This window comes from Pseudomonas sp. MIL9, assembly GCF_016887925.1.
Taxonomy (GTDB): Bacteria; Pseudomonadota; Gammaproteobacteria; order Pseudomonadales; family Pseudomonadaceae; genus Aquipseudomonas; species Aquipseudomonas mohnii.
On the sequence record NZ_JAFEHE010000004.1, the window covers coordinates 210,001 to 267,671 of the forward strand.

Annotated in this window: 47 protein-coding genes and 2 pseudogenes (1 of these 49 running past the window's edge); 38 read left to right on the forward strand and 11 right to left on the reverse strand. The window is 53.7% G+C overall.

Annotated features, from left to right (window positions below):
• The 4 genes in view from gyrB to dnaA are tightly spaced (at most 39 nt apart) and all read right to left on the reverse strand, a layout consistent with a single transcriptional unit that may run on beyond the window.
• Positions 1-2,336: the 5' portion of a DNA topoisomerase (ATP-hydrolyzing) subunit B gene (gene gyrB / locus JQF37_RS05450; RefSeq protein WP_130210953.1), read on the reverse strand. 82 nt of this gene lie to the left of the window's left edge; only the first 2,336 of its 2,418 coding nucleotides appear in the window; the start codon lies at positions 2,334-2,336; the stop codon falls past the left edge of the window.
• 5 nt (positions 2,337-2,341) lie between these two features.
• Positions 2,342-3,445 carry a DNA replication/repair protein RecF gene (recF, locus tag JQF37_RS05455; protein WP_130210952.1) on the reverse strand — a complete coding sequence of 368 codons (1,104 nt, stop codon included), beginning with the start codon at positions 3,443-3,445 and terminating at the stop codon, positions 2,342-2,344.
• 20 nt (positions 3,446-3,465) lie between these two features.
• Positions 3,466-4,569, reverse strand: coding sequence for a DNA polymerase III subunit beta (dnaN, locus tag JQF37_RS05460; protein ID WP_130210951.1), 1,104 nt, complete (start codon positions 4,567-4,569; stop codon positions 3,466-3,468).
• A gap of 39 nt (positions 4,570-4,608) precedes the next feature.
• The gene (gene dnaA, locus JQF37_RS05465; protein WP_130210950.1) at positions 4,609-6,126 is read right to left on the reverse strand and encodes a chromosomal replication initiator protein DnaA; all 1,518 of its coding nucleotides are present in this window, start codon (positions 6,124-6,126) and stop codon (positions 4,609-4,611) included.
• A gap of 567 nt (positions 6,127-6,693) precedes the next feature.
• On the opposite strand from dnaA, the gene rpmH reads away from it, so the two are divergent.
• The 34 genes and pseudogenes from rpmH to JQF37_RS05620 all read left to right on the forward strand — a co-directional run bounded on the left by rpmH (position 6,694) and on the right by JQF37_RS05620 (position 43,878).
• A complete protein-coding gene (rpmH, locus tag JQF37_RS05470; protein ID WP_003213577.1) occupies positions 6,694-6,828 on the forward strand; it encodes a 50S ribosomal protein L34 in 135 nt (44 codons plus the stop codon).
• A gap of 16 nt (positions 6,829-6,844) precedes the next feature.
• Positions 6,845-7,246 (forward strand): ribonuclease P protein component, encoded by a 402-nt coding sequence (rnpA, locus tag JQF37_RS05475; protein ID WP_204149576.1) that lies wholly within the window; start codon positions 6,845-6,847, stop codon positions 7,244-7,246.
• Positions 7,239-7,484, forward strand: a complete 246-nt coding sequence (gene yidD / locus JQF37_RS05480; RefSeq protein ID WP_003213574.1) for a membrane protein insertion efficiency factor YidD — start codon at positions 7,239-7,241, stop codon at positions 7,482-7,484. The genes rnpA and yidD overlap by 8 nt, the downstream gene beginning before the upstream one ends.
• 2 nt (positions 7,485-7,486) lie before the next feature.
• Positions 7,487-9,166: a membrane protein insertase YidC gene (gene yidC / locus JQF37_RS05485; protein ID WP_130210948.1), complete on the forward strand. Its 1,680-nt coding sequence runs from the start codon at positions 7,487-7,489 to the stop codon at positions 9,164-9,166.
• 79 nt (positions 9,167-9,245) lie between these two features.
• Complete coding sequence (gene mnmE, locus JQF37_RS05490) at positions 9,246-10,616, forward strand: tRNA uridine-5-carboxymethylaminomethyl(34) synthesis GTPase MnmE (RefSeq protein ID WP_130210947.1); 1,371 nt, start codon at positions 9,246-9,248, stop codon at positions 10,614-10,616.
• Between the two features lie 551 nt (positions 10,617-11,167).
• The gene (gene mnmG / locus JQF37_RS05495; protein ID WP_130210946.1) at positions 11,168-13,060 is read left to right on the forward strand and encodes a tRNA uridine-5-carboxymethylaminomethyl(34) synthesis enzyme MnmG; all 1,893 of its coding nucleotides are present in this window, start codon (positions 11,168-11,170) and stop codon (positions 13,058-13,060) included.
• Positions 13,057-13,701: a 16S rRNA (guanine(527)-N(7))-methyltransferase RsmG gene (gene rsmG / locus JQF37_RS05500; protein WP_090466262.1), complete on the forward strand. Its 645-nt coding sequence runs from the start codon at positions 13,057-13,059 to the stop codon at positions 13,699-13,701. Before mnmG ends, rsmG begins: the two co-directional genes overlap by 4 nt.
• 18 nt (positions 13,702-13,719) lie before the next feature.
• Complete coding sequence (locus tag JQF37_RS05505) at positions 13,720-14,517, forward strand: ParA family protein (protein WP_130210945.1); 798 nt, start codon at positions 13,720-13,722, stop codon at positions 14,515-14,517.
• 9 nt (positions 14,518-14,526) lie between these two features.
• Entirely contained in the window at positions 14,527-15,399 is an 873-nt protein-coding gene (locus tag JQF37_RS05510; protein ID WP_047535612.1) for a ParB/RepB/Spo0J family partition protein, read from the forward strand.
• A 148-nt stretch (positions 15,400-15,547) separates the two neighbouring features.
• On the forward strand, positions 15,548-15,955 hold the full coding sequence (locus JQF37_RS05515; protein ID WP_047535609.1) for a F0F1 ATP synthase subunit I: 408 nt from the start codon (positions 15,548-15,550) through the stop codon (positions 15,953-15,955).
• A gap of 16 nt (positions 15,956-15,971) precedes the next feature.
• Positions 15,972-16,841 (forward strand): F0F1 ATP synthase subunit A, encoded by an 870-nt coding sequence (atpB, locus tag JQF37_RS05520; protein WP_007969902.1) that lies wholly within the window; start codon positions 15,972-15,974, stop codon positions 16,839-16,841.
• A 133-nt stretch (positions 16,842-16,974) separates the two neighbouring features.
• Positions 16,975-17,232, forward strand: coding sequence for a F0F1 ATP synthase subunit C (atpE, locus tag JQF37_RS05525; protein ID WP_003097235.1), 258 nt, complete (start codon positions 16,975-16,977; stop codon positions 17,230-17,232).
• 58 nt (positions 17,233-17,290) lie between these two features.
• On the forward strand, positions 17,291-17,761 hold the full coding sequence (locus tag JQF37_RS05530; protein ID WP_090326939.1) for a F0F1 ATP synthase subunit B: 471 nt from the start codon (positions 17,291-17,293) through the stop codon (positions 17,759-17,761).
• Between the two features lie 12 nt (positions 17,762-17,773).
• Positions 17,774-18,310 carry a F0F1 ATP synthase subunit delta gene (locus JQF37_RS05535; RefSeq protein WP_090326933.1) on the forward strand — a complete coding sequence of 179 codons (537 nt, stop codon included), beginning with the start codon at positions 17,774-17,776 and terminating at the stop codon, positions 18,308-18,310.
• 21 nt (positions 18,311-18,331) lie between these two features.
• Complete coding sequence (gene atpA, locus JQF37_RS05540; RefSeq protein WP_008018366.1) at positions 18,332-19,876, forward strand: F0F1 ATP synthase subunit alpha; 1,545 nt, start codon at positions 18,332-18,334, stop codon at positions 19,874-19,876.
• A gap of 50 nt (positions 19,877-19,926) precedes the next feature.
• Positions 19,927-20,787: a F0F1 ATP synthase subunit gamma gene (gene atpG, locus JQF37_RS05545; protein WP_090326929.1), complete on the forward strand. Its 861-nt coding sequence runs from the start codon at positions 19,927-19,929 to the stop codon at positions 20,785-20,787.
• Positions 20,788-20,814: 27 nt separating this feature from the next.
• Positions 20,815-22,191, forward strand: coding sequence for a F0F1 ATP synthase subunit beta (gene atpD, locus JQF37_RS05550; protein ID WP_130210944.1), 1,377 nt, complete (start codon positions 20,815-20,817; stop codon positions 22,189-22,191).
• A gap of 45 nt (positions 22,192-22,236) precedes the next feature.
• Complete coding sequence (locus JQF37_RS05555) at positions 22,237-22,662, forward strand: F0F1 ATP synthase subunit epsilon (RefSeq protein WP_130210943.1); 426 nt, start codon at positions 22,237-22,239, stop codon at positions 22,660-22,662.
• Positions 22,663-22,776: 114 nt separating this feature from the next.
• A complete protein-coding gene (gene glmU, locus JQF37_RS05560; RefSeq protein WP_130210942.1) occupies positions 22,777-24,144 on the forward strand; it encodes a bifunctional UDP-N-acetylglucosamine diphosphorylase/glucosamine-1-phosphate N-acetyltransferase GlmU in 1,368 nt (455 codons plus the stop codon).
• A gap of 198 nt (positions 24,145-24,342) precedes the next feature.
• Complete coding sequence (locus tag JQF37_RS05565) at positions 24,343-25,122, forward strand: DeoR family transcriptional regulator (RefSeq protein ID WP_189340492.1); 780 nt, start codon at positions 24,343-24,345, stop codon at positions 25,120-25,122.
• 1 nt (position 25,123) lies between these two features.
• Positions 25,124-26,956: a glutamine--fructose-6-phosphate transaminase (isomerizing) gene (gene glmS / locus JQF37_RS05570; RefSeq protein WP_130210940.1), complete on the forward strand. Its 1,833-nt coding sequence runs from the start codon at positions 25,124-25,126 to the stop codon at positions 26,954-26,956.
• Between the two features lie 279 nt (positions 26,957-27,235).
• On the forward strand, positions 27,236-28,093 hold the full coding sequence (locus JQF37_RS05575) for a TnsA endonuclease N-terminal domain-containing protein (protein ID WP_017341694.1): 858 nt from the start codon (positions 27,236-27,238) through the stop codon (positions 28,091-28,093).
• Complete coding sequence (locus JQF37_RS05580) at positions 28,090-30,255, forward strand: Mu transposase C-terminal domain-containing protein (protein ID WP_017341693.1); 2,166 nt, start codon at positions 28,090-28,092, stop codon at positions 30,253-30,255. The genes JQF37_RS05575 and JQF37_RS05580 overlap by 4 nt, the downstream gene beginning before the upstream one ends.
• On the forward strand, positions 30,255-31,724 hold the full coding sequence (locus JQF37_RS05585; protein ID WP_204149562.1) for an ATP-binding protein: 1,470 nt from the start codon (positions 30,255-30,257) through the stop codon (positions 31,722-31,724). The genes JQF37_RS05580 and JQF37_RS05585 overlap by 1 nt, the downstream gene beginning before the upstream one ends.
• Positions 31,725-31,739: 15 nt before the next feature.
• Positions 31,740-32,213, forward strand: a pseudogene (locus JQF37_RS31785) (TniQ family protein); the annotation flags it as partial.
• Positions 32,214-32,222: 9 nt separating this feature from the next.
• Positions 32,223-33,464, forward strand: coding sequence for a TnsD family Tn7-like transposition protein (locus tag JQF37_RS05590; protein WP_331458990.1), 1,242 nt, complete (start codon positions 32,223-32,225; stop codon positions 33,462-33,464).
• Positions 33,465-33,738: 274 nt separating this feature from the next.
• Entirely contained in the window at positions 33,739-35,409 is a 1,671-nt protein-coding gene (locus tag JQF37_RS05595; RefSeq protein WP_204149563.1) for a TnsD family Tn7-like transposition protein, read from the forward strand.
• Between the two features lie 1,199 nt (positions 35,410-36,608).
• Positions 36,609-36,740: pseudogene (locus JQF37_RS31790) on the forward strand (BPSL0761 family protein); the annotation flags it as partial.
• 410 nt (positions 36,741-37,150) lie between these two features.
• The gene (locus JQF37_RS05600; RefSeq protein WP_017341688.1) at positions 37,151-38,044 is read left to right on the forward strand and encodes a nucleoid-associated protein; all 894 of its coding nucleotides are present in this window, start codon (positions 37,151-37,153) and stop codon (positions 38,042-38,044) included.
• A complete protein-coding gene (locus JQF37_RS31680) occupies positions 38,041-38,283 on the forward strand; it encodes a nucleoid-associated protein (protein ID WP_017341687.1) in 243 nt (80 codons plus the stop codon). The genes JQF37_RS05600 and JQF37_RS31680 overlap by 4 nt, the downstream gene beginning before the upstream one ends.
• Before the next feature lie 2 nt (positions 38,284-38,285).
• Positions 38,286-39,548: a hypothetical protein gene (locus JQF37_RS05605; RefSeq protein ID WP_017341686.1), complete on the forward strand. Its 1,263-nt coding sequence runs from the start codon at positions 38,286-38,288 to the stop codon at positions 39,546-39,548.
• Positions 39,549-39,923: 375 nt separating this feature from the next.
• Positions 39,924-40,226: a hypothetical protein gene (locus JQF37_RS05610; protein ID WP_017341685.1), complete on the forward strand. Its 303-nt coding sequence runs from the start codon at positions 39,924-39,926 to the stop codon at positions 40,224-40,226.
• Positions 40,227-40,939: 713 nt separating this feature from the next.
• Entirely contained in the window at positions 40,940-42,265 is a 1,326-nt protein-coding gene (locus JQF37_RS05615; protein WP_017341682.1) for an OprD family porin, read from the forward strand.
• A gap of 710 nt (positions 42,266-42,975) precedes the next feature.
• Positions 42,976-43,878, forward strand: a complete 903-nt coding sequence (locus JQF37_RS05620) for a group II intron maturase-specific domain-containing protein (protein ID WP_130205466.1) — start codon at positions 42,976-42,978, stop codon at positions 43,876-43,878.
• Positions 43,879-44,041: 163 nt separating this feature from the next.
• Here the strand turns inward: JQF37_RS05620 and JQF37_RS05625 are convergent, their stop codons facing one another.
• The 5 genes from JQF37_RS05625 to JQF37_RS05645 all read right to left on the reverse strand — a co-directional run bounded on the left by JQF37_RS05625 (position 44,042) and on the right by JQF37_RS05645 (position 50,611).
• Positions 44,042-44,374 (reverse strand): DUF2790 domain-containing protein, encoded by a 333-nt coding sequence (locus JQF37_RS05625; protein WP_017341680.1) that lies wholly within the window; start codon positions 44,372-44,374, stop codon positions 44,042-44,044.
• 142 nt (positions 44,375-44,516) lie between these two features.
• Entirely contained in the window at positions 44,517-44,714 is a 198-nt protein-coding gene (locus JQF37_RS05630) for a co-regulatory protein PtrA N-terminal domain-containing protein (protein WP_017341679.1), read from the reverse strand.
• Between the two features lie 143 nt (positions 44,715-44,857).
• A complete protein-coding gene (locus JQF37_RS05635) occupies positions 44,858-48,031 on the reverse strand; it encodes a CusA/CzcA family heavy metal efflux RND transporter (RefSeq protein ID WP_017341678.1) in 3,174 nt (1,057 codons plus the stop codon).
• Between the two features lie 26 nt (positions 48,032-48,057).
• Entirely contained in the window at positions 48,058-49,293 is a 1,236-nt protein-coding gene (locus JQF37_RS05640; protein WP_017341677.1) for an efflux RND transporter periplasmic adaptor subunit, read from the reverse strand.
• Between the two features lie 88 nt (positions 49,294-49,381).
• On the reverse strand, positions 49,382-50,611 hold the full coding sequence (locus tag JQF37_RS05645) for a TolC family protein (protein WP_031319198.1): 1,230 nt from the start codon (positions 50,609-50,611) through the stop codon (positions 49,382-49,384).
• Positions 50,612-51,034: 423 nt separating this feature from the next.
• Here JQF37_RS05645 and JQF37_RS05650 point away from each other — a divergent pair, with 423 nt between their 5' ends.
• From JQF37_RS05650 to JQF37_RS05665, 4 genes are all read left to right on the forward strand, one after another.
• Positions 51,035-51,709, forward strand: coding sequence for a heavy metal response regulator transcription factor (locus tag JQF37_RS05650; RefSeq protein ID WP_017341675.1), 675 nt, complete (start codon positions 51,035-51,037; stop codon positions 51,707-51,709).
• The gene (locus tag JQF37_RS05655; protein WP_017341674.1) at positions 51,706-53,103 is read left to right on the forward strand and encodes a heavy metal sensor histidine kinase; all 1,398 of its coding nucleotides are present in this window, start codon (positions 51,706-51,708) and stop codon (positions 53,101-53,103) included. The genes JQF37_RS05650 and JQF37_RS05655 overlap by 4 nt, the downstream gene beginning before the upstream one ends.
• Positions 53,104-53,616: 513 nt before the next feature.
• Positions 53,617-54,291: a heavy metal response regulator transcription factor gene (locus tag JQF37_RS05660; RefSeq protein ID WP_017341673.1), complete on the forward strand. Its 675-nt coding sequence runs from the start codon at positions 53,617-53,619 to the stop codon at positions 54,289-54,291.
• Positions 54,288-55,700 carry a heavy metal sensor histidine kinase gene (locus JQF37_RS05665; RefSeq protein ID WP_017341672.1) on the forward strand — a complete coding sequence of 471 codons (1,413 nt, stop codon included), beginning with the start codon at positions 54,288-54,290 and terminating at the stop codon, positions 55,698-55,700. Before JQF37_RS05660 ends, JQF37_RS05665 begins: the two co-directional genes overlap by 4 nt.
• A gap of 41 nt (positions 55,701-55,741) precedes the next feature.
• On the opposite strand, the gene JQF37_RS05670 is transcribed toward JQF37_RS05665, so the two are convergent.
• Positions 55,742-56,029: a DUF2790 domain-containing protein gene (locus JQF37_RS05670; RefSeq protein ID WP_223272652.1), complete on the reverse strand. Its 288-nt coding sequence runs from the start codon at positions 56,027-56,029 to the stop codon at positions 55,742-55,744.
• A gap of 325 nt (positions 56,030-56,354) precedes the next feature.
• On the reverse strand, positions 56,355-57,032 hold the full coding sequence (locus tag JQF37_RS05675; RefSeq protein WP_017341670.1) for a heavy metal response regulator transcription factor: 678 nt from the start codon (positions 57,030-57,032) through the stop codon (positions 56,355-56,357).
• Positions 57,033-57,671 lie beyond the last annotated feature (639 nt).

The following is a 57,671-nucleotide window of genomic DNA, read 5'->3' on the forward strand; positions in this document are numbered from 1 at the left end:
TTGAAGATCTGATCTGCACCAATGGCGTCTTCGATGGTGACTTTGAGCATACGGCGCGAACTTGGGTCCATGGTGGTTTCCCACAGCTGATCCGGGTTCATTTCGCCCAACCCTTTGTATCGCTGGATGGTGTGGCGCTTGGTGCTTTCGGCCATCAGCCACTCAAGGGCTTCCTTGAACTCGGTGACCTGCTTCTTGCGCTCGCCACGCTGGATGTACGCACCTTCATCCAGCAAGGTGCTCAGTTGGGCCCCCAGGGAAACGACGGTTTTGTAGTCATTGCTGCCGAAAAAGTCGCGGTTGAAGGTGACGTAGTTCGACAAGCCGTGGGAGATCAGCTCGACCTCTGGCAGCCAGACGTTACGTTCACGGTCTTCACGCAGGCTGGCCTTGTAGACCAGGCCGGACTTCTCGACGGTGCGCAAACGCACCTCGTACTGGGCCAGCCAATCCTGCATCGCTGCGTGATCGGACAGCTGTTCCAGGCTGACGGCCGGCAGGTAGATGAAGTGCTCGGTCAGTTCCTGCGGGTACAGGCGCGAAAGACGCTTGAGGGTCTTCATCACCAGACGGAAGTCATTCACCAGACGCTCGAGGGCTTCGCCGGAGATACCCGGTGCTTCCTCGTTCAAGTGCAGGCTCGCATCCTCCAGGGCCGACTGCGTCATGTATTCTTCCATGGCGTCGTCGTCTTTGATGTATTGCTCTTGCTTGCCTTTCTTGACCTTGTACAGCGGCGGCTGAGCGATATAGATGTAGCCACGCTCGATCAGCTCCGGCAACTGACGGAAGAAGAAGGTCAGCAGCAAGGTACGGATGTGCGAACCGTCGACGTCAGCATCGGTCATGATGATGATGTTGTGATAGCGCAGCTTTTCGATGTTGTACTCGTCGCGACCGATGCCACAACCCAGCGCAGTAATCAAGGTGCCTACTTCCTGGGAAGAGATCATCTTGTCGAAACGCGCCTTCTCGACGTTCAGGATCTTGCCCTTGAGGGGCAGAATGGCCTGAGTCTTGCGGTTACGACCCTGCTTGGCGGAGCCGCCAGCGGAGTCACCTTCCACGAGGTACAGTTCAGACAGGGCAGGGTCTTTTTCCTGGCAGTCAGCCAGTTTGCCCGGCAGGCCGGCGATATCCAGCGCACCTTTACGACGGGTCATCTCACGAGCCTTGCGCGCCGCTTCACGGGCACGGGCGGCGTCGATCATCTTGCCGACCACGAGCTTGGCTTCGTTCGGGTTTTCCAGCAGGAAGTCGGAGAAGTACTTGCCCATTTCCTGTTCGACCGCTGTCTTCACTTCGGAAGACACCAGCTTGTCTTTGGTCTGGGAGCTGAACTTCGGATCCGGCACCTTCACCGAAATGATCGCGGTCAGGCCTTCACGGGCATCGTCGCCAGTGGTGGCAACCTTATGCTTCTTCGCCAGGCCTTCGGCTTCGATATAGGTGTTCAGGTTACGCGTCAGTGCGGAACGGAAACCCACCAGGTGAGTACCGCCATCGCGCTGTGGAATGTTGTTGGTGAAGCACAACAGGTTCTCGTTGAAGCTGTCGTTCCACTGCAGGGCGATTTCCACACCTATGCCGTCTTCACGCTGGATGTTGAAGTGGAACACCTGGTTGACCGGAGTCTTGTTGGTGTTCAGGTATTCAACGAACGCACGCAGACCACCTTCGTACTTGAACAGCTCTTCCTTGCCGCTACGCTCGTCCTTGAGGACGATGCCGACACCGGAGTTGAGGAAGGACAGTTCACGAATCCGCTTGGCCAGGATGTCCCAGCTGAAGTGGATGTTCTTGAAGGTCTCGCTGGAAGCCTTGAAGTGGATCTGGGTACCGGTGGTTTCACTGTCACCGACAATCTTCATCGGTTCCTGCGGAACACCATGCACGTAAGTCTGTTCCCAGATCTTGCCACTGCGGCGTACCGTCAGGACCAGCTGTTCGGACAATGCGTTCACAACCGACACACCCACACCGTGCAGACCGCCGGATACCTTGTAGGAGTTGTCGTCGAACTTACCGCCGGCGTGCAGCACGGTCATGATGACCTCGGCTGCCGAAACGCCTTCTTCTTTATGCACGTCTACCGGGATGCCACGGCCGTTGTCGCGAACGGTGATGGATTCATCCGGGTGGATGATGATACTGATGTCGTCGCAGTGGCCGGCCAGCGCTTCGTCGATCGAGTTATCGACCACCTCGAACACCATGTGGTGCAGACCGCTGCCATCGTCGGTGTCACCAATGTACATACCGGGACGTTTGCGTACGGCATCCAGGCCTTTCAGCACCTTAATGCTCGTTGAGTCGTACGTATTTTCTTCGCTCAATGCCTTCACTCCCGATGGTCGTGGGTCTGGGTGATACGGCCCTGTTCCACGTGGAACAGAGCGACTGGCGTTTCCGTCTGCCAGCTTTCCCTCAATAATTCGTGATCTACACAGGTGATAAACACCTGGCAGCGTAAGTCTTCCAGCAAGCGGCAAAGCGCGCGGCGGTGTTGCTCGTCCAGCTCGGACGGCAAGTCATCCACCAGATAAATACACTGACCGCGACGGGCCTGGCTGACCAGGTGCCCCTGGGCAATCCGCAATGCACAGACCACCAGCTTCTGCTGGCCGCGGGACAATATGTCCGCGGCATTATGAGCGCCCAATCTGAGGCGCAAATCAGCGCGTTGTGGTCCGGCCTGGGTATGCCCTATTTGCTGATCCCGCTGAAGGGACCCGGCGAGCACAGCGCTCAACTCACGGTCTTTGTCCCAACCCCGGTAATAGCTGAGCGTTAAGCCCTCGAGCTCAACCAGTTCGCTCAAGGTCTGTTCAAAGACTGGTTTCAAGGCTTTGATGTAAGCGCGGCGGTATTCATCAATTTCAGCACTGGCCTGGCACAGTTCCCTGTCCCAAACCGCTTGCGAAACGGCGTCAAGTGTACCATGCCGCAGCCAAGAGTTTCTCTGGCGCAGGGCCTTCTGCAAGCGTTGCCAGGTGGACATGAAACGGGGCTCCACGTGGAACACGCCCCAGTCGAGAAACTGTCGACGAATCTTCGGCGCGCCTTCCAGCAAGCGAAAACTGTCGGGGTTGATCAACTGCAGCGGCAGGATTTCAGCCAACTGAGCAGCACTACGAGCGTTCTGCCCGTCGATGCGAATCTGAAACTCCCCTTGGCGGTCTCGAGAGATGCCCAACGCACTATGCCCCCCCTCGGCCAGCTCGACCTGCCCGAACACCGTGCACGCCAATTGCTCATACTGAATGACCGGCAAGAGGCGGGTGCTGCGAAACGAACGGGCAAGCCCCAGCAGGTGTATGGCTTCCAGAACACTGGTTTTGCCGCTGCCGTTGGCGCCGTAAAGAATGTTGATTCGGGGAGAGGGAGAGAAGGTCACCGGGTGCAGATTGCGCACCGCGGTGACCGAGACGCGACTTAAAGACATCTAGCTTCTGCTGAGCATGATTACAGACGCATCGGCATGACAACGTAGGCCGAATCGTCATTGTCGGACTCTTGCACCAGCGCACTGCTGTTGGAGTCGGACAAGATCAGACGAACCTGCTCGGTTGTCATCACGCCCAGTACGTCGAGCAAGTAGCTGACGTTGAAGCCGATCTCCAGGGAGCCACCGTTGTATTCAACGCCGACTTCTTCTTCCGCCTCTTCCAGCTCCGGGTTGTTCGCCTGGATCTTTAGCTGACCGTTGGCCAGTTGCAGGCGGATACCGCGGTACTTCTCGTTGGACAGAATCGCGGTGCGGCTGAACGCTTCGCGGAGCGCCTGGCGGTCACCGAGTACCAGCTTGTCGCCGCCTTTGGGTAGAACGCGTTCGTAATCCGGAAATTTACCGTCGACCAGTTTCGAGGTGAAGGTGAACTCGCCGGTGGTGGCGCGAATGTGGTGCTGACCCAGGACAATGCTGACGATGCCATCCGGTTCGGTCAGCAGTCGGGCAAGTTCAAGGATACCTTTGCGCGGAACGATGACCTGATGGCGATCCGGTTGACCGATGTCGGCCTGCATCGAGCACATGGCCAGACGGTGACCGTCGGTAGCAACAGCGCGGATGACACCGGCAGAAACCTCCAGCAGCATACCGTTCAGATAATAACGAACGTCCTGCTGGGCCATGGCGAAACTGGTGCGCTCGATGAGGCGACGCAGTTTGCTTTGTTCCAGGCTGCAGGTCAGCGAACCCGGGCCTTCTTCGACCGTCGGGAAATCGTTGGCCGGCAGGGTCGACAGGGTAAAGCGGCTACGACCGGCCTTTATCACCAGCTTCTGCTCGTCGACCTTGATGTCGATCAGCGCATCGTTCGGCAGGCTTTTGCAGATATCCATCAGTTTGCGCGCAGGCACGGTGATGGAACCTGGTTCGGCAGGCTCTTCGAGTTGAACACGACCGACCAGCTCGACTTCCAGGTCGGTACCGGTCAGCGACAGTTGCTGGCCTTCGACAACCAGCAGCACGTTGGAGAGCACCGGCAAGGTCTGGCGGCGCTCGACGACGCCTGCGACCAGTTGCAGGGGTTTCAACAGGGCTTCGCGTTGAATGGTGAAATGCATGGTCTAGTCCCTTGCCTTAATAAGCTGCGCTGGTGTTCATCAAGTGGTCAGTGTACGCAGCAGGTTCTTGTAGTCCTCGCGGATGTCCGCGTCGGATTCCTTAAGTTCGTTGATCTTGCGGCAGGCGTGCAAAACCGTCGTGTGATCGCGACCGCCAAACACATCGCCAATTTCCGGCAGGCTGTGGTTGGTCAGTTCCTTGGACAACGCCATGGCGACCTGGCGTGGACGGGCGACCGAACGCGAACGGCGTTTGGACAGCAAGTCGGATATCTTGATCTTGTAGTACTCGGCGACCGTGCGCTGAATGTTATCCACAGAGACCAGTTTATCTTGCAGCGCCAACAAGTCTTTGAGGGATTCGCGAATCAACTCGATGGTGATGTCGCGGCCCATGAAGTGAGAGTGGGCAATCACGCGTTTGAGCGCGCCTTCCAGTTCCCGGACGTTGGAGCGAATGCGCTGGGCAATGAAGAACGCCGCATCGTGGGGCAGTTCGACTTTGGCCTGGTCGGCCTTCTTCATCAGGATCGCCACACGGGTTTCCAGCTCCGGCGGCTCGACGGCTACCGTCAGGCCCCAGCCGAAGCGGGATTTGAGGCGCTCTTCAAGGCCTTCGATTTCCTTAGGGTAGCGGTCACTGGTGAGAATGACCTGCTGACCGCCTTCAAGCAGAGCGTTGAAGGTGTGGAAAAACTCTTCCTGGGAACGCTCCTTGCGGGCGAAGAACTGAATATCGTCAATCAGCAATGCATCCACCGAACGGTAGAAACGCTTGAACTCGTTGATCGCGTTCAGTTGCAGGGCCTTGACCATGTCAGCCACAAAGCGCTCGGAATGCAGGTACACAACCTTGGCGTTCGGGTTCTTCTTTAATAGATGGTTACCCACAGCGTGCATCAAGTGGGTTTTACCCAATCCGACACCGCCATAAAGGAAGAGCGGGTTGTAACCATGCTTGGGGTTGTCCGCCACTTGCCAGGCCGCGGCCCGGGCCAGTTGGTTGGACTTGCCCTCAACGAAGTTTTCGAAGGTAAAGGTACGGTTCAGGTAGCTGGTGTGCTTGAGCGCGCCTTCGACCTGCACCGTGCGTTGTTCGGAACGAACCGGTGCCTGCTGGGAGCTGGCGCCCGCCATCGGATCGAAGCTGTCGCGCGATGGCTCTTCTTCAGTAACTTCGGCGACTTTTTGCGTCGCACGCTTGGTCGGTGCCGACGCGGGCGGTGGTGTGCTGACCGGTGCAGCCGCAGCCTGAGCCTGGGATGCCGCAGCCGCCAGCGGAGCATTCGGCGCAGCACGCGGTGCCGAGCTGCGTTTGCTGCCTATTAATAAGGAAAGCGCTGGCGCCATGCCATTGCCATGCTCGTCCAGCAACTCCAGGACGCGGCCCAGGTATTTTTCATTGACCCAGTCCAGCACGAAACGATTGGGCGCATAGACACGCAACTCGTCGCCTTCGGCTTCGACCTGTAGTGGACGGATCCAAGTGTTGAATTGTTGGGCAGGCAGCTCATCGCGCAAAAGCTCCACGCACTGCTGCCAAAGTTCCACTGACACGGATATCCCCTAAGTTGAAAGCCGGTGAGGCAAAAACAAGCGGCCATTGTAGCGACCAGACGCTGACTTATCCACATGAAGCTTGATCACCGGCCAAGAAGAATCAACGCTTTATACGCAAAAAAGACGACCAATGGTCTGTGCATAAGCTCTGTGGATAACCGGGTCTGAGCTCATTGCACAACTGGGGGGGAAACTCGGTGGATAACCTGCTTGTGGATAAGTAGCCCTTTCGCACACAGGTTATCCGACAGTGCAGCACAGGCTGAACACGGTTTTCCACTGTAGTTGTCATTCTCTGTACATCAAGTGTTAAAAGGGCTGAAGGCAGTTATCCACAGATGACCGTGGCCCTAGCTTTTATAAGCTTTACAGAAAAGCTTTAAATACTTTCCTTCTTTAATTTTATGTTTGGCTAAGGGCAGTCGCACCGCAAAACGTCCAGAGATCTATTTATAAGGAAACGTTGGTTGGAAATTGACCTAGAGGCTTGCTTTCTCTAGAATCCCCGGTCTCTTAAAACGGGGGCCATTCCGGCCCGTTGTGGACGAACCAGGTAACACGACAATGAAACGTACTTTCCAACCAAGCACTATCAAACGCGCTCGTACCCACGGTTTCCGTGCTCGCATGGCTACCAAGAACGGTCGTGCCGTCCTGTCGCGTCGTCGCGCCAAAGGTCGTGCGCGTCTGGCAGTTTGATAATCCGGCACTGGAGGTGAGTCAGGACTTCAGTCGGGAAAAGCGTCTGCTTACTCCCCGGCATTTCAAGGCAGTCTTTGACTCCCCTACCGGCAAGGTTCCGGGGAAAAATCTCCTGCTCCTTGCGCGCAACAACGATCTTGATCACCCCCGTCTCGGGCTGGTTATCGGGAAAAAGAGCGTAAAGCTCTCCGTCGAGCGCAATCGCCTCAAACGTCTGATGCGCGAATCGTTTCGCCTGCACCAGGATTCACTGGTCGGCTGGGACATTGTTATCGTCGCGCGCAAAGGTTTGGGTGACGTAGAAAACCCCGAATTGATTCAGCATTTCGGCAAGCTCTGGAAACGACTGGCACGCAGCACGCCGGTACCAGCAGCCAAAACCGAAACTGTAGGGGTAGACAGTCCAGATGCGTAAACTGGCACTCGTTCCGATCCAGTTTTATCGCTATGCCATTAGTCCCCTGATGGCCAATCACTGTCGTTTCTACCCCAGTTGTTCCTGCTACGCGTTAGAAGCCATTGAAAATCATGGCCTTCTGCGCGGTGGCTGGCTGACCTTTCGTCGTTTAGGTCGCTGTCATCCGTGGAATCCCGGTGGTTATGACCCGGTTCCACCTATCCCTACCTCCCGTTCTTCTTCGATGGCCGAGTAATCATGGATATCAAACGCACGATCCTGATCGTCGCCCTGGCAATCGTGTCCTACGTTATGGTTCTTAAATGGAACCAGGACTATGGCCAGGCTGCCCTGCCGACTCAGAATGTTGCTTCCAGTACTTCCGCACCGGGCCTCCCGGATACGGCAACTGGCAATAAAGCGTCCGTCAGTGACGACATTCCGCACGCCGCAAACGATACCAGCGCACCTGCCGAAACTCCGGTAGCGGCGAGCACCGACCTCATCCAGATCAAAACGGATGTGCTCGATCTGGCCATCGATCCACAAGGTGGTGATGTCGCCCAACTGAAATTGCCGCTATATCCACGTCGCCAGGACCATCCGGAAATTCCATTCCAGTTGTTCGATAACGGCAACGAGCGGACTTATCTGGCTCAGAGTGGCTTGATCGGCAGCAACGGCCCGGACGCAAGTCCTGCCGGTCGTCCGGTTTACTCCTCGGAGAAGAAGATCTATCAACTGGCTGACGGTCAGGACCAATTGGTCGTGGACCTGAAGTTCAGCAAGGACGGCGTCAACTACATCAAGCGTTTCACTCTGAAACGCGGCCTGTATGACGTAACCGTTTCCTACCTGATCGACAACGAGAGCACTCAGCCTTGGTCTGGGGCAATGTTCGCGCAATTGAAGCGTGATGCCAGCTCCGATCCGTCGTCCAGCACCGCCACCGGCACTGCGACTTACCTGGGCGCCGCCCTGTGGACAAGTTCCGAGCCGTACAAGAAAGTGTCCATGAAGGACATGGACAAAGGGCAACTCAAAGAAAATGTGACCGGCGGTTGGGTAGCCTGGCTGCAACATTACTTCGTGACTGCCTGGATTCCGGCCAAGGGCGAAAACAATGTCGTCCAGACCCGTAAAGACAGCAAAGGCAATTACATCATTGGTTTCACCGGTCCGTCCTTGACCGTTGCGCCAGGTGCCAAGGCTGAAACCAGCGCTGTTCTGTACGCCGGTCCGAAAAGCCAGGCCGTGCTGAAACAGTTGTCCCCAGGTCTGGAACTGACCGTTGACTACGGCATCCTGTGGTTCATCGCTCAACCGATCTTCTGGTTGCTGCAACATATCCACGCCATTGTGGGTAACTGGGGCTGGTCGATCATCTTCCTGACCATGCTGATCAAAGGGCTTTTCTTCCCGTTGTCGGCCGCCAGCTACAAATCCATGGCTCGTATGCGTGCAGTGGCTCCGAAACTGGCCGCGCTGAAAGAACAACATGGCGACGACCGGCAGAAAATGTCGCAAGCCATGATGGAGCTGTACAAAAAAGAGAAGATCAATCCGCTGGGTGGTTGCTTGCCAATCCTCGTGCAGATGCCGGTTTTCCTTTCCCTGTACTGGGTTCTGCTGGAAAGCGTTGAAATGCGCCAAGCGCCGTTCATGCTGTGGATTACTGACCTGTCGATCAAGGACCCGTTCTTCATTCTGCCGATCATCATGGGTGCAACCATGTTCATCCAGCAGCAGTTGAACCCGACTCCTCCGGATCCGATGCAGGCCAAAGTAATGAAGCTGATGCCAATCATCTTCACCTTCTTCTTCCTGTGGTTCCCGGCTGGTCTGGTGCTGTACTGGGTAGTGAACAACTGCCTGTCCATCGCCCAACAGTGGTACATCACTCGTAAGATCGAAGCAGCTACCAAAGCGGCTGCCTGACTTACACTGTGGATAACCACTCAAGACGCCCCCTAGTGGGGCGTTTTGCTATCTGTCACTTTTGTCTGGATACCGGTTTATGAGCGCTCCTCGTGAAACCATCGCCGCCGTCGCCACCGCTCAGGGTCGCGGAGGCGTTGGCATCGTCCGCATTTCCGGGCCGTTGGCCAACGCTGCGGCCAAGGCCTTCAGTGGTCGTGAGCTCAAGCCAAGATTTGCTCATTACGGACCGTTCCTCGGCGACAATGACGAGGTGCTGGATCAAGGCATCGCGCTGTATTTCCCGGGCCCTAACTCGTTTACTGGTGAAGATGTCCTGGAACTGCAGGGTCACGGCGGCCCTATTGTTCTGGATATGCTGCTCAAGCGCTGCCTGGAGATGGGCTGTCGCCTCGCGCGACCGGGTGAATTCAGTGAGCGCGCTTTCCTGAACGACAAACTCGACCTGGCCCAGGCCGAAGCCATTGCTGACTTGATCGAAGCCAGTTCGGCTCAGGCGGCCCGAAATGCTCTGCGTTCCCTGCAGGGTGCGTTTTCGGCACGTGTGCATAACCTCACCGAACAACTGATCGGCTTGCGGATTTATGTCGAAGCCGCGATCGACTTCCCTGAAGAGGAAATCGACTTCCTGGCCGATGGCCACGTGCTAAGCATGCTCGACAAAGTTCGTGACGAGTTATCCACCGTGATGCGCGAAGCCGGGCAGGGCGCATTGTTGCGTGACGGCATGACGGTTGTGATTGCCGGTCGACCGAATGCCGGTAAATCCAGCCTGCTCAATGCCCTGGCGGGTCGTGAAGCGGCAATCGTCACCGAAATTGCCGGCACCACTCGTGACGTCCTGCGTGAACATATCCACATCGATGGCATGCCCCTGCATGTCGTCGACACCGCGGGACTGCGTGACACCGATGATCATGTGGAAAAGATTGGTGTAGAGCGGGCATTGAAAGCCATTGGCGAGGCTGATCGCGTGCTGCTGGTCGTCGATGCAACGGCCCCGGAAGCGATTGATCCCTTTGCATTGTGGCCGGAATTCCTCGAGACCCGCCCCGATCCGGCCAAGGTCACGCTGATCCGCAACAAGGCTGATCTCACGGGTGAAGCGATCGCCCTGGATGTCAGTGACGATGGCCATGTCACCATCAGTTTGAGCGCCAAGTCCGCTGGCGCAGGCCTGGAGCTGCTGCGCGATCACCTCAAGGCCTGCATGGGTTACGAACAGACTTCGGAAAGCAGCTTCAGTGCACGCCGGCGACATCTAGAGGCTTTACGACATGCCAGTGCTTCCCTCGAGCACGGTCGCGCTCAACTGACATTGGCGGGCGCTGGGGAATTGCTTGCCGAAGATTTGCGCCTGGCTCAGCAATTTCTGGGCGAAATCACTGGCGCCTTCAGCTCCGATGACTTGTTGGGCCGGATCTTCTCCAGCTTCTGCATCGGTAAATAGCCACCTCGTTGTCCACAGACAGGCCATTCGTGCCTGTCTGTTCTCTCCCTTTTTCACACCATCCTGCTATGCCGAGCGGAATTCTTTCTGCTCAGGCGGATTTTCTGTGCCCTGGATTCCTTCAATCCGCCGTTTTCTGTGGATTAAGCCCTGTGAATAACCGCCGCTAAGGGCAGTTGATAACAGGGCCTCAAAACTGGAGATAACCGCCTCTGTGGATAACCACCACTTTAATCCACAGGCTTACACCGGTTATCCAAGGGCCTCCTTGGCACATGACCACAGGGTTTTGAATCTCTGTACACATTGGAAATAAAGGCCTGTATCAATCTATCCACAGAAATGTCGGTCAGTAGAAATAAACATAAAAACAAAGATTTAATAAATTTCTCTCTTTTTAATTTCTATAACTCCGACTTCTCCACAGCTGGTTAAATTTTGTGCAAAGGGTTCTTTAGGAAGGGCGAAGTCCCTATACTTGTCGACCAGGTCCGAAAACCTGAGCTCAAACTATTCCTGAATTACCTACTTAAGCAGGCACGAGGTGCGTGGTGGATTTCCCTTCCCGTTTTGAAGTGATCGTCATCGGCGGCGGTCATGCCGGTACCGAGGCAGCACTGGCCTCAGCACGTATGGGGGTCAAAACCCTGTTGCTGACGCATAACGTGGAAACCCTCGGTGCCATGAGCTGCAACCCCGCCATTGGCGGTATTGGCAAAAGTCATCTGGTCAAGGAAATCGACGCCCTGGGCGGTGCGATGGCCATGGCTACCGACAAAGGCGGTATCCAGTTTCGCGTATTGAACAGTCGCAAAGGCCCGGCCGTACGAGCGACTCGTGCTCAGGCAGACCGGATTCTGTATAAGGCCGCTGTCCGCGAAATCCTGGAAAACCAGCCGAACCTGTGGATATTTCAACAGGCTGCGGACGATCTGATCGTCGAGCAGGAGCAAGTGCGCGGTGTGGTTACCCAAATGGGCCTGCGTTTCCTGGCGGACTCGGTGGTTTTGACCACAGGCACGTTCCTCGGTGGACTTATCCACATCGGCATGCAGAATTTCTCCGGTGGTCGCGCTGGTGATCCGCCATCGATTGCGCTGGCTCATCGCCTGCGTGAACTGCCACTGCGCGTTGGTCGCCTGAAAACCGGTACACCACCGCGCATCGATGCCCGGTCTGTGGATTTCTCGGTGATGACCGAGCAAGCCGGCGATACGCCGATCCCGGTGATGTCATTCATGGGGACCAAAGAACAGCATCCGCGGCAGATCAGTTGCTGGATTACCCACACCAACGCCCGCACCCACGAAATCATTGCCGCGAACCTCGATCGTTCGCCGATGTATTCCGGTGTGATCGAAGGTATCGGCCCGCGTTATTGCCCGTCGATCGAAGACAAGATCCATCGCTTTGCCGACAAGGAAAGCCATCAGGTCTTCATCGAACCGGAGGGGTTGACCACAAACGAGCTGTACCCGAACGGGATATCCACATCCTTGCCGTTCGACGTCCAGCTGCAGATCGTGCAGTCGATTCGTGGCATGGAAAACGCACACATCGTGCGTCCTGGCTACGCCATCGAGTACGACTATTTCGACCCGCGCGACCTGAAATACAGCCTGGAAACCAAGGTGATCGGCGGTCTGTTTTTCGCCGGTCAGATCAATGGCACCACCGGTTACGAAGAGGCCGGCGCCCAGGGCTTGCTGGCCGGAACCAACGCTGCACTGCGTGCGCAAGGAAAAGATGCCTGGTGCCCGCGTCGCGATGAGGCCTACATCGGTGTGCTGGTCGATGACCTGATTACCCTCGGTACTCAAGAACCGTATCGGATGTTCACTTCTCGTGCCGAATACCGTTTGATCCTGCGCGAAGACAACGCCGATCTGCGCTTGACCGAAAAAGGTCGCGAACTGGGTCTGGTGGATGACGTGCGCTGGGCGGCCTTCTGCAAAAAACGCGAAAGCATCGAACTGGAAGAGCAGCGCCTGAAAAGCACCTGGGTACGCCCGGGCACCGAGCAAGGTGATGCTATTTCGGAAAAATTCGGTACGCCGCTGACCCACGAATACAACTTGCTGAACCTCTTGAGCCGTCCGGAAATCGACTACGCTGGTCTGATCGCCGTGACCGGTGGGGGTGCAGAAGATCCACAGGTCGCCGAACAGGTCGAAATCAAGACCAAGTACGCCGGTTACATTGATCGCCAACAGGATGAAATTGCTCGTCTACGGGCCAGTGAAGACACCAAACTGCCTGTGGATATCGATTACACGAACATTTCCGGTCTCTCCAAAGAGATCCAGAGCAAGCTCGGCGCGACCCGCCCAGAAACCCTGGGTCAGGCCTCGCGTATTCCGGGCGTCACGCCGGCAGCCATTTCGCTGTTGATGATTCATTTGAAAAAACGCGGCGCGGGCCGTCAGTTGGAGCAAAGCGCTTGAGTTCGTTGGTCACCTCGCAACATGCAGAAGAGTTATCCACAGGTGCTCGCCAGCTCGGTGTCGCTCTGACTGAAACCCAGCACGCGCAGCTGCTGGGATATCTGGCCCTGTTGATCAAATGGAACAAGGCTTACAACCTGACCGCCGTGCGCGATCCGGACGAAATGGTGTCCCGTCACTTGCTCGATAGCCTGAGCGTGATGTCGTTCATCGAAAACGGTCGCTGGCTCGACGTGGGCAGCGGCGGCGGCATGCCGGGCATTCCATTGGCGATCCTGTTTCCAGAGTCCCAAGTGACTTGCCTGGACAGCAACGGCAAGAAAACCCGCTTCCTGACCCAGGTCAAACTCGAACTCAAACTGGATAACCTGCAAGTTATCCACAGTCGCGTCGAAGCCTTCCAGCCTGCTCAGCCATTCAACGGGATCATTTCCCGGGCGTTCAGCAGCATGGAGAACTTCACCAACTGGACTCGCCACCTCGGCGACACCGAAACACGTTGGCTGGCAATGAAGGGCGTTCATCCCGCCGATGAGCTGGTAGCATTGCCGGCAGACTTCCACCTCGATAGCGAACACGCCCTGGCCGTACCCGGTTGCCAAGGCCAACGCCATCTGCTGATACTGCGCCGCACGGCATGATTGGGAACACAAGCAAGAATGGCTAAGGTATTCGCGATAGCGAACCAAAAGGGTGGTGTGGGCAAGACCACCACCTGCATCAACCTCGCAGCATCCCTGGTCGCGACCAAGCGCCGGGTATTGCTGATCGATCTCGATCCACAGGGCAACGCCACCATGGGAAGCGGTGTGGATAAACACGGTCTGGAAAACTCGGTCTACGACCTGTTGATCGGCGAATGCGACCTGGCCCAGGCCATGCATTTCTCCGAACACGGTGGTTACCAGTTGTTGCCGGCCAACCGCGACCTGACCGCCGCCGAAGTGGTTCTGCTGGAAATGCAGATGAAGGAAAGCCGCCTGCGCAGTGCGTTGGCGCCGATCCGCGAAAACTACGATTACATCTTGATCGACTGCCCGCCGTCGCTGTCGATGCTGACGCTGAACGCACTTGTCGCGGCCGATGGGGTCATTATCCCCATGCAGTGCGAGTACTTCGCGCTGGAAGGGTTGAGCGACCTTGTGGATAACATCAAGCGTATCGCCGAGTTGCTGAACCCCGATCTCAAGGTCGAAGGACTGCTGCGCACGATGTATGACCCGCGCCTGAGCCTGATGAACGATGTGTCGGCGCAGCTCAAGGAACACTTCGGTGATCAGCTTTACGACACCGTCATTCCACGCAATATCCGTCTGGCCGAAGCCCCAAGCTACGGCATGCCGGCGCTGGCGTATGACAAATCATCGCGTGGCGCCGTTGCCTACCTGGCTCTGGCGGGCGAAATGGTTCGTCGTCAACGCAAAAACTCACGCATCGCCGCTGCCCAGCCAACTTAAGGAATCCCCATGGCCGTCAAGAAACGAGGTCTCGGACGTGGACTGGATGCACTGCTGAGTGGTCCGACTGTCAGCGCGCTGGAAGAACAAGCGATACAAGCCGATCAACGCGAGCTGCAACATCTGCCGCTGGATCTGCTCCAGCGTGGCAAGTATCAGCCTCGCCGCGACATGGATGCTCAGGCGCTCGAAGAGCTGGCGCAGTCGATCAAGGCCCAGGGCGTCATGCAACCGATCGTGGTGCGCCCGATCGGGGGTGGCCGTTTCGAAATCATCGCCGGTGAACGCCGTTGGCGCGCCAGTCAGCAGGCCGGTCAGGAAACGATCCCGGCAATGGTCCGCGATGTACCGGACGAAACCGCGATCGCCATTGCGCTAATCGAGAACATCCAGCGCGAAGACCTCAATCCGATCGAGGAAGCGGTAGCCCTGCAGCGTTTGCAGCAGGAATTCCAGTTGACCCAGCAACAGGTGGCCGAAGCGGTGGGCAAGTCCCGAGTGACCGTGGCCAATTTGTTGCGCCTGATTTCTTTGCCGGAAGTCATCAAGACGATGTTGTCTCACGGTGATCTGGAAATGGGTCATGCACGCGCTTTGCTCGGTTTGCCGGACAATCAACAGGTTGAAGGGGCGCGACATGTTGTCGCACGCGGGCTGACAGTGCGCCAAACTGAGGCACTGGTTCGCCAGTGGTTGAGTGGTAAACCGGAGCCTGTTGAACCGGTAAAACCGGACCCGGATATCGCTCGTCTGGAGCAGCGCCTGGCCGAGCGCCTAGGCTCTGCGGTGCAGATTCGCCACGGTAAGAAGGGGAAAGGGCAGTTGGTAATTGGCTACAACTCCCTGGATGAGCTACAAGGTGTACTCGCTCATATTCGCTGAAACATTTCCTCATGTAGCGCGCAGTCGGAAATCACTACCTGATAGTTGAATAGGGGCTGAACCGCCCCTATACTCTGCGCGCATTTTGTCGGCACAAATTATGCCAAGTTGTTGCATTCTGGCAGCCGACCATTGGAGAGCAATAGTGATGGAAACCCGCACGCCAAACCGCTTGCCGTTCCATCGTCTGGCAGTTTTTCCGGTGTTAATGGCTCAATTTGTCATTTTGCTCATTGCCGCTTTGGCGCTCTGGCAATGGTATGGAGTCGTTGCCGGGTACTCGGGACTTTGCGGAGGCCTGATAGCCTTGCTGCCCAATGTTTATTTCGCTCACAGGGCATTTCGGTTTTCCGGCGCCCGAGCAGCTCAAGCCATCGTCCGGTCTTTTTATGCCGGTGAGGCGGGCAAACTGATTTTGACGGCAGTGCTCTTTGCATTGACGTTTGCAGGTGTGAAGCCATTGGCGCCGCTAGCTGTATTCGGCGTCTTCGTGTTGACCCAACTGGTCAGCTGGTTCGCGCCCCTGCTGATGAGAACAAGACTTTCGAGACCTTAGGGCGTTTGAGGCAACCATGGCAGAAACAACCGCTTCGGGCTATATCCAGCACCACTTGCAGAACCTGACTTTCGGTCAGCACCCTACCGGCGGCTGGGGCTTTGCCCACACCGCAGCAGAAGCCAAGGAAATGGGCTTCTGGGCTTTCCACGTCGATACTCTCGGCTGGTCGGTCGCACTGGGTCTGATTTTCGTTCTTCTTTTCCGCATGGCGGCCAAGAAGGCGACTTCCGGTCAGCCAGGGGCTTTGCAAAACTTCGTTGAAGTATTGGTCGAATTCGTTGATGGCAGCGTGAAAGACAGCTTCCATGGCCGTAGCCCGGTGATTGCGCCGCTGGCACTGACCATCTTCGTCTGGGTGTTTCTGATGAACGCCGTCGACCTGGTACCGGTCGACTGGATTCCTCAGTTGGCCATCCTGATCTCCGGCGACCACCACATCCCGTTCCGCGCCGTGTCGACCACCGACCCGAACGCAACTCTGGGTATGGCGTTCTCGGTTTTCGCACTGATCATTTTCTATAGCATCAAGGTCAAGGGCCTCGGCGGCTTCATCGGCGAGCTGACCCTGCACCCGTTCGGCAGCAAGAACATCTTCGTTCAAGCCCTGCTGATCCCGGTGAACTTCCTGCTGGAGTTCGTGACCCTGATCGCAAAACCGATCTCCCTGGCTCTGCGTCTGTTCGGCAACATGTACGCCGGCGAGCTGGTGTTCATTCTGATCGCCGTGATGTTCGGCAGCGGTCTGCTCTGGCTCAGTGGCCTGGGCGTAGTTCTGCAGTGGGCGTGGGCTGTGTTCCACATCCTGATCATCACCCTGCAGGCGTTCATCTTCATGATGTTGACCATCGTTTACCTGTCGATGGCGCACGAAGAAAACCATTAAGACCAGTCTCGACTAGTCTGATGTCCCTCCCGGTCAAACGGGAGGGTGCTCCTCACGGGGCATCTGAAACGATTTGTTTTACCGCTTTAATCTAAAAAACCTAAACCATACGACGTAAAAGTCGGGAGGAAAGATGGAAACTGTAGTTGGTCTAACCGCTATCGCTGTTGCACTGTTGATCGGCCTGGGCGCACTGGGTACCGCAATTGGTTTCGGCCTGCTGGGCGGCAAGTTCCTGGAAGGCGCAGCGCGTCAGCCAGAAATGGTTCCAATGCTGCAAGTTAAAATGTTCATCGTTGCCGGTCTGCTCGACGCCGTAACCATGATCGGTGTTGGTATCGCTCTGTTCTTCACCTTTGCGAACCCGTTCGTTGGTCAGATCGCTGGCTAATTACTCGGATCTTCCGAGTAATTTGGTGTGATGGACAACGTAACTGCGAGGTGTTGGCGTGAACATTAATGCGACCCTGATTGGCCAGTCCGTTGCGTTCCTGATTTTTGTACTGTTCTGCATGAAGTTCGTATGGCCTCCGGTCATCACGGCTCTGCACGAACGTCAAAAGAAGATCGCGGATGGACTGGACGCTGCCAGCCGAGCAGCTCGCGACCTGGAGTTGGCCCAAGAGAAAGCGGGTCAACAACTGCGCGAAGCGAAAGCTCAGGCAGCTGAAATCATCGAGCAAGCCAAGAAGCGCGGTTCTCAGATCGTCGACGAAGCCCGTGAACAGGCTCGCGTCGAAGCTGACCGTGTGAAGGCTCAGGCTCAGGCCGAGATCGAACAGGAACTGAATAGCGTCAAAGACGCGCTGCGCGCCCAAGTGGGTAGCCTGGCCGTTGGCGGTGCCGCGAAGATCCTGGGTGCCACAATCGATCAAAACGCGCACGCAGAGCTGGTTAACCAACTGGCTGCTGAAATCTAAGCGAGGGCGATCATGGCAGAACTGACCACGTTGGCCCGACCTTACGCTAAGGCGGCCTTCGAGCACGCTCAGGCCCACCAGCAACTGGCCAATTGGTCAGCCATGCTCGGCCTGGCAGCAGCGGTGTCGCAAGACGACACCATGCTGCGCGTGCTCAAGGCCCCGCGACTGACGAGCGCAGAAAAGGCCGCCACGTTCATTGACGTGTGCGGCGACAAGTTCGATGCCAAGGCACAGAATTTCATCCACGTCGTTGCCGAAAACGACCGTCTCCCGCTGTTGCCGGAGATTGCCGCCCTGTTCGACCTGTACAAGGCCGAGCAGGAGAAGTCGGTAGATGTGGAAGTGACCAGTGCATTTGCATTGAACCAAGAACAGCAAGACAAACTCGCCAAGGTTCTCAGTGCACGACTCAACCGGGAAGTGCGCCTGCAAGTCGAGGAAGACAGTTCCCTTATTGGGGGTGTTGTCATCCGCGCCGGCGACCTGGTTATCGATGGCTCGATTCGCGGCAAAATCGCGAAACTTGCCGAAGCATTGAAATCTTGAGTTTGAAGGGGCAGCAGAGCAATGCAGCAACTCAATCCTTCCGAAATAAGTGAAATTATCAAGGGCCGCATCGACAAACTCGATGTGACCTCCCAAGCCCGTAACGAAGGCACTGTCGTCAGCGTATCTGACGGTATCGTGCGGATTCACGGTCTGGCCGACGTTATGTCCGGCGAGATGATCGAGTTTCCGGGCGGCGTCTACGGTATGGCCCTCAACCTGGAGCAAGACTCTGTAGGTGCCGTTATTTTGGGCGCATACCAGTCTCTGGCTGAAGGCATGAGCGCCAAGTGCACAGGCCGCATCCTGGAAGTTCCGGTTGGTAAGGAACTGCTGGGTCGCGTAGTCGATGCACTGGGTAACCCGGTTGACGGTAAAGGTCCGCTGAACAACACCCAGACCGATGCGGTCGAGAAAGTTGCTCCAGGCGTGATCTGGCGTAAGTCGGTAGACCAGCCTGTACAGACTGGCTACAAGGCTGTCGATGCCATGATCCCTGTCGGCCGTGGCCAGCGTGAGCTGATCATCGGTGACCGTCAGATCGGTAAAACCGCTCTGGCGATCGACGCGATCATCAACCAGAAAGACAGCGGCATTTTCTGCGTCTACGTAGCCATCGGTCAGAAGCAATCGACCATCGCCAACGTGGTTCGCAAGCTGGAAGAAAACGGCGCACTGAAAAACACGATCATCGTGGCTGCAAGTGCTTCGGAATCTCCTGCGTTGCAATACCTGGCACCGTACGCCGGTTGCACCATGGGTGAATTCTTCCGCGACCGCGGTGAAGACGCGCTGATCGTTTATGACGATCTGTCCAAGCAGGCAGTGGCTTATCGCCAGATTTCCCTGCTGCTGCGCCGTCCACCAGGCCGTGAAGCTTACCCAGGTGACGTGTTCTATCTCCACTCCCGTCTGCTGGAGCGCGCATCCCGCGTTTCGGAAGAGTATGTAGAGAAGTTCACCAACGGCGCAGTGACCGGCAAAACCGGTTCCCTGACCGCACTGCCGATCATCGAAACCCAGGCTGGCGACGTTTCCGCGTTTGTTCCGACCAACGTGATTTCCATCACCGACGGTCAGATCTTCCTGGAATCAGCCATGTTCAACTCGGGCATCCGCCCTGCAGTGAACGCCGGTGTTTCGGTATCCCGTGTGGGTGGTGCCGCTCAGACCAAGATCATCAAGAAGCTGTCCGGTGGTATCCGTACCGCTCTGGCTCAGTACCGTGAACTGGCGGCATTCGCCCAGTTCGCTTCTGACCTGGACGAAGCGACCCGTAAGCAACTTGAGCATGGTCAGCGCGTTACCGAGCTGATGAAGCAGAAGCAATACGCGCCAATGTCGATCGCCGACATGTCGCTGTCGCTGTATGCCGCTGAGCGTGGGTTCCTGACTGACGTCGAAATCACCAAAGTCGGCAGCTTCGAGCAAGCGCTGATTGCTTACTTCAACCGCGATCACGCCGACCTCATGGCGAAGATCAACGTGAAGGGTGACTTCAATGACGAAATCGATGGCGGCCTGAAAGCCGGTATCGAGAAGTTCAAGGCCACCCAAACCTGGTAAGCCGCAGCGGGAGCCGCAAGGCTCCCGCTTGCTAACCTGATAGGTGTTACATGGCAGGCGCAAAAGAGATTCGCAGTAAGATTGCGAGCATCAAAAGCACGCAAAAAATTACCAGCGCCATGGAAAAAGTGGCGGTCAGCAAAATGCGCAGGGCACAAATGCGCATGGCTGCTACCCGTCCTTATGCGGAGCGCATCCGCCAGGTTATTGGTCATCTGGCCAACGCTAACCCGGAGTATCGCCACCCGTTCATGATCGACCGTGAAGTAAAGCGCGTCGGTTATGTCGTCGTGAGCAGTGACCGTGGTCTGTGTGGTGGCTTGAACACCAACCTGTTCAAGGCTTTGGTCAAGGACATGGCGGTAAACCGCGAAAACGGTGTCGAGATCGATCTGTGTGTGATTGGTAGCAAGGGTGCGGCTTTCTTCCGCAACTTCGGCGGTAACGTCGTTGCAGCTATCAGCCACTTGGGTGAAGAGCCGTCGATCAATGATCTGATCGGCAGCGTCAAGGTGATGCTGGATGCTTATCTGGACGGCCGTATTGACCGTTTGTCCGTGGTATCCAACAAGTTCATCAACACCATGACACAACACCCTACCGTGGAGCAGTTGGTTCCGCTGGTGGCAACCCCGGATCAAGCACTCAAGCACCACTGGGACTATCTCTACGAACCTGATGCCAAAGAGCTGCTTGACGGCTTGATGGTGCGTTACGTGGAGGCGCAGGTGTACCAGGCGGTGGTCGAGAACAACGCAGCTGAACAAGCTGCGCGGATGATCGCGATGAAGAACGCTACCGACAACGCCGGTGATTTGATCAGCGAATTGCAGCTGGTCTACAACAAGGCGCGTCAGGCTGCGATCACCCAAGAGATCTCGGAAATCGTCGGCGGCGCTGCCGCGGTTTAACGGTTCAAATTTTCAGAGGATCCAGCTATGAGTAGCGGACGTATCGTTCAAATCATCGGCGCCGTTATCGACGTGGAATTTCCACGCGACAGCGTACCGAGCATCTACAACGCGCTGAAGGTACAAGGCGCGGAAACTACCCTGGAAGTCCAGCAGCAGCTGGGTGACGGCGTAGTTCGTACCATTGCGATGGGAACCACCGAAGGCTTGAAGCGCGGTCTAAACGTTGTCGATTCCGGCGCTGCCATCTCCGTACCGGTCGGTAAAGCGACCCTGGGCCGGATCATGGACGTTCTGGGCAACCCGATCGACGAAGCTGGCCCGATCGACACCGAAGAGCGCTGGGGTATTCACCGCGCTGCTCCATCCTTCGCAGAACAAGCAGGCGGCAACGACCTGCTGGAAACCGGTATCAAGGTTATCGACCTGGTTTGCCCGTTCGCCAAGGGCGGTAAAGTCGGTCTGTTCGGTGGTGCCGGTGTAGGCAAAACCGTAAACATGATGGAACTGATCCGTAACATCGCCATCGAGCACAGCGGTTATTCCGTGTTCGCCGGTGTGGGTGAGCGTACTCGTGAGGGTAACGACTTCTACCACGAGATGAAGGACTCCAACGTTCTGGACAAAGTGGCACTGGTTTACGGTCAGATGAACGAGCCGCCGGGAAACCGTCTGCGCGTAGCACTGACCGGCCTGACCATGGCCGAGAAGTTCCGTGACGAAGGTAACGACGTTCTGCTGTTCGTCGACAACATCTATCGTTACACCCTGGCCGGTACTGAAGTATCCGCACTGCTGGGCCGTATGCCTTCCGCAGTAGGTTACCAGCCGACCCTGGCTGAAGAGATGGGCGTGCTGCAAGAGCGCATCACTTCGACCAAACAAGGTTCGATTACTTCGATCCAGGCCGTATACGTACCTGCGGACGACTTGACTGACCCGTCCCCAGCGACCACCTTCGCCCACTTGGACGCCACCGTCGTTCTGTCCCGTGATATCGCTTCCCTGGGTATCTACCCAGCGGTAGACCCACTGGACTCGACTTCGCGTCAGCTGGATCCGAACGTGATCGGCAACGACCACTACGATACCGCTCGTGGTGTTCAGTACGTTCTGCAGCGCTACAAAGAACTGAAGGACATCATTGCGATCCTGGGTATGGACGAGCTGTCGGAAGCCGACAAGCAGTTGGTAAACCGTGCTCGTAAGATCCAGCGTTTCTTGTCGCAGCCGTTCTTCGTGGCTGAAGTCTTCACCGGTGCTTCGGGTAAATACGTTTCCCTGAAAGACACCATTGCTGGCTTCAAAGGCATCCTCAACGGTGACTACGACCACCTGCCAGAACAAGCGTTCTACATGGTTGGCGGCATCGAAGAAGCGATCGAGAAAGCCAAGAAACTGTAATCCCGGCGCCCGGCAACGGGCGCTAATTTAGGTTGAGGCAATCAGATGGCTATGACAGTCCATTGCGATATCGTCAGCGCGGAAGGGGAAATTTTTTCCGGTCTGGTCGAGATGGTGATTGCGCACGGTGCACTGGGTGATCTTGGTATCGCTCTGGGTCACGCGCCGCTGATCACTAACTTGAAGCCAGGCCCGATCCGCCTGGTCAAGCAGGGCGGGGAAGAGGAGGTGTATTACATCTCCGGTGGTTTCCTCGAGGTTCAGCCGAACATGGTCAAGGTCCTTGCCGATACTGTGCAACGTGCTGCCGACCTGGACGAAGCCGCCGCTAAGGAAGCCGTTAAGGCTGCCGAGAAGGCATTGCATGAGCGTGGCGCGGAATTCGATTACGGTTCTGCTTCCGCACGTCTGGCCGAGGCTGCAGCTCAGCTGCGCACCGTCCAGCAGATCCGCAAGAAGTTCGGCCACTAAGGCCTCGCTTGTTGTGTGATTGATCAAAAAGGGTAGCCTCGGCTACCCTTTTTTCTTTTCTGATGTTCACCATTATGGTCGCAGCCGCTGACCACCCAGGATTGGTAGCCAGTCATGTCTCTTGAAATCGTTATTCTCGCCGCCGGTCAAGGCACGCGTATGCGCTCGGCGTTGCCGAAAGTTCTGCACCCGATCGCTGGCAACTCGATGCTCGGCCATGTTATCCACAGCGCCCGGCAACTTGATCCACAACGCATTCACGTGGTGATTGGCCATGGAGCCGACGCGGTGCGTGAGCGTCTGGCTGCTGATGACCTGAATTTCGTTCTTCAGGACAAACAACTCGGCACAGGCCATGCCGTGGCCCAAGCGGTCCCTTTCATCAAATCCGACACCGTGCTGATTCTTTATGGTGATGTGCCACTGATTGAAGTGGAAACCCTGCAACGACTGCTCCAGAAGGTCGGGCCGCAGCAGCTGGGCCTGCTCACCGTGAACCTGGACGATCCGACCGGTTATGGCCGCATCGTGCGTGACGCGGCGGGCAACGTTACCGCTATCGTTGAGCAGAAGGACGCCACTGAAGCCCAGCGCGCAATCACTGAAGGCAATACGGGCATTCTGGCCCTTCCCTTCGAAAGCCTGGGTGGCTGGATGAGCCGACTGTCCAACAACAATGCCCAAGGCGAGTATTACCTCACGGACGTTATCGCCATGGCGGTGAGCGACGGATTGGTGGTGGCGACTGAGCAACCTCAAGATGCTATGGAAGTGCAGGGCGCGAATGACCGCAAACAGCTGTCTGAACTTGAGCGTCACTATCAGCTGCGTGCCGGTCGTCGTTTGATGGCCCAGGGTGTGACGCTGCGAGACCCTGCTCGTTTCGACGTCCGAGGTGAAGTCAGCGTCGGCCGTGACGTGTTGATCGATATCAACGTGATTCTCGAAGGCAAGGTCGTCATTGAAGACGACGTGGTGATCGGCCCTAACTGCGTGATCAAGGACAGCACCTTGCGCAAAGGCGTGGTGATCAAGGCCAATAGCCATATCGAAGGCGCGATTCTGGGTGAAGGCAGCGATGCGGGTCCATTCGCACGTTTGCGCCCAGGTACGGTGCTGGAAGCTCGCGCGCATGTGGGTAACTTTGTTGAACTGAAAAACGCCCACTTGGGCGAAGGCGCCAAGGCCGGACACCTGACTTACCTGGGGGATGCCGAGGTCGGCGCGCGTACCAATATCGGCGCCGGCACCATCACCTGCAATTACGATGGCGCCAACAAGTGGAAAACCGTGTTGGGCGAAGATGTGTTCATCGGTTCCAACAATTCGCTGGTCGCGCCTGTGGATATCTCTTCCGGTGCAACCACTGCGGCCGGTTCGACCATTACGCAGAATGTGGATAACGCGCAGTTGGCGGTGGGCCGTGCGCGCCAGAAGAATATCGATGGCTGGAAGCGGCCCGAGAAAATCAAGAAAAGCTAAGTTATCCACAGCTCGCTGAAATCTAAGGATCGCAGCCTGCTTCAGCTTCTACAGAGCAATATAAATATTCTGTAGACGTTGAAGCAGACTGCGATCCTTTGTGTTTTATCCACAGATAAATTTTCTTTGCACAGCTTGACGAAGTTTCGCCGATAGGTTTTGATTGGTTACGTTATCTTTCGAAACGAAATTTACTGAATTATGTCGAAGCGCAATACACCTCAGCGTCGCCACAACATCCTTGCCTTACTCAATGAGCAAGGCGAAGTCAGTGTGGATGAGTTGGCCAAACGCTTCGAAACCTCCGAAGTTACGATTCGCAAGGATCTGGCAGCCCTTGAAAGCAACGGTCTGCTGCTTCGCCGTTATGGCGGAGCGATCACCATGCCCCAAGAGCTAGTGGCCGATATCGGTCAGCCGGTCTCCAAATATAAACAGGCCATTGCCCGCGCTGCGGTGACACGAATCCGCGAACATGCGCGGATCATCATCGACAGCGGCAGCACTACCGCTGCGATGATCCCGGAACTCGGTCAACAACCGGGCCTGGTGGTGATGACCAACTCACTGCATGTGGCCAATGCCTTGAGCGAACTCGAGCATGAGCCGGTGCTGCTGATGACCGGCGGGACCTGGGATCCGCATTCCGAGTCCTTTCAGGGTCAGGTTGCCGAGCAGGTATTACGCTCTTACGACTTCGATCAGCTGTTCATCGGAGCTGATGGCATCGACCTGGTCCGCGGTACAACCACCTTCAATGAATTACTTGGGCTGAGCCGGGTCATGGCTGAAGTCGCCCGGGAAGTGGTTGTCATGGTGGAGGCCGACAAAATCGGTCGCAGAATTCCCAATCTGGAACTGCCCTGGAGCAGTGTTCATACCCTTATTACCGATGATCGCCTGCCGCTTGAGGCACGGGATCAGATTCAGGCGCGCGGCATCACGTTGATATGCGCCGCTATCAGTCAGGAGAAATAGCATGTGTGGAATTGTCGGCGCAGTCGCAGAACGTAATATCACCGCCATCCTGGTCGAAGGCCTGAAGCGTCTGGAATACCGTGGGTACGACAGTGCCGGCGTGGCGGTCTACACCAACGACGCAAAACTCGAACGCCTGCGTCGTCCGGGTAAAGTCAGCGAGTTGGAACAGGCGTTGGCTGAAGCACCATTGATGGGGCGTCTGGGTATTGCCCATACCCGTTGGGCGACACACGGTGCGCCGTGCGAGCGCAACGCGCATCCGCATTTTTCCGGTGACCTGGCGGTGGTGCACAACGGTATCATCGAAAACCACGAAGCCCTGCGTGAACAACTCAAATCCCTGGGTTACGTGTTCACGTCGGACACCGATACCGAGGTCATCGCGCACCTGCTGGATCACAAACTCAAGGACCTGCACGACCTGACCGTCGCGCTCAAGGCAACGGTCAAAGAACTGCACGGTGCCTACGGCCTGGCAGTGATCAGCGCTCGCCAGCCAGATCGCCTGGTCGCTGCGCGTAGCGGGAGCCCGCTGGTGATCGGCCTGGGTCTTGGTGAAAACTTCCTGGCGTCCGACCAGTTGGCACTGCGCCAGGTCACTGACCGCTTCATGTACCTGGAAGAAGGCGATATCGCCGAAATTCGTCGCGACAGCGTGCAGATCTGGGACGTTGACGGCAAGGCGGTCGAGCGCGAAACCGTGCAGTACCGTGATGGCGCAGAAGCGGCCGATAAAGGTGAGTTTCGCCATTTCATGCTCAAGGAAATCCACGAGCAACCGGCCGTAGTACAGCGCACCCTGGAGGGGCGTTTGAGTCAGACTCAGGTCCTGGTGCAGGCATTCGGTCCACAAGCGGCCGAGTTGTTCGCCAAAGTTCGCAACGTCCAGATTGTCGCTTGTGGCACCAGTTATCACGCTGGCATGGTCGCTCGTTACTGGCTCGAAGAGCTGGCCGGTATTCCGTGCCAGGTCGAAGTGGCCAGTGAGTTCCGCTACCGCAAAGTAGTGGTGCAGCCGGACACGCTATTCGTGACCATCTCCCAATCCGGCGAAACCGCCGACACCCTGGCCGCGCTGCGCAACGCCAAGGAATTGGGGTTCCTCGCCAGCCTGGCAATCTGCAACGTCGGCATCAGCTCGCTGGTACGTGAATCCGATCTGACCTTGCTGACACAGGCCGGCCGCGAAATCGGCGTGGCCTCGACCAAAGCCTTCACCACGCAATTGGTCGGTTTGCTGTTGTTGACTCTTTCTCTGGGGCAGGTTCGCGGCACGCTGGCCAAAGGCGTTGAAGCAACGCTGGTCGAAGAGTTGCGTCGCTTGCCAACCCGTCTCGGTGAAGCGCTGGCCATGGATAGCACCGTGGAGAAAATCGCTGAGTTGTTCGCCGAGAAAAATCACACCCTGTTCCTCGGGCGTGGTGCGCAATTCCCGGTAGCAATGGAAGGGGCGCTCAAGCTCAAGGAGATTTCCTACATTCACGCCGAAGCCTACCCGGCTGGCGAGCTGAAGCATGGTCCGTTGGCGCTTGTGGATAACGACATGCCAGTCGTGACCGTGGCGCCGAACAACGAGCTGCTGGAAAAGCTGAAGTCCAACCTTCAGGAAGTCCGCGCCCGTGGTGGCGAGCTGATCGTCTTCGCTGATGAACAGGCAGGCATGACCAATGGTGAAGGCACGCACGTCGTGCACATGCCACACATCCACGACATCCTGTCGCCGATCCTCTACACCATCCCGCTGCAGCTACTGTCGTACTACGTGGCCGTGCTGAAAGGCACCGACGTTGACCAGCCACGCAACCTGGCGAAGTCGGTGACGGTGGAATAAGTTATCCACAACTGATCGAGCCCTTTGGTTTCTAACAATAAAGATTGACACAAAACAATAAAGATTGACACGACGCAACATAGATTGACACAAGGCCGAAACCCCCGTATCTACGGGGGTTTCCATTTTTGGGCTGAGCCGTCGGTCTAGATTCTCCGCTTCTTCCCGCTCCGGGAGTAGGCTAAAGAGCGCTGTACCATCGGCAGATGGTGGACGATTTTTTCCTATAACTATTTTCAGGGCGAGGAGAGGCGGTCCCGGCGGACGAAGGAGGTAGCATTGCGCGGTCGTAGGTTTTCGTCTGAGACAGATATTCAGCGGCATATTACGAATGGATTCGGTAGCGGTGCTGGTGCCAGTTATCTGCCCTGGCTGCGCGTCCAAGACGTGCCTTCCAGAGGACGCTCCCATAAGATCCAAGGTGTGAAGATCGATCGCCTCCATCACCTCTTTTCTGACCTAGAACGCGCCTATTTTTTGGTATGTGAATTTTCGGAAGATGTTGTGGATATACGCGAGCAGTATCCATTGCTGCCGCGAGAAAGTGCTCAAGCAATCGCTAGCTCTATCGGAGTGCGATACCCCAGGTATCCGAAGACAGTGCTTCCTTACGTCATGACCACGGATTTTTTATTAACAATAAAAAAGCCCGATGGCAGCTTTAAATCCGTAGCACGAACAATCAAATACCGCAGCGACCTCGAAGGCAAACAAGCCAGGAGAACGTTGGAAAAACTTGAGATCGAAAAGCGTTTCTGGGCTGGTCAACACGTTGATTGGGCCATTGTCACTGAAGAAATGTTCAGTCCCGATTTGATCAAAAACTTAGGCTTGCTCAGGAAATTCGCTCAGCTGCCGCGCGCTTTGGTAGAGCCCTCATTACATTCAGATTTTCTGGAGCACTTAGCTAGCTGCCGTCCATACCCTTGGAGTACTGCTGAAAGTCTGCGAAAGATTGCCGCACGTTTATTTATCTCCTATCAAGATTCTCGGGCTTTATATCATCACCTGATATGGTCCAAGTCGATCAACGTAGATTTGGTTGGTACTCCCATTCAAATGACTGCACTACTACCAACCTTTGAAATCATCGAAAACCCAATAAAAATTTCACTGGCGGCGGAGGGCTTATCATGAAAGTCCAAGTCAATGATATTTTTGAACCGGTCACTGAGTTTTCCGTCGTGCCTGGTATCGTTAGGGTCTTGTATCTCAGTGAGCGATACGATGCGGTAGTTTTGATCCAATTAACGGACCCGCCACGCCAACCGATTGGTTTGGGCTTGGAAGAGCTTCGCGGCTCTGTCATAGCAGGCGATACGAAGCCATCCAAGGTTGTTACGCCTGAGTTTCTCTTAGTGCTAGAGGATGACCTGGATGAGAAAAAGAAGCGGGAAAGGGATGAAAAGTGGAACATCATCGCTCCCCTGATCGACTCAGATTACCCAGGTCAGATATTTGCTCCCGATGAGATGGGGCGAATGGTGGGCGCTAGAGCTGTTGAGCTTGGCATGCAGCGCAAGAGTATCTATCGACTTCTGTACCGTTACTGGATCAATGGCCAGGTTCGAAATGCGCTCTTGAAAAACTACGCGGGCGTCGGAGTTCCTGAGCGCAAGTATGATCCCGCAAAACCGCCCGGCAGAAAACCACGATACCAAGGTATTGCCGTTTCGCCGACCAAGCTTATTGATGCCGTGGATAAGCGCTGTATCCGTGTCGGTTACTCGTTATTCGTGGGGGATAAGACTTCTACGATAACCAGCGCCTATGTCGAGATGCTTAGAAGGTTCTACACAGCGAAAGACCTTTCGAAAAATCCAGAATCGGGTGGTCGCCTCCTACCCGATTCGGAAATTCCTTCCTTCAGGCAGTTCGATTATTGGGGAAAGCAATATTTCGACGAAGTTGAAACTGAACGCGGGCGTAAGGGAATGCGGAAGTGGCTAAAAGATTGCCGCCCCCTTTCTGGAACCGTGCGTGACTGGCTTCGTGGCCCCTGCCATCAGTTTGAGATCGATGCCACCATTGCTGACATTTATCTCGTGAACGGCTACTCCAGGCGGATGCTCATTGGACGGCCGGTGGTGTACGTCGTCATCGATAGCTTCTCCGGCATGATCGTCGGTCTCTACATCGGGTTGGAGGGGCCGAGCTGGAACGGAGCCAGGCAAGCGCTGTTCAACGCTTTCACTTCGAAGGTTCAGTTTTGCGCTACCAACGGGGTCACAATCGATCCCGAAGAATGGGCCTGTCACCACCTCCCGCATCACATCTACGCTGATCGAGGCGAGATGTTGGGGAAAGCAGCTGAAGGTCTTGCCACTGGCCTGAATATCGAGCTGGGAATCGCTCCGCCTTACCGGCCGGACTGGAAGTCGATGGTGGAGAGTCGGTTCGGTATCCTGAACGATTTGACGGGCATCAGGTGGCTACCAGGTGGCGTAGCGGCCAGGGAGAAGGAGCGTGGCGAGCGAGATTACCGACTCGACGCGACGCTGAGCATGAAAGAGTTCACTAAGATCATCATCCAGTGCGTCCTTCACTATAACCGCTTCAACCGGCAGCCCGACAGGCTCACTCAAGAGATGATGAACGACGGTGTCGACCCGACGCCGGTAGGTATTTGGACTTGGGCGTTGGAAAATGGCCACGTCGAACCAAACAATCATCCCGACGAGCTGGTCTATCTCCATTTGCTTCCGCGCGAGCAAGCAACGGTGCAAAAGGGTGGTGTGCTATTCCGAGGGATGCACTATGTCTGTGATGTAGCGATCGAGAACAACTGGTTTGCGAAAGCCCGTAGCCGCGGGGTTTGGTCTATAGAGTGTTGGTATGATCCAAATTCCGCGGCACATATTTGGATCCGGGGCGACAACAAACAGTTCATCCGTTGCGATTTGCGTAAGTCCGATCACAAGTATGCTGATTATCGATCCGATGAAATTTTCGACCTGCTCGAAGCTTACCGCCAGGCTCCACCGGCTCATAAGCGCGCTGAGTTGGAGAGTCGGATTTCGCTTCTAGAGGAGGTTAATCAAATCGTCAGTGGTGCGATGGCTGAGCGAAAAGAAGAGCCAGTCCCTGCGACCAAGGCCGAGATGATTGGAAATATTCGTGAGAACCGCGCTGTTGAACGCCTCAAGGAGCGGGAGACCGCCCATGTGCCAGAGGGTGTGAGGATTGACCCGCCTGGGCAAAAGGCAGAGACCGCCCCAGAACGCTCGGAGAACTTTGCCGGCCCTCGCAGCGCTCAGGTCATCGATATGCTCAAACGACTCCGCCCAGGACAAAACTAATGAAAGGCGCCCAAGTTTTCGCAAGCTACACCAAGCAGGCGATAGCGGACTACGCGGGAAATCCGCTCATCGAAGCGCTGCCACCTATCTTCTCAGAAGAGGTAGCAATCCAACTGATCTCGAATTTTCCCCGTCCTGTTGATCCAGAAGAGCTCGCCCTTGACCGTTCGACTCGGATCCACTGTATCGACCGGTTGAGGACGGTGGTTCAGCCTCTGTTGGTCCATATTGATCTGGAGTCCGTATTTTCATTGCTGGTTCGACGAGGGTACGTCGGACGCAACCCGACCTCTCCAGACACTGTCAGACATCTACACTCGCTTTCGGGTGCACAGCGCTACCACGATGGATTCAAGTCGACTGCCGAAACGTTCAGTCTGGTTGGCCTTAGTGGCATTGGGAAGTCCACCGCCCTTGAAGCCATTTTGAGTCTCTACCCTCAAACGATCCGACACGAGCGTTATGAAGGAAAGCAGTTCGTTCATACCCAGATCACCTGGCTCAAGCTTGACTGCCCCCGAGATGGGTCACTGGCAGGCTTCTGTCAGCAATTCTTCTATGCTGTCGGGCGAGCGTTAGGCGATGAGGATTACTACAAGCGGTATCGGTCTCGGAACATCAATGACTCGTTGCAACAAATGGAGCAGGTTGCGAGTACATTTTTCATCGGAGCTCTGCTGATCGACGAACTTCAGAACCTGCACCTGGCGAAAACTGGGGGCAAGGACAACATGCTGAATTTCTTCCTCCATCTAGTGAACAACATTGGCATTCCCGTGGTGTTCATCGGGACAAATTCCATGATCAGCCTATTTTCGGACGTCATGCGTAACGCACGGCGTTGCTGCGGCGTAGGGGTTCTCGAATTTAAACGCTTTGAGAAGGACGATGACGAGTGGCGAATGCTCGTTGAAAACCTCTGGAGCTATCAGTGGTACCAGCAGAAAGTCGAACTGACCGAAGAAGTGTTTGATGCATTGTATGAACATACCCAAGGCGTCACCGACTTTTTGGTGAAGCTTTTGGTGCTCAGCCAGAGGTATGCGATCCAGAGTGGTTCGGAATGCGTCACCGTCGAGACAATCGCGCTGGTGAGTAACACCAAGATGCAAATATTGAAGCCAGCATTGTCCGCCCTGCGAAGCCGAGATCCGAAACGGATGCGGCAGTTCGACGATTTGCTTCCGATTGAAGACCAACTGAGCGACATGATGGCGTTCGATGGTTTGGCTCGGCCGGAGCGACTGGCGTTGCTGCGCAGTGTCAGCAGTCGTAGCGACAATAGCGTCCAAAAGCCTAATGTGGCGCCCGTTAACCCAGTCAAATCGCAGCCTCCTGCGGCGGTGGCGGTTGAGACATCAGAGGCAAAGGCGCTAAGCGAAAGTGAAGACTCCGTTGAGGTGTTGAAGAGCGCCGGTTGGATAAACAGCGATCTATTTGAATTCTCTCCGTTGTATCGGAAGGGGTGAATAAAAGGTGACGAAATGGGGCCAAAATTCCATTTCTTTCCGGCCGTGTTTCACGATGAGACGCTTCACAGCGTCCTTTCAAGATATGCCCGGCTCTGTGGCGTACGTAGCTGCAGAGCCGTTTTCGATGGAGCACAGTCCGCAAACTTCTTCTCGCAGAACGTGGCTTTCCCATGTCGACTAGCTGATCTTGCCGAGACACTGCCGTGTGGCACAGGCCTATCGCTAGCTGAGGTGATAAAGCACCATACGCTGCTGCCCTACTACGAACCTTTTTTGACCCAGCGACAGGTGGACGACGCCAATACCTTGATGGCGGGTAACGGCGAAGGGTTGATGCTAAGGTTGGGGTTAATCGCGAGTCGACTCGAGTTCGCTTCGAGAGTGCGATTTTGCTTCGACTGTATCGACCAGGACGTGGCCTGTGTGGGAGCAGCGTACTGGCACCGTGTGCATCAGCTTCCAGGCGTTTTGATCTGTCCCCACCATGGAACCCCGTTGAAGTTCCTTGATTACCGCTGGTTGAGCCGAAATTCTCGAAGAATGCACTTACCGGACGATGAGGACGTTCAGTCTCACTCCATTTCGTTAGACATCCCTCAAAATCTACAAAGTGCTCTGCACGAAATAGCGCAGCGTTCGATGCAGGTGCTTGAGACCGATGTTCCTCCATTATGTCCTGATGCGATTCGATCAGTGTTTCTGGATAGCGCTATTGCCTTGGAAATGACTTCTGACACTGGTCGGCTGCACTTAGGCAGATTGGCGCGGCACATGTCTGCGTTCTTTGAGGCTCTCCCCTCCTCAGGGGAGTACTCGATACTGAAACAATCGTCTGCGGATATACCGGCGGCCTGGGTTGTGAAGCTTTTGCGTAAGCCGAGGGGCACCCATCATCCGCTGAAATTCATCCTGCTGGCCTGCGCGCTGAAGGTCGACATGGAAAGGATACTGCGGCAGAACGGGCCTATTACCGAGTCGCTTAATCGAACAGCCAATACCGAAACTCCTGGTGTACGAGATGCCAACGGATCTCCAACCAGTCGCTCAAGCACCATTGAGTATATGAGTGAGGCATCTGAAACGATCTGGAGGCTGGCGCTCTCGGGGGCTGACGCGAAGACCATAGCGTCAGTAACAAGGAACTCGATTCCATGCGTCTACCGAATGATACGCGCGATTTCGGATGGACCTGACCGATGGAAAGAGGCGAGGCTTTCGAAACAGCTGGGTGATAGGAGGACTCGATTTGAGGGGGATTACAGAGCTCGCCTAGCTCATGAGTGTCGAGATTATGTGTGGCTTCATCGAAACGATCGGCAATGGCTGTCTGAGCGCACACAAGAGCCAGGTAAAGCCCACAGACCGCGCAGACAGCAAGCAGAAAGATTCAAAGACCTCGACCTTAACCTTGCCAATGAAGTGGTTCAATGCGCTGAAATGTTACGAACGCTTCCAGGTAAACCTGTCCGTATCTCACGGACAAAAATAGGCAGAGAGCTTCATGTGTTATCTAGGTTTGAAAAGCAGCTCAACAAGCTGCCGCGCTGTGCGGCTGCACTGGCGGCCGAATGCGAAACCCTGGATGCATTCCATAGGAGGCGTTTGAGCTGGGCCGAGCGTAAGCTAAAACTAGACGGCAAACCAATTACTCAATCATCGATATATCGAACAGCGTGTATCAGAAAACCGCGCACAGGGGGACTGCATTCTGATTCTAGTATGGATATTGCTCTGTAACGCCGTCGCCAGAAGCCCCGTCAATGAGCAACGCGTAGATTCGCTGTGTGAGTTTTTGGCGAAGCAATACATGAAGGGTATTTATATGTGTTCGGTATTATATTATGACACCGAATAAAAAACGGCGGATTTTTTAAAGTAGTAGTTGGTGGCTGTTCGCTACTGTGTTGCGCTCATAAAAATCCTTGCCTGGGTACAGGGTGATATGTGATAAAAGTACTTCCTTCACAGGATTCGCGTCCTACCAGAACCCACGCTAAAAAATCGGCTACTCATGTCCAGCATTCTTTTTTTTCCAATATCGATGCCAGATGAGACACTGTTATCTCGTATTACGAGGTACCATTTTTTGTCTGGAAACAAAACAGAGGCAGAAACGTTTCGTGACCTTTTTGGCGTTGCCCCATTTCAACTTTCGATTATACCAAAGCAATTAGGGAACCTTGCGTCTCGATTACCTGGAGTTAAAGAAAGCAACTTTAATGAATTGCTTGAAATTAATACTTATTTTCCTGCATACAAACCTTTTATAGGGTTGTCAAAAGACCCATCTAAGGAACTGGACAGAGTTTTGTCAGATGTTGCCCGAGTGCCTAGGTGGGAGGGTACAAAAAATAGCAGAGCCAAAATTTGCTTAGCCTGTGTGCAGGCTGACCTCATAGAGTCAGGTTACGCATATTGGCACCGAGCTCATCATGTACCGGGCGTTACGGCCTGCTGGCGGCATGGCGAGGAACTTCTTCAATCTTGTCCGAATTGTTCTCACCCTTTCTTTCGTAGAAACAAGTTATTACCTAATTTAACCGAAGATTGTGTTTGTGGGTGGAACGCTATTAAACCTGCGAACCGTTTACTAGCCTCATCTGAAGAACGAGAGTACGCAGTTTTTGTAAATGATATTCTGCAACGCAATCTGCCATCGGTGGATTATAAGATTTTGGCTGCCTGTTATCGACGTCAAGCAAAGAAGCGTGGGTTTGTTCATGGGAATCTGATTGGCACTGCTAAATTATTTAGCAGTATTCGTGATAAGTTTGGCGATGATACTATTTCGAAAATTGACCTAGCATACGCAGCCGGTATCCGACGTCAATGGATTCGGCTATCGACAACAAGAGGTCAAATCGATATGCCGCTGGCGCGGCATCTTCTAATATCTCTACATCTATTTGGTAGTGCAGAAAAATTTGAGAAATGCTTGGCAGAAGAGTCTCTACTTACTAGCTCGGCAAACCCGACGGTTCGTCTAAAAGAGAAAGCTTTGCCAGAAAGTAAAAAAAAGGCTTATCGAGAAAAAATCTCAATACTACTTGAGGTTAAGCCAGGTATTGGTATGGACTATCTTTGGGTCAATGCTTATCAAGTAACACGCTGGCTCAACGAAAACGATAAAGACTGGTTATTGAGTGAAATTACAAGGGACGTAAAGCAGAAGAACAGTGTCGAGTCGGTGGTGAGCGATGAGGACGAAAAATACGCAACTATTCTTAAAGAAGGCGTTGAGAATTTGTACCGCATCGCCCAAAAACAGGTTCGAGTAAATATCGGTAACATGCTTGCACTTTTGCCGCGAAAAGTAAGTAGGGAGCGTGCGACTCGTAAGTCTTTTCCGTTGGTGTCAGAACAACTTGAGCTTCATCTAGAATCTCTTTGGCATTTCCGGTTACGGAGAATGATATGGACGATGTCGGAGATCGCGAGGCTTAAGTTACCCCCAAACAGCTCCAGCTTAAAATTATTGACTACAGTACCTCATGTGGCTTGCCAAGCTCTCATAAATCACTTCGAGTGGGATTTAGACAACATGGTTAAGGAAGGTATTGATGGTGAAGTTATGCTTAGAAATACCGGCGTCTCGCGGCAATGGGAAGGGCCACCAGGTTATGATATTCCCATGGGTGGCAATGCATACATGGAGATGATCGCGTCCAATTCAAAGCTCTAGTAGATATTTTTATGGAATGGCACAGTACTGCTGTGGATCCGATGATCTCTGAGGCGTATTGCTGGGCAGTGGATGTCACTATTTATACCGACGCCAATTGCATATCGACGGGGCATTGGACGCGCCGATATCGCCCCACTCAATGCCGCAGACGTCAGCATTCATGACGCCCCGGCTTCACTCCCATTTGCACCGATCCCGAAGTGGGATTCAAGCATGGGCAATGGTATGACGTCGGTAACTGGCGTAAGCCACTCCAGCCGGCGACACCACCGATCGAAATAGTGGTGTTCAGTGAGGCGAGAGATACGTAGAGCTGTAGGTCTTGAAAACGTGAACCCGCGATCAGAGGTATCGCGGGGTGAATCAGACCATAGCGACCGGGCTAAGCATCAGCTTTCGAGGAGATGAGTCAAATTTTGCGTGCTGTTCATCGCGTTTAGACTAGGCGCTTTACGCGCAGCTATGCTGACTGGTGTGATTGATTATTCGACTCGATTTTTGAGGTGAGTCGGAGGGACGAATGAATCTGGCGGGCCTAGTCGAACTGCTTTCCGGTGGCGAAAGATTACCTGGATGTGAGCTAGCTCATTCAGACGCCGTGGCTCTGGTCGGATTTTACTTCCCTGGACGCGCCTATTGCCTAGTCGCTGATTGGACAGTGGTTGATATAGCGGTCTCCCCCCGTCAGTTAAAGGCCGTTGTGAGAAGAGGAGTCACTCCCACTTTGGTCAACGCTTTATGTGTTATCCACGATAGCAAAGGACGTTTCCCTCGCGGTCATTGGGTAAGAACTTCATTGGGGGTTTCGTTCACCCATGATTGCCTGTTCGAGACAAAAAACACCGTTTATGTGTTGATGGGACCCGGTCGAAGGGTACGAACAGACCTGGACGTCGCGCAGAGCCTGTACTGAAAGTCACTGGTGCGCAATGTGGCAGTCATCGACGTTCAGCGTTTTAGGTTTCGTCCGCCTCAGCCATCCCTATATTTTTCCGGTGCTTACCAAGACATAGTGTTGGCCACGTATCAGCAATCGCCCCCTAGAACCTGGCTGTATAAGGGGTGGCCTGTCTACTTCAGAGGAGCCGAGCGGCGTGCTTGCTATAATTCAAACGAATGATTCACACTCCCAGAATCCATCGGCGATGGCGGTGGTTTTCTAAGGTTAAGCGCAAATTCTAGCGGAGTGGCAACACATGACCATGCCCTGCGAGCGTACCCGGAGTATCGTCCAAACAGGCGAGTTCTTGCGTGAGCTGTCCAGAGATCAGACCCTCCCAGAATCTGTTCGTCAGCAGGCAAAACGCCTCCTGCGGCATTACCCAGAACCATGGGTGATCTTTGGGATCGGCTCCTTCGAAGAGTTGCTTCAAACAAAGGATCCGAGCGATCCAACGCGAGAGTTCGCGATAGTGGTCCACACTCCCCAGTTGAGCTCCAGCACTGACGGATAAGGTTGGAAAAACTTCCTCAGACTGAGTCTATGATAGAGACCATGGTCTGTGGCAATCCGAGATGGTGCTGTCCGCGCTTCAACGCTCCGACCCTCGTGTTGATGAACGGTATAGATCATTATGCTGTATGTATGTACAGTTAATGGGTTCTTACGGTCTTACTCATTGCCTAAGTGTTGAAGCCCTTGGGCGGTGTCACGTGCCGAGATAAGCCCTGAAGTTTGTTGGGTAAGGTGTTATTTTCAGTGATTCCATATTGATACTATCGGAACGGAATTCGACCTATGATCACACTGAAAACTGCCATTATTCACAGCTTCAAGAAGCTGGCCAAGACCAGCTATATCTCCGAGGTGGTCAAGAAGGATGTGGCGCTCGATACTGAAAATCCTGCGTTGCATTTTCTGGTCAATGGCATCCACGGCCTCATCGGCAAAGAAGGCAACAGCGTGGTCTATGGACAGTTTGCCAATGATGACCGTCAGGGGCCGTTTCCAGAGCGCTTCACCGCGTTCGTAGAAGTACAAGATGATAAAGCGCAATTTATCGACTTGACCCACTTGGCAATGGACCAACTGGTGGAGCAAGCCGGTAATCAAGTCTTGTCGACTGGTGGACACATCCTTTGCGCCCAGTACACCTCGGGCGCAACCGACTTTTTCCTGGTCGCCAGCATGAAGGAGCGCGGTGGTATTCAGCTGGACGAAAACTATGTGCCGAAGGAAATTCAAGAAGTCGATCTCAACAAGGTTCAGCAGGCCGCCAGGATCAACTTGGCTAGCTTCGTGGCCATAAAGGCTATGGCTGCTGCGGCCGCTGCTGCGCCTGAGCAGAATGAGGATGACGCGGAGGATGAAGTGGATTCAACCTACCTGTGCTTCATCAGCCGCGGCCGTGATAGTCAGGCATCTGACTATTTCATTTCTGCACTGGGTTGTGCGAAAGGAGTGGCCTCCGGACGCGCTACCAAAAATGCCATTGATAACATTGCCCGGTTTTTTCGCGACAACAAAGCGTTAAAAAGCTTTGGTTATAAGGCCAAAGAGGCGGTGATCAAATATCTGGAGGAGCAGTTGGCCGCAGGCAAGTCCGCGCGCCTGGACGCCATCTGCCACGTCGCTGTCGCACACGTACCCGCTGACTTAGTGGATGAAATCGTTGGGTTGAAGGATATTTGAATAGTGAGAAACATAAGGTGCCGGACGACTTTACGGTCAATGCGAAATCGCTGAAAGAGAAGACCCGTATCAAGGGGGACGCTGCTAACTGGTCGTTGCAATTCGAGCGTGGAGCGTTAGGTAAGGATCCGGCCGCAGACGTTTACTATGATGAGGGGCGGAAGAAGTTGACCCTGTCCAATCTGACTGCCGAACTGGTTGGTGTGATCGAGAAAGAATTGCTGGCTAGGGCTGGCTAAAAATGTTTTCCAATGTGGTAGCTCTCTACCGTGCCCTCGGAGCGCCCACCATTGAGGATGGGGTCATCCGCTATGAGGGGAGGCCAACGCCCGACATTATCGGTGCGTTGCGAATGTGTGATGACCTGCCCGCAGCCTATGGCAAGTTCGAGCATTGCTCTGAAGAAGCTGACTCTCTCGATATTGAGTTTCGCTTGCCATCGAACGAGTCGGGCCGGTTCTACCCGAACTTAGGCGAGTTTGTCGCTCGCAATGGCTCATTGGGCAAGGGCCAATTTCCGAGTAACGTGTACATTGTTGAGCTCAGTTGGGCGGATAGTGATGACACCGAACCTTCGGCGATTAAGGCGCTCAGGCGCGTCTGCCGGCTGATCGAGCTGCTTGCACTGCTAGCGATCGGCGTCGACAAAGACAGCAGTCCAGATGGTTATAACCTGTTTTTTGCCTTGCCTCCTGATGGGGCTAAGCCTCCGAGAACTTTTCTGTTGCCTACCCAGGTTGACGTCAAGGTTCTTGACTATGAGCTCAACCACCTGAGCTTGTTGGAAGAAATACTCAATCGAAAAAACGAAAACAAGGCGCACCTCTCCGAACGAAAATTGATGATTCGGATGGCGGTGGCGAGCGTCATCGAGAAGTTTGAGAGCGAGCCGAATCTGTTCTTGGTGATCGTGCGGGAGTGGCGGGAGGTCCTCGCCACGTACCGTGCGAATCTGCAAACCTACGTCTATAGCTTCTCGTTTGAGAGAGCCCGGCGCGAGGTGGCCCAGGCTGAAATCGACTATGGCACTAAGCTTAGCGGGGTACTGGGCGACATCGCGGGCAAGATGCTTGCCCTGCCGATATCGTTGGCGGGTCTGGTTGTGCTGGAGAAAACAACCTCAAAATTCGAAGGTTTTATTCTTGTCCTTGGGCTGGCAGTGGTCTCTGTGGTTCTGCTTGCGATCTTGCACAATCAAATGCTGCAAACAGAGCGCCTGCTACACAGTTTCAATGTCATCTTCGATGATTTTAAGGACAAGATAAAAACCTATCCCCCAAAACTTCAGGGCTTGCTCAGGATCACCATCGACCAGGTCGACAAGCAGGGCCGAACGCTAACTGGGACCTTTCGCTTGCTGAAGGGGCTGTCCTTGCTGCCAATCGTCGGGGCTTTGCTGCTGGCCTCGATAAAATACTGGGACGATTTCGTATGGCTATTGATGACCATCCTATCGGTCGTGTTTTCCGCGCTCAACGTAGTCCCGAACTTTCTCAGCCCGTAAAGGCTTTGCCTCATTTCTATGGAAAATTTTAAGGTGAAATTGGATTAGTAAGTTCAAACTGTTGAATAATGATCCACGCTGTCTTCAATTGCTCGAGGAAAAAATTTATGCTCGCAACAAACAGGTGGCGGCTGAGCACGCAGCATCCTCAACGGAGCTGGAGCGTGCGGCGGTTTTCATAAAGGCAGCGCTTTGCGGGAAATCTGGCTTATCCCTCGGCCACGTCGTTTTCAATCGTTCAGTGATAAACGTTAAGAGAGGAAAACCCACCATTTGAAACTCCTGAGGCCATCACAGTTGGCGGTCAGCAGGAGGTTGCCACGTAGTCTACGTATTGAAGGTCCCGCGTCTTACATTAGCGACGAGAAATCCCAGATGAGCGATGAACTGAATGAGGAGGATATGCGCTTGGCGCTATTCGGCTCCCCAAAACAATCCGACCCCGTAGTACTCGCAAAGCCGCAGCCGAGTCCAACGTCCCGACTAAACTCTAAACCGCTATCACCGAAGCTGAGGGTGACACTGCATGTTACCAAGGACTTCGAAGGCGACGTGAGCGTATTCATTTATGATGCGAACACGCTGAGTACTCTTGTCGCGGAACAAGATGCAAAAAATGAAGCTAAAAAGAAGAAATTCAAATATTTCGATGTGGTCTCGGTCAAACCCATCCAGTAACTATCGTATCGTTAAAGAACGTGCTTCATTACACTGCTCTTGCTCCCTATGCAATACCACTGACCAGCCAGTTGTTTTCTTGCAGACATTCGTTTGCATGTAACTTGACCAGTATGCGCCGTAATAGGGACTGGCTGATAAAGTCCAAAAGAAACAACTCCAGCAGTATTAAAAAATACTCGGTTTTTTGAACAAGCGGATGGGAAACCTCCACAACACTACATCCTGAATATTTCCGCTATCGCTGTCTCATTTTGGTTAGCGGCGAGCGCCTTCCGGGTACAGCTATTGCCGCATCCCAACTTGACCGCGGTCACTGCTTGAATCATATAAGGCTGTGTGATGGTCAGATTGGTCAGGTGAGCCAAAAATATAAACAATCTCGGTTCGACTTCGCTGTGACGATGCATCGAGAACTGGTTTCAGCTCCTGAGCATGCGCACTTTCAGGTGTTGATTCGTGCTGCTGGTTAAGAGTACTCCTGAGAAAAGCCCTAGTAAAGGTAGAGCCACCCATCGGTTGGGGGCATGCCGAAAAAGTTAATTTTGAAAAAACAGGCGAACATTACAGAATTGTAATTGTTCAATCATCTCCCCGTTATCTTCAAATTGCAACGATACAAGTCGGCGACGATACGGGGGCAGAAACTGCTCCCGTAAACAATAATTCCAGCCGAAGAGCTTTCTAGTTCTGCCGAACCTAAGGAGTGATTAATGGATAACAATACGAAATTTTCGATGGCCGCTTTGGCGTTGGTTGTCAGTTCTGGGCCTTCTATAGTGTTTGCGGAGGAAAAGACTGGGGGGTTTATCGAAGACAGCAGCCTTACCGTGCTCAATCGAAATTTCTACTTCAATCGTGATCATCGTAACGGTCAATCAAGCCCCACGGGCAATGGCTACTCCGAAGCCTGGTCGCATGCGATTATCAGTAAGTTCGAATCCGGATTTACTCAAGGCACTGTTGGCGTGGGTGTCGATGCTTTCGCGATGATCGGGTTGAAGCTTGATACGGGTGACGGTCGTAATGGCGGTCGTAGCTCGTTCGATGTACTACCTGTCAACGGTGACGGCGAAGCTCGAGATGAATACACGAAAGTCGGTGGCGCGGCCAAAGTTCGCGCTTTTGACACTGTGGTGAAAGTCGGTGATGTATTTCCCGCCAACCCTGTCGTGGCGTCTGGCGACTCAAGGCTTCTACCGGAAAGTTTCCGGGGTGTGACCGCGACCAATACCAGCATCGAAGGACTGACTGTTCAGGGTGGTCGCCTGCATGCTATGAGTCAACCAGTCTCCAGCAATATGCGCGACAATTTCGCGACCTTCTATGCGGGCCCCGTTAATTCGCCTTGGGTCGGCTATTTCGGTGGCGACTACACTGTGAACAAGAATGTCATCGTTAGTCTTTACTCCAGCCGTCTCAAAGACGCCTGGAATCAATACTATGCTGGCACCGGGTTGAACTACTCCTTGTCTGATGAGCTTTCCGTATTCGGCGGTGTGAATTACTATAAGGCAGTTGACGAAGGGAAAAAACTGCTGGGCGAGTTCGACAACAATATTTGGAGCGCTAAAATTGGCGTGAAGTATGGTGCGCACTCACTTGCACTTTCTCACCAGCGAAATAATGGTAACGACGACTTCGACTATCTGCGTCAGTCGGATTCCATCTTTCTCGACAACTCAATCCAGTACAGCGACTTCAACTCGCCAAAAGAACGTTCATGGATGGTTCGTTACGACCTCGACATGAGCTCGTATGGCGTACCCGGCTTGTCGTTTATGACACGTTATGGTCGTGGCACCGACGCTGACTACTCCAACGCTAACGCAACATACATGCGGCGCGATGCGGACGGGAACCCGTTGACCGATCAGAAACGTTGGGAGCGCGACATCGAAGTAAAATACGTCGTTCAGACAGGTTCCTTGAAAGATATGTCTTTCCGCTTGCGGCAAGCGAACACCCGTGCAACCGCATTTGAATCGGATTTGGATGAAGTCCGTGTGATTGTTGAGTACCCACTAGCGATTCTGTAATACCTGAACGGGATGATTCGTTCTTGACGAATATCCCGTTTTCGATAGAAAGATTTCAAAAATGTAATTTTTCAATCATCTCCACGTTAACTTAAATTGCTTATAGTGAGTGGGAGTTAATAGGAACCTAGCTAGCGCATCTGGTTGGATTCCTATAGACAAGTAGCTAGTCTGTGAAAATCTGAAACTCATTGCTGTTCAGTTAAAGCTCCAAGCTCACCTTTAGAAGCTCCTTTGGAAAAAGGTGAATTTTTAAGACGTCCCTCGGGACGTCTTTTTTATGCGTGCGCCAGGCATGGCGCGTTGCGCGCAAGCGCAACCAGCTTGGCTGTGTGGCCTCGCTGGTGACTTGGAGGTGAAAGTCCTCTACACACCCGGCAAGGGGAAGTGTTAGCCAGAGGCAAGGGTGTCGCGGGTGACCGCGAATCTGAAGGAAGCCCGAGGCAAAATGCTGGCCTGACGAACAGCAAGCGGATAGAGGCGGCGCAGCGGGGTAAAGGGGCGTGTTTCCCTAAAGCCCAATACTTGCACGGGACGCTGCGACGTAGATCCGACAGGCATAAGCAGGAAGGTCGCGCGAATTACCCTGGGAGATCTGCACGTTTGCCACAGTGCTACCGAGCGTCGAGAGGCGACGGGATGAACGTGCAGAAGTCAGCCGAGGCCGTAGTAAGTGGCGAATAAACCCGTCACCAAGGGCCGAACAAGTTATGCCGCCAGTAGGCGTCAAAGTCTCGTTGAATACCGAAATGCAGAAATTTCTCCAAGAGAAGACTGTTACTCCGAGTCCCGGACAGTATCCGAGGATGACGGCTGACAGCGCACAGGTATCGGCGGCGTCTGTGACGTGGACGAACGCGGAGCCGGACACGCTGATGGAGCAGGTGCTTGTACCGGCCAACCTTAGGCGTGCGTATCAAGGCGGCCCGCTCTCGCCGTTGCTGTCGAACATCCTGCTCAACGAACTCGACCGCGAACTGGAACGGCGAGGCCATCGCTTCGTGCGTTATGCCGACGACGCGAACATCTATGTGCGCAGTCAGCGAGCTGGCACGCGGGTGATGGCCGGTGTTGAGCGTTTCCTGAATCAGCGCCTGAAACTGACGCTGAACCGGGAAAAGAGCCACGTAGCACGGCCTTGGGTCTGCGACTATCTGGGTTATGGGATGAGCTGGCATCAGCAACCGAGGCTGAGAGTGGCGACGATGAGTCTGGGTCGCTTGCACGACCGGTTAAGAGACCTGCTGCGCGGGGCGCGGGACCACAAGATGGCGAATGTCATCGAACGAATAAACCCTGTGCTGCGCGGGTGGGCAGGCTATTTCAAGCTCAGTCAGAGCAAACGGCCACTTGAGGAAATTGACGGCTGGGTACGACGCAAACTTCGCTGCGTCGTCTGGCGTCAATGGAAGCGGCCCTCAACGAGGGCACGTAACTTGATGCGCCTGGGGCTTAGCGAAGCTCGCACCTGCAAATCAGCCTTCAATGGCCGAGGCCCATGGTGGAGCTCGGGAGCATCTCATATGAATCAGGCGCTGCCGAAGAAGCTATGGGATCAACTTGGGTTGGTCTCGGTACTGGATACGATAAACCGGCTTAGCCGCATAGCTTGAACCGCCGTATACGGATCCGTACGTACGGTGGTGTGAGAGGACGGCGGATGTAAATCCGCCTCCTACTCGATCCGTTAAAACACGAGCATATAAAAAACGCCCGATACCTCTAAGTGTTGAGGTTAATCGAGCGTTATAAATCCCTCTGACAGCAGCATAGCTGCTAGCCGCCTCGTTTACGACACTCTCCAGCCACAGTGTACCTAATTGTATTTAGCTGTCCTTTTGAATCTTCATAGGTCATTGCGGCGGGCACCACTGCGCAGACTTTTGCAGGCCGCACCACACTGATAACCTTCACAACATCCACCTTCATCCCGTACTCGTATTCTTTCGACACAGGGGCGCTTTTCCCCTGGCTAATTGCATACTGCTCCATGGCTTTAGCATTCGCCACCATCATCTTTTCAAAGGCTTTGTCTCCTCCCCCTTCCGCCAGTACGAGAGAGGATAACGTCAGAGCTCCAGCGAAAGTAATAATACTCATGAACTTCATATTTAGTACCTCATATATTAACTGTTACAAGGATATCAATTCGAACATTGCGATGGCGTGGCGGCTAGGTTACGAATGTGTAATAAAGCCGTAAAAAAAACCGCCGCCGGAAACCGGAAGCGGTTTTTTATACGCAGTACTACTACATTTTACCTGTCTCATCTTTAGCATCACTTGAAACCACGGGAACGCTCTTCCCTTCTCTAGCAACATATGCCTCCATTGCCACATCTCGCGCCGCCATCATTTTTTCGAAGGTTCTGTCCCCCCCACCTTCGGCTAAAGCAACTGAAGAAAGGATTAAAGCACCCGCAAGAGCGCAGATTTGAGCAATTTTCATACTGACACCTCATATAGTTAACGCTAGTAGGGTATCAATTCGAACCTATCAACACGGTGGCGCCAAGATTACAGATTCGTTATGTAGCTCACATAAAAAAGCCCACTATCGAATCTCGATAGTGGGCTTTTAAAACTAAAGAATTATACGGCTTCTATTTTATCGTCTTCGTCTTCGGCTTCTTCCTCGTCTCGGCGGTGCGCCCATTGATAAAGCGCAGGCAATATCAGCAGGGTCAACGCAGTTGAGGATAGGATGCCCCCGATCACCACGGTAGCCAGGGGTCTCTGGACCTCTGCCCCCGTTCCGGTGGCCAGTGCCATCGGAATAAAGCCAAGAGAGGCCACCAGAGCTGTCATCAACACTGGGCGCAACCGGGTAAGAGCCCCTTCATTGATTGCGGAACTCAACGAATGTCCTTCCTCCCGAAGATTGCGGATGAACGCAATCATCACCAGACCATTCAGCACCGCCACGCCCGACAACGCGATGAAACCAACACCTGCCGAGATCGACAGCGGGATGTCTCGGAGCCATAAAGCCATGACTCCCCCCGTCAACGCGAATGGAATACCGGTGAACACCAATAGGCCATCCTTGAGGTTGTTGAACATCATGAACAAGAGTGCGAACACCAAGAGCAGGGCCACCGGGACTACAATCTGTAGTCGCTTGGCAGCGGATTGGAGCTGCTCGAACTGTCCTCCCCAGTTGGTCCAGTAACCGGCCGGGATCTGCACTTCTTTATCAATGGCGCTACTGGCCTCCTGTACAAATGAGCCGATATCACGCCCACGCACGTTGGCGCTGACGATCACCAGACGTTTGCCGTTTTCACGACTGACCTGGTTAGGTCCCAACACTAGATCGAGGCTAGCCACCTCTGAAAGAGCAATAAACCCGATCTGATCGGCATTGGTGTTAAGCAGCGCCGGTACCGGGATTAGCAGTGTGGACAATCCCTCGAGATCCTTACGCATGGCGTCGGATAAACGCACCACCATGTCGAATCGGCGGTCTCCCTCATACATCGTACCGGCTTGACGACCACCGACCGCCACCGCAATGGTGTCTTGTACGTCGCCAACGTTCAGTCCGTAACGGGCGGCTTTGTCACGGTCGATGTTGATGGTCAGTACCGGCAGTCCCGACGTTTGCTCGACTTTGACCTCGGAGGCACCATTGATCTTCTGCATGGACGCGGCAATTTTTGCAGCGGTGCTGTTAAGCACCGCCATGTCATCACCGAAGACCTTCACTGCCACATCACTGCGTACGCCTGAAATCAGCTCGTTAAAACGCAATTGAATAGGCTGAGAAAGCTCATAGTTGCTTCCGGGCATGGCGGCTGTAGCTTTTTGGATATCGGCTATCAACGCCTCCCTGGATTTATTCGGATCAGGCCATTGATTCTTCGGCTTGAGCATCACGTAGCTGTCAGAGATGTTTGGTGGCATTGGGTCTGAGGCAATTTCTGCTGTACCAGTACGAGCAAACATCCGCTTGACCTCCGGTACCTTTGCTAACACAAGTCTTTCCAGACGTTGCTGCATTTCTACCGATTGCGTCAGGCTGGTACCTGGTACACGCAGTGCTTGCAACGCGAAATCCCCTTCACTGAGGCTCGGCACAAACTCGCTGCCCATTCGACTGGCGACCACACCGCACACCGCGATAACGGCTAGTGCTATGGCGAATGCCATTGATCGATGGCCCATGACCCATTCTAGCGCTGGCGCATACACCCGACGGGCGCTACGCATGATGATGTTCTCTTCTTCCTTGACCTTACCGGTGACGAACATCGCAATCGCCGCCGGGACAAAGGTCACCGACAACAGCATCGCGCCGAGCAAGGCAATCACCACAGTAAACGCCATCGGATGAAACATTTTTCCTTCGACGCCGGTGAGGGCAAAAATCGGTAGGTACACGACCATGATGATCAACTGGCCGAAAATCAGCGGTCGGCGTGCTTCCTTGGCCGCCGCGAACACTTCGTGAAAGCGTTCGGAGCGGGTGAGGATGCGTCCGTGGTGTTGCTGTGCATGGGCCAGACGACGGATGGCGTTTTCGACAATGACCACCGCGCCATCAACGATGATGCCAAAGTCCAACGCTCCGAGGCTCATCAGGTTGGCGCTGACCTTGTTGGTAAACATGCCAGTGAATGTGAATAGCATCGCGAGCGGGATCACCATGGCAGTAATCAGAGCCGCGCGAATGTTGCCAAGGAACAGGAACAGAATCGCGATCACCAGGATCGCACCTTCAATCAAGTTCTTCTTAACGGTGGCAATTGCCTTGTCCACCAAATTGGTACGGTCATAGACGGTGACTGCCACCACCCCTTTTGGCAGTGAGCGGTTGATTTGCTCAAGCTTGCTAGCAACGGCTTGGGCCACGGTGCGGCTATTCTCACCGATCAGCATGAACACTGTGCCGAGCACCACTTCACGACCGTTTTCGGTCGCTGCCCCCGTGCGCAATTCACGGCCGATGTCCACGGTTGCGACGTTCTTGACACGGATGGGCGTACCGTCGACGTTGGCCATGACGATATTGGCGATATCTTCGGTGGTCGCTACTTGGCCAGGTGCGCGAATCAGTAACTGTTCGCCACTGTGCTCGATGTAACCGGCACCGACGTTGGCGTTGTTGCGCTCCAGCGCTGTAACAAGGTCAGTCAGCGTAAGCTTGTAAGCCGCCAAGCGTTTTGGATCGGGCGCAATCTGGTACTCCTTGGCGAACCCGCCAATGGTATTGATTTCGGCGACCCCGGGAACATTGCGCAGCTGAGGCTTGATGATCCAGTCTTGGATCACCCTCAGGTCGGTCGGCGTATAGGGACTGCCGTCCTCCTTGACGGCACCTTCTTCAGCCTCGACCGTCCACAGGAAAATTTCACCCAGACCGGTTGAGATCGGCCCCATGACGGCTTCCACCCCCTCGGGTAGTTGCTCCTTGGCCACCTGCAACCGTTCGTTGACCAATTGTCGGGCGAAGAACAGGTCAGTGCCTTCCTTGAAGATCACTGTGACTTGCGACAAACCCGAGCGTGACAGCGAGCGAGTTTGTTCTAGAGCCGGCAAACCAGCCATTGCAGTTTCGATGGGAAACGTGATGCGCTGCTCGGTTTCCAGTGGTGAAAAACCTGCTGCCCCTGTGTTGATTTGCACCTGGACGTTGGTGATATCGGGAACGGCGTCGATCGGCAGCTTCTGGTAGCTGGCTATACCGAGGCCGGCCATGAGGAGAACCGCGAGCAGCACGATGATGCGCTGCTCGATGGCAAATTGGATCAGGCGTTCGAACATGAGAACCTTCTCGTGGAAGTGGCGGATCAGTGGGCGTGTTCAGCCGAGGCTTTACCCAGTTCTGATTTCAGAATGAAACTGCCGGCAGCGGCGACTTGAACACCGGGCTCCAGGCCCTCCGTGATCTCGACCAGACCCGCCGAACGGCCACCTGTCTCCACTGGCTGAGCTTTAAACCCGTCGTCCGTTCGAACGAAAACAGTTTGCGTGTCCTCGACCGTCTGGATAGCCGCTTCTGGTACTGCGACCTTTGTTTGCCGAGTATCAGTGTCAACCTGCACGGTCACGAATAGCCCGGGACGCCATGCACCTTGTGGATTGGCCAAGGTCACGCGGACCGTGGCTGTACGAGTTTGCTCGCCCAACAAACTGCCGACATAGGCCACGGTTCCAGTGACTTCGGCATTCAGTTCCGACGCACTGACCGTGACCGACTTGCCCACCAGTACCTTGTTTAAATCCTTTGGCGAGACACCAAAGGTCACCCACACACGCGACAAGTCGGAGAGGGTGAAGGCATTAGTGGTTTCGCTGACAACCTCACCGAGGCCCAAGTGTTTCTCAACGACAACCCCGTCAAACGGCGCACGCAATTCATATCGGTTACCCCCGCTGGTGACCGAGCTGCCACTGAGTACGCTGATTTTTTGTCGAGCATTGCTGAGGGCGATTTCGGCTTCTTGCAAAGCCTGGCGGGCTTGCAGGAAATCCTGTTCGGCAGAGATTTTGTCCTGCCATAACTGTCGCTCTCGCTCGTAGGTAGTACGGGCCAACTCAAGACGACGTTGCGCCGCGGCTTGTTCACTACGCTGATCAGAAATTTGTTGGCTGGCGATCACGGCCAGCAACTGGCCTTTTTTCACCGGTTGACCAAGATTGACATGGACCGACTCGACGACACCGGGTACACGGGGCACCACATGTGCAGTGCGGTCTTCATCAAAACGGATTTCTCCAGGAAAGGGCAATGAAAGGCTAATACTCTGCGCCTTGGCTTCGACCAACTGGATGCCGGCTGAGCTGATCTGCTCTTCGCTCAGAGTCAAGTGACCTTCTTCCGCTTCGCCTTCGGCGTGTTCGCCCTCGGCTGATTTTTTGCCAGTAGTTTCATCGCCGTGATCGTCATGGCCTTTGCCCTCCTGAGCCTGAGCCTGAGCCTGAGCCTCGGCTGAGGGCACCGATGGGCTGCCCATCCACAACGAGCCGATGCCTATACCCAACGTCAAGGTCAGTGCAGTGACGAGAATTAGTTTTTTATCCATGGAAACTCCCTGCGCAGCCCAGTCGGCAGTCACGGATTACCGTGGTATTGCGATGCTGAGCAGCGGTAAAAAAAGCGTTATATGAAATTCACGGAGTGCGAGTGAGAAGGGCGACATCTCCGAAAATTCGCTCGATGCGCACCCAGGCGTCTGTCGCCTCGGCGATAGCCTGGATGTATTGCGTGCGGGCGCTAATCAAGGTGCGCTGAGCATCGAGTACGTCGAGGAAGTTAAACTTGCCCATTTCGAAACCTCGGGTAGCGGTGTCGACGGCACTTTTCGCGGCAGGCAGGATGGTTTGATTGAACGACGCGACTTCAGTGTTAGCCGTCATCCACTGATCCAGGGTGGTCTGGATTTCTGTGCGCAGGCGTAACTCACTGGCGTTACGAAGGTCGCGGGCTTGATCGGTACGGCGGGCAGCGGCTAGTACGTTGCCCTGGTTACGGTTAAACAATGGGATGGGCATAGACAGCCCCACGACATTCACCCGCTCGCGCTCGCGCTCGTCGTATTGGCTCCCGATACTCACGGTGAGGTCGGGAATTCGCTGAGCCTTCTCCAGGCCAAGGGAGGCTTCCCGCTGATCTATTTGCAGTTTTGCCAATCGTAGTTCCGCGGTTTCACCTATGCGATTAAGCAGCAGTGACGAATCCGGTACGGTTGGCATCGACCGGCCTGGATCACCCACAGACACGAATGCAGGCAAAGGCGCGCCCATGACCTGAGCGAGTCGCTGGTAGGCACTGGCCTCATCCCGCTCAGCCCGCCTCAGCTCCAGACGCACTTCTGATAGCTGAACCTCTGCGCGAGTACCTTCAACGGGTGAGGATTTACCACTCTTGATGCGACCTTGAGCTACACGCAAACCGCGCTCGGCGAGCTCAAGTGATTGACGTGATAACAGCAGCCTTTGCTGAGCCGTCGAGGAGCTGTAAAACGCCTGAATGACATCGGCACGCAGAACATTGCGTTTGCGGTCCAATTCAATACCGGCCGCGTCTTGAGCTCGACTGGCCACCTCGATCCTAGCCCCGCGCTTACCGCCAAGCTCGATCGGCTGGTTGATCATTACCGTCGTAGTGCGCGAGTTTCGCCGAGTATCTTCAGCCTCCCAGGAAACCTCAGGGTTAGGGATCAACCCTGCCTGCTGTCGCTCTCCCTGAGCAATACCAGTCTCCCATTGAGCGGCCGCCAGATCAGGGTTATTGGCAAAAGCGGTTTCAAGCGCCTGATCCATTGTTAGCATTTGAGCGGTCGCCGCAAACAAAGGACTAGTCAAAAGCGCAAGGATCGAAATGAGACCTGCTCTTAGCATGGTCTTATGCGTGATTGGGTGAGCAATAAACTTTCTACGCCGAAGTAATTCCATCATTCCTTAAAACCTTTAAAACAAAAAGAATTTCCCATGAGGCAAATGTAATTCTCCGCACCTATCAACAAGGTGACTGAAAAATTACAAATACGTTATCCAGCGGAAAAACCTCAATTAATGCATTAGGATGAAGTCAACAAGTGCTCGCACCAAGAAACAACCCGAAACAAAAAAAGGGAGCCGAACCTAGTACTTTAGGAGGTCAAGGAAACATGACGAACCTTGCAAAGCTTTAAAAAGACCATATTGCGAAGAAAATTAAAGATGTAGCCAGAATCGAAACATTTATACAGATTAATAAAGCCCTTAAACCATGTTTAACGAGCATCCAATCATTCCGATACATTTACCAGAGGGTGAAATCCTATGCGAATCCTTGTGATAGAGGACGAGCTGAAGACTGCTGAGTACTTACATCAAGGCCTGACTGAAAGTGGCTATATTGTAGACTGCGCATCGACCGGGGCTGATGGACTCCATCTAGCACGTCAGCAAGCTTATGATCTGGTAATACTAGACGTAAATCTACCTGAAATTGACGGTTGGGACGTTCTTGAAAATATTCGGCAGACTAGTAGCACTCGGGTAATGATGCTGACTGCAAGAGGGCGTCTGGCAGACAAAATCAAAGGATTGGATTTGGGAGCCGATGATTACCTGGTCAAGCCATTTGAATTCCCTGAGTTGCTTGCAAGAGTACGCACTTTAATGCGTCGCAGCGAACATGTTCCAGTTCCAGAGGTATTAAAAGTCGCTGACCTTGAACTTGATCAAGGCAGACATCGCGCATTCCGCGGAAAGCAACGCATAGATCTGACGACAAAGGAGTTCGCGCTGCTTCATCTGTTGATGCGTCAATCAGGAGAGGTGTTATCTCGCACTCAAATTATCTCTTTAGTGTGGGATATGAACTTTGACTGCGACACAAACGTTGTCGAAGTTTCGATACGAAGATTGAGAGCAAAAATAGATGATCCATTTGAAACAAAATTAATACATACCCTTCGTGGCGTAGGCTATGTATTGGAGGCGAGGAAATGAAACCGGTCAGCCTATCGATGCGGCTGGGGTTGACAGTTAGCATTATGGGAGCGGTACTAGTAGTGCTGTTAGCGATACTAGCTTTTTTAGCGCTTACTCACGAACTTGATTCGCGCGCAAAAAATAGCTTAGAGAAGAAGATGAGTCAGATTGAGCACAGTCTACTGATGGATATCAGTACCCGTGACATGAGTTTAAAACCACACGTGCTATTAGATCAAGTGCTGGGACACGACAATCTTAACCTGACCATCTTTGATGATGACAACATGAGTGAACCTCTGCTGAGTTTTGGAGCAGATATACCTGAAGTATCTACGAATCAAGCCGGAACAGCCGCCAGTAATAAGCTGTCGTACTACTCCCCAGCCGAAGAGTCCGGAATCCACATCCTCACCGCCTCTAAGCTCATGAAATTAAAGGATGGTGAGTTCGTATCGGTCCTACTGTCTATTGATCGCTCGAATGATGAAACGCTATTGAGCGCCTACCTGAGTTCGACCATTGTAGCGGTTCCACTGTTGCTGATTCTGATTGGTTTCAGCGCCTGGGCTATTGTGCAACGAGGCTTATCCCCCCTCCGGGAATTCCGGAAAGTTGCAGCAATGGTGTCGGCCCAGGATTTAAGTCATCGACTCTCAGTTGTCAAGATGCCCCAAGAACTCAGTGAGCTTGCTCACGGTATAAACTTCATGCTGCACCGTCTTGACGGCGGAGTTCAACAACTATCGCAATTTTCTGATGACTTGGCGCATGAGCTGCGGTCACCGATTACGAACCTTATGGGGAAAGCTCAGGTAACACTTTCTCGAGAACGCCCGGCAAAAGAGTACAAGGCTGTTTTAGAGTCATGCACCGAGGAACTAGGACGAATCACCAGAATTGTTTCAGACATGCTTTTCTTGGCCCAAGTAAGTCATCCGGCTGCACTCGTGCCGTTTGAAAGCATTTTACTAGAGGATGAAGCGCTAAAAGTCATCGACCTTTTTTCTCTATCGGCTGAGGAAAAGAGCGTTGGTATAACTGTCAGCGGATGGGGCAAAGTTTTAGGTGATCGACTCATGATTCAACGGGCTATTTCCAATCTTTTATCAAATGCCATTCGTCACTGCCCAGCAGGGCAGTCCATTGCTATAGCGATTGAAACGCAAACTGAAAAAGTCTCACTATCAATAAGTAATCCTGGGGTAGGAATTGAGCACCAGCACTTGTTCCATATTTTCGATCGTTTCTATCGTGTAGATAACAGTCGCTCACGAGCTGAAGGTGGTACTGGATTAGGGTTGGCCATTGTCCGATCCATCATGAGTCTTCACCAAGGAACGGCAGAGGTCAAAAGTATGTCGGGTCATCCGACAGTCTTTCGACTTACATTTCCAAAATATAATGCGTAAAGTAAACTAATAGACCACAAATCGGGGAAGTGTTTTTAGTAAGACTTTAACTAAAATCAAAACAAATAGAAAACAACCTAAGAGTGCGACTCCGAAATCCTTAGAGCATAGATAGGGTGGGATATTTGCACATAACAAAGCGAGATCAACTCCCCTTGGTACATCCTGCCACTCCTCCCCAACGCGTGCGGCATTAAATTGACTGCCTGTACCGTAACACTTCGAAACGATTGCCTATAGATATCAGCCGAGCGGAGCTTGGCTTCAGACTGAAATAAATGTAAGAGAACCGCGCTTTAACACACCTGCGACATATGGTCGCAAATACTTTTATTGTAAAAGCTCTTCCTCCTGTTGACCCTGTAGCAGCTTCAGGCTTGATACTGGACACTTGAGCAATGCGCGGTTTTGAGATCTTTATGATCGAATAGTTCTACATCATTTCTTAGTCGGGCATTTAAGTAAACTTCGAAATTTCATTATTCAATTCATATTACATAGGGCGGCACTACCATGCGAATGCTTGTAGTTGAGGATGAGCTTAAAACTGCCGAATACCTGCATCAGGGTTTGACTGAAAGCGGCTATATAGTAGATCGGGCGGTGAATGGCACGGATGGACTTCACCTTGCGCGTCAACAAACCTACGACTTGGTAATACTTGACGTCGATCTACCACAACTTGATGGCTGGGGTGTACTTGAGCAACTGCGCCAAAGCAGTAACACCCGGGTCATGATGCTGACCGCTCGCGGGCGCCTGGCGGACAAGATCCGCGGCCTCGACCTGGGGGCTGATGACTATCTGGTCAAGCCATTCGAGTTTCCAGAACTGCTGGCCCGGGTACGAACCTTGATGCGTCGCAGCGAACACGTTCCCGTCCCGCAGGTCTTGAAGGTCGCTGACCTGGAACTCGACCAGGGCCGCCATCGGGCCTTCCGGGGCGAACAGCGCATCGACCTGACGACCAAGGAGTTTGCCTTGCTGCACCTGTTGATGCGTCAGTCGGGTGAGGTGCTTTCCCGTACCCAGATCATTTCATTGGTCTGGGACATGAACTTCGACTGCGACACCAATGTGGTCGAGGTTTCCATCCGCCGCCTGAGGGCCAAAATTGATGATCCTTTTGACAACAAGCTAATCCATACCCTGCGCGGCGTTGGCTACGTGCTGGAGGCCCGGGAATGAAGTCGGCAAGCCTGTCGACGCGGTTGGGTTTAGCGGTGAGTATCCTGGGCGCATTGTTGGTGTTATTTCTGGCGGTTCTTGCATTCATCGCGCTAACGCATGAGTTAGATAAACTGTCAAAAGACAGCCTGAGCGAGAAAATGCGGCAAATCGAGCACAGTCTTTCGCTGTATGAAAAACCTGTCGACATCAAAATCAAACCGCACGTATTGCTGGATCAGGTGATGGGGCATGACAACCTGAACCTTACCATTTATGACCTGAAGAATATGAGGACGCCGCTCTTAAAGTCCGGCTCTGGCTTGAAGGACCCCAGGGTGGAGTTGAAGGCGGCAGGGTCTGCCACCGTCAATGTGTCGTACTCCCCAAGCATCGATGATCAGGGCCGGCACTTCCTGACTGCGTCCAGACTTATCCGCTTACCGAACGGTACGAATATCGCCGTATTGCTGTCGATTGATTGCGTCAACAATGAAGCGCTGCTCAGCACATATCTAAGCTCGACGATCATAGCGTTGCCACTGCTGCTGCTTCTTATCGGCATCAGTGCCTGGGCAGTGGTAAAACGGGAGCTCGCGCCGCTGCAGGAGTTTCGCAAGGTGGCCGCCATGATCTCTGCTCAGGACCTCAGTCACCGACTCTCGGTGGTCAAGATGCCACAGGAGCTCAGTGAACTGGCCCGTGGCATCAACTTTATGCTGCACCGACTCGACAGCGATGTTCAGCAGTTGTCGCAGTTCTCCGATGACCTGGCCCACGAACTGCGATCGCCCATTGCCAACCTGATGGGCAAGGCCCAGGTGACGCTGTCCCGGGAGCGGCCTATTGAGGAGTACAAAGCAGTCTTGGAGTCCTCCACCGAAGAGCTTGGGCGCGTAACCCGGATTGTCTCGGACATGCTTTTCCTAGCGCAGGTCAGTAATCCCGCTGCGCTGGTCCCGTTTGAGACCATTGCGCTGGAGGATGAAGCCTCGAAGGTCATCGATCTGTTTTCCCTGTCGGCGGAAGAGAAACATGTCAGCTTGAGCGTTACGGGCAGTGGGTCGACCATTGGTGATCGGCTGATGATTCAGCGGGCAATTTCCAACCTGATGTCCAACGCAATACGCCATTGTCCAGCAGGCCAAGCCATCTCAATCACCATCGAAGTCCATGCCACAGAAGTCTCGCTACTTGTAGCCAACCCAGGCGCAGGTATTGAACCTCAACATCTGCCGCACTTATTCGATCGCTTTTATCGAGTCGACACCCATCATTCTCGCACTGAAGGCAGTACCGGGCTTGGTTTGGCCATTGTGAAATCGATCATGAGTCTGCATCAGGGAGTGGCAGAGGCTAAAAGCTCCCCCGGTAATATCACGATCTTCAAGCTCGGTTTTCCAAACATCCATGGACAAGCCAGCTGGTGACACCAACCATTGAAAAAACAGCCCTTATTCACGTCATCCGTTCATTCGTGCGTGTTACGACACACACCCATAATTTGGTATTCAATAGTGTGAAGCTTTCCAGCTGAGTCCTCATAGGTCATTCGAAAAGGTACAATGTTGCAAGAGCGAATTGGTGGGGTCGTACTCACCACTTTTGCGATATCAAGCTTCATTCCATCACGATATTTCTGAACTTCCGGAGCTGTCTTGCCTTTTTGGGCTGCGTAGGCTGCCTTTTTTTTCTGATTTGCTTCCATGGCGTTGTCGTTGCGATCACCACGGCTTTCAGCGAATGTTATCGAAGACAATGATAGCGTCAGCGCAACAGCACTTAATTTTAAGCGCTCATCGCAGAGTCTCTTTGAAGTGGTTACAAAGCTGTTAAACTTACGTAAGTTTAACGAGATAAACCTTTCTGACTCATTTTAGAAAAATTACTTATTTGTAATTTCCACCCGTTAGCCTCAAAAGCTTAGTGAGGTATCAAAATCAGCCAGGCGCAGTACCGTCCCACCCAGGAGCCATTGGGGAATCCTATAAAACTGACTATTAGAGCAAATATTTGTGCATTCTGAATTTAAATTGAATGTCGATTATTTCACACAATTTCAAAATTCGAAGGATTAAGAGGGCTCATTGATCACGCGTTTCGAGAACATATCCAGCACCACGCAAGGTATGGATTAGCTTCTTGTCAAAAGGGTCATCAATCTTAGCCCGAAGCCTTCTCATTGCTACTTCAACAACATTGGTGTCGCAATCAGCATTCAGCCCCCAGACAGAGGACATGATTTGCTTGCGTGACAGCGTCGTACCAGTCTGGCGCATCAAGAGGTGTAGCAAGGCGAACTCCTTGTTGGTCAGTTCAATCCGCTGCTTGGCGCGACAGGTACGGTGTCTGCCCAGATCGAGTTCCAGGTCGCCGACACACAGCACATCGGGCAATGCCGACAATTCAGTGCGACGCATCAGAGTACGTACTCGGGCCAACAGTTCTGGAAACTCAATTGGTTTGACCATGTAATCGTCGGCGCCTAGGTCGAACCCTTTGATTTTGTCCTCCAGACTACCTTTAACGGTAAGTATCATGATAGGCGCAATAATGACCTTGCGAATGCTTACAAGTAGACCCCAATCGTCACGTTGCGGTAGGTTCGCGTCGAGCACTACAAGATCATAAGCCTGTTGGGATACTAAGCGTAAGCCATCGATTCCGCTGGCGACGCAATCAACGACGAATCCGCTTTCAGTCAGCCCCTGATGTAAATAATGGGCGGTTTTCAGCTCGTCTTCTATTATCAAAATACGCATTTTTCATAAAATCTCGATACTAAATAATAAAACTTCCTTATACGCGCACAGATAACTTCACTCACCAACCCATTCCAACATATTTGCATTGATCGATTTTAGTCAGTAAGAATTTATCACGCATTATCGAGGCTCCGCTACGCAATCGACGTAAAACATACAAACCTCCACACTAAATAGATCTTAGACTAATTGTCCGCAGCAGATGGGCTTATAACAAATTTGTAATTCTTCAGTCATCCTTCTGATAACTGCTCAACAGTACATTGAGTGTGCAAAAAATCTACGCGTCATAGGATCCTGCGGACGGGGCGACTTCTGATCGAATCCAGACACCTGAAATCGATGCCCGCAGTTTTTTTAGACCATCAAATATTTATTAGTGAACAAAGAAACAATGCGCTTTGGGGGCGTAAATCTCGTTATGCGATCTCGCATTAGAAAAATGTTGTGGGCGGCAGGTCCACTGTCTCGTGTTTCGTCGTTGATGACGGCGTCGCGACAGGAAGCCCACGTCGAGGCTAGGACAAAACCCCAAACCGCATTACTCAATAACCCAAGCCCCGTAGATGTCCAGTGGGATATCCAAACTGTCCAAACGGGGCACCAACAGACTGATTTGATCCCTAATCCAGTACT

What these genes read in the sequence shown, in the direction of transcription:
- JQF37_RS05655 (WP_017341674.1), top strand. Translation starts at nt 51,706, where the DNA reads ATGAAACCGGTCAGCCTATCGATGCGGCTGGGGTTGACAGTTAGCATT.
- JQF37_RS05555 (WP_130210943.1), top strand. Translation starts at nt 22,237, where the DNA reads ATGGCTATGACAGTCCATTGCGATATCGTCAGCGCGGAAGGGGAAATT.
- yidC (WP_130210948.1), top strand. Translation starts at nt 7,487, where the DNA reads ATGGATATCAAACGCACGATCCTGATCGTCGCCCTGGCAATCGTGTCC.
- atpB (WP_007969902.1), top strand. Translation starts at nt 15,972, where the DNA reads ATGGCAGAAACAACCGCTTCGGGCTATATCCAGCACCACTTGCAGAAC.
- atpE (WP_003097235.1), top strand. Translation starts at nt 16,975, where the DNA reads ATGGAAACTGTAGTTGGTCTAACCGCTATCGCTGTTGCACTGTTGATC.
- glmU (WP_130210942.1), top strand. Translation starts at nt 22,777, where the DNA reads ATGTCTCTTGAAATCGTTATTCTCGCCGCCGGTCAAGGCACGCGTATG.
- JQF37_RS05610 (WP_017341685.1), top strand. Translation starts at nt 39,924, where the DNA reads ATGAGCGATGAACTGAATGAGGAGGATATGCGCTTGGCGCTATTCGGC.
- JQF37_RS05515 (WP_047535609.1), top strand. Translation starts at nt 15,548, where the DNA reads ATGGAAACCCGCACGCCAAACCGCTTGCCGTTCCATCGTCTGGCAGTT.
- atpA (WP_008018366.1), top strand. Translation starts at nt 18,332, where the DNA reads ATGCAGCAACTCAATCCTTCCGAAATAAGTGAAATTATCAAGGGCCGC.
- rpmH (WP_003213577.1), top strand. Translation starts at nt 6,694, where the DNA reads ATGAAACGTACTTTCCAACCAAGCACTATCAAACGCGCTCGTACCCAC.
- dnaN (WP_130210951.1), bottom strand. Translation starts at nt 4,569, where the DNA reads ATGCATTTCACCATTCAACGCGAAGCCCTGTTGAAACCCCTGCAACTG.
- JQF37_RS05645 (WP_031319198.1), bottom strand. Translation starts at nt 50,611, where the DNA reads ATGCTAAGAGCAGGTCTCATTTCGATCCTTGCGCTTTTGACTAGTCCT.
- JQF37_RS05595 (WP_204149563.1), top strand. Translation starts at nt 33,739, where the DNA reads ATGTCCAGCATTCTTTTTTTTCCAATATCGATGCCAGATGAGACACTG.
- JQF37_RS05585 (WP_204149562.1), top strand. Translation starts at nt 30,255, where the DNA reads ATGAAAGGCGCCCAAGTTTTCGCAAGCTACACCAAGCAGGCGATAGCG.
- JQF37_RS05625 (WP_017341680.1), bottom strand. Translation starts at nt 44,374, where the DNA reads ATGAAGTTCATGAGTATTATTACTTTCGCTGGAGCTCTGACGTTATCC.
- JQF37_RS05620 (WP_130205466.1), top strand. Translation starts at nt 42,976, where the DNA reads ATGCCGCCAGTAGGCGTCAAAGTCTCGTTGAATACCGAAATGCAGAAA.
- JQF37_RS05580 (WP_017341693.1), top strand. Translation starts at nt 28,090, where the DNA reads ATGAAAGTCCAAGTCAATGATATTTTTGAACCGGTCACTGAGTTTTCC.
- yidD (WP_003213574.1), top strand. Translation starts at nt 7,239, where the DNA reads ATGCGTAAACTGGCACTCGTTCCGATCCAGTTTTATCGCTATGCCATT.
- JQF37_RS05665 (WP_017341672.1), top strand. Translation starts at nt 54,288, where the DNA reads ATGAAGTCGGCAAGCCTGTCGACGCGGTTGGGTTTAGCGGTGAGTATC.
- recF (WP_130210952.1), bottom strand. Translation starts at nt 3,445, where the DNA reads ATGTCTTTAAGTCGCGTCTCGGTCACCGCGGTGCGCAATCTGCACCCG.
- glmS (WP_130210940.1), top strand. Translation starts at nt 25,124, where the DNA reads ATGTGTGGAATTGTCGGCGCAGTCGCAGAACGTAATATCACCGCCATC.
- JQF37_RS05635 (WP_017341678.1), bottom strand. Translation starts at nt 48,031, where the DNA reads ATGTTCGAACGCCTGATCCAATTTGCCATCGAGCAGCGCATCATCGTG.
- JQF37_RS05605 (WP_017341686.1), top strand. Translation starts at nt 38,286, where the DNA reads ATGTTTTCCAATGTGGTAGCTCTCTACCGTGCCCTCGGAGCGCCCACC.
- JQF37_RS05675 (WP_017341670.1), bottom strand. Translation starts at nt 57,032, where the DNA reads ATGCGTATTTTGATAATAGAAGACGAGCTGAAAACCGCCCATTATTTA.
- JQF37_RS05535 (WP_090326933.1), top strand. Translation starts at nt 17,774, where the DNA reads ATGGCAGAACTGACCACGTTGGCCCGACCTTACGCTAAGGCGGCCTTC.
- JQF37_RS05615 (WP_017341682.1), top strand. Translation starts at nt 40,940, where the DNA reads ATGGATAACAATACGAAATTTTCGATGGCCGCTTTGGCGTTGGTTGTC.
- JQF37_RS05630 (WP_017341679.1), bottom strand. Translation starts at nt 44,714, where the DNA reads ATGAAAATTGCTCAAATCTGCGCTCTTGCGGGTGCTTTAATCCTTTCT.
- atpD (WP_130210944.1), top strand. Translation starts at nt 20,815, where the DNA reads ATGAGTAGCGGACGTATCGTTCAAATCATCGGCGCCGTTATCGACGTG.
- JQF37_RS05600 (WP_017341688.1), top strand. Translation starts at nt 37,151, where the DNA reads ATGATCACACTGAAAACTGCCATTATTCACAGCTTCAAGAAGCTGGCC.
- JQF37_RS05640 (WP_017341677.1), bottom strand. Translation starts at nt 49,293, where the DNA reads ATGGATAAAAAACTAATTCTCGTCACTGCACTGACCTTGACGTTGGGT.
- atpG (WP_090326929.1), top strand. Translation starts at nt 19,927, where the DNA reads ATGGCAGGCGCAAAAGAGATTCGCAGTAAGATTGCGAGCATCAAAAGC.
- JQF37_RS05510 (WP_047535612.1), top strand. Translation starts at nt 14,527, where the DNA reads ATGGCCGTCAAGAAACGAGGTCTCGGACGTGGACTGGATGCACTGCTG.
- JQF37_RS05505 (WP_130210945.1), top strand. Translation starts at nt 13,720, where the DNA reads ATGGCTAAGGTATTCGCGATAGCGAACCAAAAGGGTGGTGTGGGCAAG.
- mnmE (WP_130210947.1), top strand. Translation starts at nt 9,246, where the DNA reads ATGAGCGCTCCTCGTGAAACCATCGCCGCCGTCGCCACCGCTCAGGGT.
- JQF37_RS05660 (WP_017341673.1), top strand. Translation starts at nt 53,617, where the DNA reads ATGCGAATGCTTGTAGTTGAGGATGAGCTTAAAACTGCCGAATACCTG.
- JQF37_RS05650 (WP_017341675.1), top strand. Translation starts at nt 51,035, where the DNA reads ATGCGAATCCTTGTGATAGAGGACGAGCTGAAGACTGCTGAGTACTTA.